At 69.6% G+C, this 56,172-nt stretch carries 54 protein-coding genes (2 of these 54 only partly in view); 34 read left to right on the top strand and 20 right to left on the bottom strand.

What is annotated here, in order from left to right:
* Both ASF60_RS15310 and ASF60_RS15305 read right to left on the bottom strand, forming a co-directional pair.
* Window positions 1-151, bottom strand: partial view of a DUF2171 domain-containing protein gene (locus ASF60_RS15310; protein ID WP_056186524.1) — the 5' portion only. The gene continues 83 nt to the left of window position 1, outside the view; the window shows 151 of its 234 coding nt (coding positions 1-151); it begins with the start codon at window positions 149-151; its stop codon lies beyond the left edge, outside the window.
* 71 nt (window positions 152-222) lie between these two features.
* Window positions 223-459: a hypothetical protein gene (locus tag ASF60_RS15305; protein ID WP_056186522.1), complete on the bottom strand. Its 237-nt coding sequence runs from the start codon at window positions 457-459 to the stop codon at window positions 223-225.
* A 930-nt stretch (window positions 460-1,389) separates the two neighbouring features.
* Between ASF60_RS15305 and ASF60_RS25190 the strand changes: the two genes are divergently transcribed.
* Complete coding sequence (locus tag ASF60_RS25190) at window positions 1,390-1,566, top strand: hypothetical protein (protein ID WP_200935796.1); 177 nt, start codon at window positions 1,390-1,392, stop codon at window positions 1,564-1,566.
* A gap of 36 nt (window positions 1,567-1,602) precedes the next feature.
* Here the strand turns inward: ASF60_RS25190 and ASF60_RS15300 are convergent, their stop codons facing one another.
* The 8 genes from ASF60_RS15300 to ASF60_RS15265 form a co-directional block, all read right to left on the bottom strand.
* Window positions 1,603-3,201, bottom strand: a complete 1,599-nt coding sequence (locus tag ASF60_RS15300; protein WP_082507973.1) for a c-type cytochrome — start codon at window positions 3,199-3,201, stop codon at window positions 1,603-1,605.
* Between the two features lie 34 nt (window positions 3,202-3,235).
* Window positions 3,236-3,592 carry a hypothetical protein gene (locus ASF60_RS15295; protein WP_200940982.1) on the bottom strand — a complete coding sequence of 119 codons (357 nt, stop codon included), beginning with the start codon at window positions 3,590-3,592 and terminating at the stop codon, window positions 3,236-3,238.
* A 1-nt stretch (window position 3,593) separates the two neighbouring features.
* A complete protein-coding gene (locus ASF60_RS15290) occupies window positions 3,594-4,082 on the bottom strand; it encodes a TspO/MBR family protein (RefSeq protein WP_056186519.1) in 489 nt (162 codons plus the stop codon).
* Window positions 4,079-5,275: a geranylgeranyl diphosphate reductase gene (locus ASF60_RS15285; RefSeq protein ID WP_056186516.1), complete on the bottom strand. Its 1,197-nt coding sequence runs from the start codon at window positions 5,273-5,275 to the stop codon at window positions 4,079-4,081. Before ASF60_RS15285 ends, ASF60_RS15290 begins: the two co-directional genes overlap by 4 nt.
* A gap of 22 nt (window positions 5,276-5,297) precedes the next feature.
* On the bottom strand, window positions 5,298-6,641 hold the full coding sequence (locus tag ASF60_RS15280) for a BCD family MFS transporter (protein WP_056186514.1): 1,344 nt from the start codon (window positions 6,639-6,641) through the stop codon (window positions 5,298-5,300).
* Entirely contained in the window at window positions 6,641-7,525 is an 885-nt protein-coding gene (gene chlG / locus ASF60_RS15275) for a chlorophyll synthase ChlG (protein ID WP_056186512.1), read from the bottom strand. The genes ASF60_RS15280 and chlG overlap by 1 nt, the downstream gene beginning before the upstream one ends.
* Before the next feature lie 149 nt (window positions 7,526-7,674).
* A complete protein-coding gene (gene ppsR / locus ASF60_RS15270) occupies window positions 7,675-9,126 on the bottom strand; it encodes a transcriptional regulator PpsR (RefSeq protein WP_056186509.1) in 1,452 nt (483 codons plus the stop codon).
* A gap of 76 nt (window positions 9,127-9,202) precedes the next feature.
* Window positions 9,203-10,273 (bottom strand): cobalamin B12-binding domain-containing protein, encoded by a 1,071-nt coding sequence (locus ASF60_RS15265; protein WP_244478443.1) that lies wholly within the window; start codon window positions 10,271-10,273, stop codon window positions 9,203-9,205.
* Window positions 10,274-10,396: 123 nt separating this feature from the next.
* Here ASF60_RS15265 and bchF point away from each other — a divergent pair, with 123 nt between their 5' ends.
* From bchF to bchO, 17 genes are all read left to right on the top strand, one after another.
* Entirely contained in the window at window positions 10,397-10,897 is a 501-nt protein-coding gene (gene bchF, locus ASF60_RS15260) for a 2-vinyl bacteriochlorophyllide hydratase (RefSeq protein WP_443136767.1), read from the top strand.
* Window positions 10,894-12,189: a ferredoxin:protochlorophyllide reductase (ATP-dependent) subunit N gene (locus tag ASF60_RS15255; RefSeq protein WP_056186503.1), complete on the top strand. Its 1,296-nt coding sequence runs from the start codon at window positions 10,894-10,896 to the stop codon at window positions 12,187-12,189. The genes bchF and ASF60_RS15255 overlap by 4 nt, the downstream gene beginning before the upstream one ends.
* A 4-nt stretch (window positions 12,190-12,193) precedes the next feature.
* Window positions 12,194-13,744 (top strand): ferredoxin:protochlorophyllide reductase (ATP-dependent) subunit B, encoded by a 1,551-nt coding sequence (gene bchB / locus ASF60_RS15250; RefSeq protein ID WP_056186501.1) that lies wholly within the window; start codon window positions 12,194-12,196, stop codon window positions 13,742-13,744.
* Window positions 13,719-17,429, top strand: coding sequence for a magnesium chelatase subunit H (locus ASF60_RS15245; protein WP_056186499.1), 3,711 nt, complete (start codon window positions 13,719-13,721; stop codon window positions 17,427-17,429). The genes bchB and ASF60_RS15245 overlap by 26 nt, the downstream gene beginning before the upstream one ends.
* Entirely contained in the window at window positions 17,426-18,319 is an 894-nt protein-coding gene (gene bchL / locus ASF60_RS15240; RefSeq protein WP_056186496.1) for a ferredoxin:protochlorophyllide reductase (ATP-dependent) iron-sulfur ATP-binding protein, read from the top strand. Before ASF60_RS15245 ends, bchL begins: the two co-directional genes overlap by 4 nt.
* A gap of 14 nt (window positions 18,320-18,333) precedes the next feature.
* On the top strand, window positions 18,334-19,035 hold the full coding sequence (gene bchM, locus ASF60_RS15235) for a magnesium protoporphyrin IX methyltransferase (RefSeq protein ID WP_056186493.1): 702 nt from the start codon (window positions 18,334-18,336) through the stop codon (window positions 19,033-19,035).
* Window positions 19,032-20,462 carry an MFS transporter gene (locus ASF60_RS15230; protein ID WP_056186490.1) on the top strand — a complete coding sequence of 477 codons (1,431 nt, stop codon included), beginning with the start codon at window positions 19,032-19,034 and terminating at the stop codon, window positions 20,460-20,462. Before bchM ends, ASF60_RS15230 begins: the two co-directional genes overlap by 4 nt.
* Before the next feature lie 12 nt (window positions 20,463-20,474).
* Window positions 20,475-21,251, top strand: coding sequence for a photosynthetic reaction center subunit H (gene puhA / locus ASF60_RS15225; RefSeq protein WP_056186487.1), 777 nt, complete (start codon window positions 20,475-20,477; stop codon window positions 21,249-21,251).
* The gene (puhB, locus tag ASF60_RS15220; RefSeq protein ID WP_056186484.1) at window positions 21,248-21,919 is read left to right on the top strand and encodes a photosynthetic complex putative assembly protein PuhB; all 672 of its coding nucleotides are present in this window, start codon (window positions 21,248-21,250) and stop codon (window positions 21,917-21,919) included. Before puhA ends, puhB begins: the two co-directional genes overlap by 4 nt.
* 4 nt (window positions 21,920-21,923) lie before the next feature.
* Window positions 21,924-22,394, top strand: coding sequence for a photosynthetic complex assembly protein PuhC (gene puhC, locus ASF60_RS15215; RefSeq protein WP_056186481.1), 471 nt, complete (start codon window positions 21,924-21,926; stop codon window positions 22,392-22,394).
* Entirely contained in the window at window positions 22,391-22,693 is a 303-nt protein-coding gene (locus ASF60_RS15210) for a hypothetical protein (RefSeq protein ID WP_443136766.1), read from the top strand. Before puhC ends, ASF60_RS15210 begins: the two co-directional genes overlap by 4 nt.
* A 59-nt stretch (window positions 22,694-22,752) precedes the next feature.
* Complete coding sequence (acsF, locus tag ASF60_RS15205; RefSeq protein WP_056186644.1) at window positions 22,753-23,790, top strand: magnesium-protoporphyrin IX monomethyl ester (oxidative) cyclase; 1,038 nt, start codon at window positions 22,753-22,755, stop codon at window positions 23,788-23,790.
* Between the two features lies 1 nt (window position 23,791).
* Window positions 23,792-24,610 (top strand): putative photosynthetic complex assembly protein PuhE, encoded by an 819-nt coding sequence (gene puhE, locus ASF60_RS15200; protein ID WP_056186478.1) that lies wholly within the window; start codon window positions 23,792-23,794, stop codon window positions 24,608-24,610.
* A 120-nt stretch (window positions 24,611-24,730) separates the two neighbouring features.
* Window positions 24,731-25,948, top strand: coding sequence for a 5-aminolevulinate synthase (hemA, locus tag ASF60_RS15195; RefSeq protein ID WP_056186642.1), 1,218 nt, complete (start codon window positions 24,731-24,733; stop codon window positions 25,946-25,948).
* 318 nt (window positions 25,949-26,266) lie between these two features.
* Window positions 26,267-27,238, top strand: coding sequence for a magnesium chelatase ATPase subunit I (gene bchI / locus ASF60_RS15190; protein ID WP_056186639.1), 972 nt, complete (start codon window positions 26,267-26,269; stop codon window positions 27,236-27,238).
* Window positions 27,235-28,953, top strand: a complete 1,719-nt coding sequence (locus ASF60_RS15185) for a magnesium chelatase subunit D (RefSeq protein WP_056186475.1) — start codon at window positions 27,235-27,237, stop codon at window positions 28,951-28,953. Before bchI ends, ASF60_RS15185 begins: the two co-directional genes overlap by 4 nt.
* Before the next feature lie 10 nt (window positions 28,954-28,963).
* Complete coding sequence (gene bchO / locus ASF60_RS15180) at window positions 28,964-29,857, top strand: alpha/beta fold hydrolase BchO (RefSeq protein WP_056186473.1); 894 nt, start codon at window positions 28,964-28,966, stop codon at window positions 29,855-29,857.
* Window position 29,858: 1 nt separating this feature from the next.
* On the opposite strand, the gene ASF60_RS15175 is transcribed toward bchO, so the two are convergent.
* From ASF60_RS15175 to ASF60_RS15150, 6 genes are all read right to left on the bottom strand, one after another.
* On the bottom strand, window positions 29,859-31,256 hold the full coding sequence (locus ASF60_RS15175; RefSeq protein WP_056186470.1) for an amidase: 1,398 nt from the start codon (window positions 31,254-31,256) through the stop codon (window positions 29,859-29,861).
* A gap of 7 nt (window positions 31,257-31,263) precedes the next feature.
* Window positions 31,264-32,865, bottom strand: a complete 1,602-nt coding sequence (locus ASF60_RS15170) for an ABC transporter substrate-binding protein (protein ID WP_056186636.1) — start codon at window positions 32,863-32,865, stop codon at window positions 31,264-31,266.
* A 43-nt stretch (window positions 32,866-32,908) separates the two neighbouring features.
* Complete coding sequence (locus tag ASF60_RS15165; RefSeq protein ID WP_056186467.1) at window positions 32,909-34,447, bottom strand: amidohydrolase family protein; 1,539 nt, start codon at window positions 34,445-34,447, stop codon at window positions 32,909-32,911.
* Window positions 34,448-34,496: 49 nt separating this feature from the next.
* Window positions 34,497-35,312, bottom strand: coding sequence for an ABC transporter ATP-binding protein (locus tag ASF60_RS15160; protein ID WP_056186464.1), 816 nt, complete (start codon window positions 35,310-35,312; stop codon window positions 34,497-34,499).
* Window positions 35,309-36,238, bottom strand: coding sequence for an ABC transporter permease (locus tag ASF60_RS15155; RefSeq protein ID WP_056186633.1), 930 nt, complete (start codon window positions 36,236-36,238; stop codon window positions 35,309-35,311). The genes ASF60_RS15160 and ASF60_RS15155 overlap by 4 nt, the downstream gene beginning before the upstream one ends.
* Window positions 36,239-36,301: 63 nt before the next feature.
* The gene (locus ASF60_RS15150; protein WP_056186629.1) at window positions 36,302-37,357 is read right to left on the bottom strand and encodes an ABC transporter substrate-binding protein; all 1,056 of its coding nucleotides are present in this window, start codon (window positions 37,355-37,357) and stop codon (window positions 36,302-36,304) included.
* A 379-nt stretch (window positions 37,358-37,736) separates the two neighbouring features.
* Between ASF60_RS15150 and ASF60_RS15145 the strand changes: the two genes are divergently transcribed.
* Entirely contained in the window at window positions 37,737-38,369 is a 633-nt protein-coding gene (locus ASF60_RS15145; RefSeq protein WP_056186461.1) for a LysE family translocator, read from the top strand.
* A gap of 83 nt (window positions 38,370-38,452) precedes the next feature.
* On the opposite strand, the gene ASF60_RS24535 is transcribed toward ASF60_RS15145, so the two are convergent.
* Complete coding sequence (locus tag ASF60_RS24535) at window positions 38,453-38,722, bottom strand: hypothetical protein (protein ID WP_156634123.1); 270 nt, start codon at window positions 38,720-38,722, stop codon at window positions 38,453-38,455.
* Between the two features lie 865 nt (window positions 38,723-39,587).
* Here ASF60_RS24535 and ASF60_RS15140 point away from each other — a divergent pair.
* The 3 genes from ASF60_RS15140 to ASF60_RS24530 are packed head-to-tail and all read left to right on the top strand — an operon-like array spanning window position 39,588 to window position 42,350.
* On the top strand, window positions 39,588-41,114 hold the full coding sequence (locus ASF60_RS15140) for a phytoene desaturase (protein WP_056186458.1): 1,527 nt from the start codon (window positions 39,588-39,590) through the stop codon (window positions 41,112-41,114).
* On the top strand, window positions 41,095-42,186 hold the full coding sequence (locus ASF60_RS15135) for a phytoene/squalene synthase family protein (protein ID WP_056186457.1): 1,092 nt from the start codon (window positions 41,095-41,097) through the stop codon (window positions 42,184-42,186). The genes ASF60_RS15140 and ASF60_RS15135 overlap by 20 nt, the downstream gene beginning before the upstream one ends.
* Window positions 42,183-42,350: a hypothetical protein gene (locus tag ASF60_RS24530; protein ID WP_156634121.1), complete on the top strand. Its 168-nt coding sequence runs from the start codon at window positions 42,183-42,185 to the stop codon at window positions 42,348-42,350. Before ASF60_RS15135 ends, ASF60_RS24530 begins: the two co-directional genes overlap by 4 nt.
* A gap of 7 nt (window positions 42,351-42,357) precedes the next feature.
* Here ASF60_RS24530 and ASF60_RS15130 read toward each other — a convergent pair whose 3' ends face one another.
* Both ASF60_RS15130 and crtD read right to left on the bottom strand, forming a co-directional pair.
* A complete protein-coding gene (locus tag ASF60_RS15130; protein ID WP_200940980.1) occupies window positions 42,358-43,257 on the bottom strand; it encodes a carotenoid 1,2-hydratase in 900 nt (299 codons plus the stop codon).
* On the bottom strand, window positions 43,215-44,738 hold the full coding sequence (gene crtD / locus ASF60_RS15125; RefSeq protein ID WP_244478442.1) for a 1-hydroxycarotenoid 3,4-desaturase CrtD: 1,524 nt from the start codon (window positions 44,736-44,738) through the stop codon (window positions 43,215-43,217). Before crtD ends, ASF60_RS15130 begins: the two co-directional genes overlap by 43 nt.
* A 95-nt stretch (window positions 44,739-44,833) precedes the next feature.
* Between crtD and ASF60_RS15120 the strand changes: the two genes are divergently transcribed.
* The 12 genes from ASF60_RS15120 (at window position 44,834) to pufC (ending at window position 55,966) form a co-directional block, all read left to right on the top strand.
* Window positions 44,834-45,703, top strand: a complete 870-nt coding sequence (locus tag ASF60_RS15120) for a polyprenyl synthetase family protein (RefSeq protein WP_056186451.1) — start codon at window positions 44,834-44,836, stop codon at window positions 45,701-45,703.
* Window position 45,704: 1 nt separating this feature from the next.
* A complete protein-coding gene (locus ASF60_RS15115; RefSeq protein ID WP_056186448.1) occupies window positions 45,705-46,856 on the top strand; it encodes a methyltransferase in 1,152 nt (383 codons plus the stop codon).
* 111 nt (window positions 46,857-46,967) lie between these two features.
* Window positions 46,968-47,903 carry a chlorophyll synthesis pathway protein BchC gene (gene bchC, locus ASF60_RS15110; protein WP_056186445.1) on the top strand — a complete coding sequence of 312 codons (936 nt, stop codon included), beginning with the start codon at window positions 46,968-46,970 and terminating at the stop codon, window positions 47,901-47,903.
* On the top strand, window positions 47,900-48,904 hold the full coding sequence (locus ASF60_RS15105; protein WP_056186442.1) for a chlorophyllide a reductase iron protein subunit X: 1,005 nt from the start codon (window positions 47,900-47,902) through the stop codon (window positions 48,902-48,904). The genes bchC and ASF60_RS15105 overlap by 4 nt, the downstream gene beginning before the upstream one ends.
* Window positions 48,905-48,909: 5 nt before the next feature.
* A complete protein-coding gene (gene bchY / locus ASF60_RS15100) occupies window positions 48,910-50,502 on the top strand; it encodes a chlorophyllide a reductase subunit Y (RefSeq protein ID WP_056186440.1) in 1,593 nt (530 codons plus the stop codon).
* Window positions 50,502-51,968 (top strand): chlorophyllide a reductase subunit Z, encoded by a 1,467-nt coding sequence (gene bchZ / locus ASF60_RS15095; protein WP_056186437.1) that lies wholly within the window; start codon window positions 50,502-50,504, stop codon window positions 51,966-51,968. The genes bchY and bchZ overlap by 1 nt, the downstream gene beginning before the upstream one ends.
* A 133-nt stretch (window positions 51,969-52,101) precedes the next feature.
* Window positions 52,102-52,317, top strand: a complete 216-nt coding sequence (locus ASF60_RS15090) for a hypothetical protein (protein ID WP_056186434.1) — start codon at window positions 52,102-52,104, stop codon at window positions 52,315-52,317.
* A 152-nt stretch (window positions 52,318-52,469) separates the two neighbouring features.
* A complete protein-coding gene (pufB, locus tag ASF60_RS15085) occupies window positions 52,470-52,691 on the top strand; it encodes a light-harvesting antenna LH1, beta subunit (protein ID WP_056186431.1) in 222 nt (73 codons plus the stop codon).
* Window positions 52,692-52,705: 14 nt separating this feature from the next.
* Window positions 52,706-52,894, top strand: a complete 189-nt coding sequence (gene pufA / locus ASF60_RS15080; protein ID WP_018043293.1) for a light-harvesting antenna LH1, alpha subunit — start codon at window positions 52,706-52,708, stop codon at window positions 52,892-52,894.
* Between the two features lie 95 nt (window positions 52,895-52,989).
* Window positions 52,990-53,814 (top strand): photosynthetic reaction center subunit L, encoded by an 825-nt coding sequence (gene pufL, locus ASF60_RS15075; RefSeq protein WP_056186428.1) that lies wholly within the window; start codon window positions 52,990-52,992, stop codon window positions 53,812-53,814.
* Between the two features lie 44 nt (window positions 53,815-53,858).
* Window positions 53,859-54,851: a photosynthetic reaction center subunit M gene (gene pufM / locus ASF60_RS15070; protein WP_056186426.1), complete on the top strand. Its 993-nt coding sequence runs from the start codon at window positions 53,859-53,861 to the stop codon at window positions 54,849-54,851.
* Window positions 54,848-55,966, top strand: a complete 1,119-nt coding sequence (gene pufC / locus ASF60_RS15065; RefSeq protein ID WP_056186424.1) for a photosynthetic reaction center cytochrome PufC — start codon at window positions 54,848-54,850, stop codon at window positions 55,964-55,966. The genes pufM and pufC overlap by 4 nt, the downstream gene beginning before the upstream one ends.
* 121 nt (window positions 55,967-56,087) lie before the next feature.
* Here pufC and ASF60_RS15060 read toward each other — a convergent pair whose 3' ends face one another.
* Window positions 56,088-56,172 carry the final stretch of a c-type cytochrome gene (locus ASF60_RS15060; protein ID WP_056186421.1) on the bottom strand. The gene runs 275 nt beyond the window's last position, so 85 of the gene's 360 nt are visible here — the last part of the coding sequence; its start codon lies beyond the right edge, outside the window; it ends in the stop codon at window positions 56,088-56,090.

The raw sequence follows: 56,172 nt of genomic DNA, 5'->3' as shown, positions 1-56,172 counted from the left end.
CCACGGGGATGAAGTGATGCAGGCCCCCGGCCTCCGGGTCCGTCTTGGTCAGCTTGATCTCGCCCTTGTCGACGTGATCGACCGTGCCGACATGGGCGCCATCGGAGCCCACCACGTTCGCGTGTTCCTGGATCTGCGCGACATCGACCATCGGTTTCACTCCCTGTTGCAATCTCAACGGGAGCGATGAGGCGGTGTTCCGAGAAGCGGACCGATCCAGCTTCAGTGGCTGGTCGAGGGCTCCCGGGGCCGTTCCCGGCGGGCCGCCCGGGCCATGTTGATGAGTTCGCGCGCCGTCAATCCGCGCGCCGGGAGATCGGTCTCCTCGGGCCGGGGGGTCATGAGGGGTCGACCCTGCGCAAGGCCGCTGGACCGGAGGTTCGAATCATGGCTGCGCCAGAGCCGGCGAAGGCGCTTCGCGCGCCCGTCCTTCGGTCCGCCCTGCGTTTCCACCGCCATGCATCGTCTCTCCGCGTCTGTTGCCGGCCGATAGCAAAGCTTGGCCGTGGGCGATATTCTTGAAGTGGGCGCGCCCCGCTCTAGGGGAGGCGGGTCGGCCGGCCCCGCGCCCTGGATCGGCGACGTTCACGCTTCCTTAACCCTGTTCGTTCACACAGGGGGCAAGCCGGTGGCGGTCTCGGACCACCTGACCGGCAACGGCCATGCTGCCGGAATCCTGTGACGCCGGATGTACGCGCACGGGAATCCGATCGGCATGGCCGTTGGAATTGGCCGTTGGCATTGGCCGGCCCATCTGCCGCCGGCGCGCGGCGCGTCTGAACCGTCTTCCGCTCATCGGCGTTGAACCGTCTGTCTCCCGGGCGTCCGCGCACAGGCGCAACGCCTCCACCCGACGGATACGGACGATCGACCATGGCCCTCTTCTTCGCCCTGTTCCTCATCGGAACCCCGATGGCTCTCGCCGCCTTCGAACTGTCCCGCCTTCGGGCGACGCGTTCCCTCTGAGCGGCGACGCCGGCCGGCTGACATGGACGTTCGTTGCACGTGCGGGTCAGCGGCCCTTGTGCGGCCTCAGCTTGCGCGGATCCGCACCGGCGTCGCGGCAGGACGGATCGCCCTCGGCGTTGAGGTCGATGGCGCGCTGAAGCGCCATCTTGGCCTCGGACAGCTTGTCCTCCGAAGGTTTTTCGTCCGCTCGACTTCGCGGAAGGCGGGCGTGTTCACCGCGCTCCCGCCGACCGGAGGGCGCAGGCAGGTCGTCCGTACGGGGTGCGCATCGCGAACGATGATGTCGTGTATTCGAAAACCGGATCTCTGAGCTTCAGAGCTCGAACAACAACATTTCCTTGTATCCGCTCTCGTCATCGTCAAGCTGGAACTGGATATCCTCTGGTCGATTGATCTCGACACATCCCACCAGGGGGGCACATGCAGGACCAAACGCTGATCTTCGGCCTGGCACTGGCGACATTCGCCGTTGCCATCGCGGCCCTGCTCGTGATGCGGGTTCGAGTCGCGGCCAAGAAGAAGTCGCCGGAGCGCTCCGCCTTCGTCGAGACCCATGGCGGGCCGCCCCGGCCGAACCGGCCGGGTACCGAACACTGAGAGGCCGGAGATCGCGGGTGCGCCCGCGCCGGAGTCTCAGGGCTTTGCGGCGCGCAGCTCCGGGTTTTTCAGCTGGCTGTAGGTGACGCTGGAAAAGCTGCCGATCACCGCGTGCCAGCCGGCCTTGTCGTAGCGCGGATCCTGGCGGGCAGCCTTGCAGAAGGCGGTCGTCAGCCCGTTGACGATGTCGTCGCCCTTCGCTTCCGGCGCGGCCGCCCGAATCTTCGGCAGCAGCGCGTCAATCACCGGAATGAAGTTCTCCGGCTCCAGGCCGGCAAGGCTTTGGGCTGCGCCGGATTCGGCGATGGCCTCGGCCACCTCCGGCTGAGCGATCTCGGCACAGGGCGCGCTCCCGGCCAGCATGGTCTCGGTGGCCTTGCGCGACGCGGCGACGATGCCGCGCTCGCCGATCACCGGGGCGGCGTTGCCCCAGGCATTGCGGACATAGTCGGTGACGTCGGCGACCTCCTGGTCGGTCATGCCGACGCCGATGGCCGGCATCGGCGCGTAGCCGTTCTGCGCCGCGAGGCCGCCGAGGATCACGCGGATGACCGTCTCCGGCCCCTGCGCCTGCACCGAGGTGTTGCCGGCGAGCGCCGGGATCGCGCCCTCGACGCCCCGGCCGTCCGGTTTGTGGCAGGACGAGCAGTAGCTGAGATAGGTCGCGGCGCCGGGGGCGTCGGCCTGATTGAAGGCCTGGATGTCCTTGACCTTGTAGCTCTCCTTGGCCTTCTGCGTGCGCAGGTAGGCCACCATCGCCTTCAGATCGGCATCGGTCAGCTTGGACAGCGATTCCTCGATGGTCTGGCGCATCGGCCCGGCCGCGACGCCGGGCCGGTTGCCGGGCGCGGCCCCGGTCTTGAGGTAGGTCACCACCTGTTCGTCGCTCCAGGCGCCGATGCCGGTGTGGTCGTCCGGCGTGATGTTGGGCGCGTACCATCCATCGATGACGCCGCCGCCGAGCTTGCCGGCCAGCCCGCTGTTGCCCACGATCTTGTTGGCGTTGTGACACATGCCGCAATGGCCGAGCCCCTCGACGAGGTAGCCGCCGCGATTGACCTCGGGGCTCGCCTGCGGATCGGGCTGGAACTCGCCCGCCGTGAAGAAGGCGGTGCGCCAGGTGATCAGCGCCGTGCGGATGTTGAACGGGAACGGGATCTCGGAGGGCTTGCGCGGCTCGTGCACCGCCGGCAGCGACTTCAGATAAGCGAAAATCGCGTCGGAATCGGCGCGCGTGACCTTGGTGTACCAAGCGAACGGGAAGGCCGGATAGAGATAGGAGCCGTCCTTGGTGATGCCCTCGTGGAAGGCGCGGTAGAAATCGTCGGCGCTCCATCGCCCGAGACCGGTCTCCGGGTCGGGGGTGAGGTTGGGCGTCCGGATCTTGCCGATCGGCGTGTTGAGCACGTAGTTGCCGGCGAACGGCTTGCCGTCCGGCGCCGTGTGGCAGGCGACGCAATCCCCGGCGGTGGCGAGGTATTCGCCGCGCTTGATCAGGTCGGCATCGGCGGCGGCCGGGACGGCGCTCTGGGCCGCGGCGGCATGAGCACCGAGGGCCAGGGCAACAGCCGCGAGGCCCGGGCGATTCAGCACCCGCCAGGGCCTGAGCGGGAGAGCGGGGCGGCGATATCTCATGGCGTCTCTCCGGATCGGGCTGTGCGGGGATCGGTCAGGGGCTTGGATCGGGGGCGGCCCTGGGTTCGGGTTCGCGTCGACGGACGGGTCGGCGGACCGGTCGGGCAGCGAAGCGTGGCGGTCTCGCGAACAGTCCGAGGCGCAGGGCCATCTCGGCACCGTGCGCCAGCCCGGACACGGCGAGGCCTCCGGCAATGGCAGGCCACGCCGCGCCGGTCAGCGCGGCGCGTAGGGCCAGCATCAGAGCCGCACCCGACCCGAGATTGAACAGGAGCGCGACCGGCCAGGTGCCACGCACCCGTCGGCTCCACAGGATCAGGCCCAGGGCCTCGATCGCGACCAGGAGCAGGATGACATCGAGGAGGTGCCCGCTGGCCAGAAGCGCCTCCATGTCAGGCGCGCCGGAACGGGCCGTTGAGGCGGACGATCGCCCGGTTGAGGCAGGCGGCGATGCCGACCCAGACGAGATAGGGCAGCAACAGGGACGCAGCCAAGCCCGAGACCCGGACGGTGACCAGGATCAGCACCGCGATCGAGAGCCACAGGAACAGCACCTCGACGAAGGCCCAGTCCGGACGGCGCAGACGAAAGAACAGGCCGCTCCAGGCGATGTTGAGCACGGCGTTGACGACGTACGCCGCCACCAATGCGCTCCGGGCCGCGACGCTCGCGTCGGCGTTCCAGGCGAGCACGGCCGAGATCGCCGTCAGGGTGAAGATCGTGGTCCAGACCGGACCGAAGGCCCAGTCCGGCGGCTTCCAGGCCGGGCGCCGAAGCGCCTGGTACCAGGGTCCGGTGGTGGTCAGGAGCCCGCCCGCCAGGGCCACCAGGATGGCCGAAACGGCGGCGATGCCGGCCGGTCCCCACAGCGCGGCGATCATGGCGAGACCCAGCGGAACAGGTGCGCCAGATCCTTGAAGAAGATGCGCGCATGGGCGGCGGGCTTGGCCCGCACCAGCTCCTTGTTCATGTAGGAATCCCAGGTGAGCTGCTGCACGTCCCGGTCGCGGCAGATGGAGACGAAGCGCTCGCGCAGGCCGTCGTTGCGGTACCAGACGCCCTGCATGATCCGCAGGATGAGGAAGACCCGGCCGTGCAGGCGCATGAACCGGCGGCGCGCGCCGGCAAGCGCCCTGGCCTGCCCGGTGGCGAGGAAGGCTTGTGCCGCCTCGGCCGCGAGGCGCCCGCCGAGCATCGCATAGTAGATTCCCTCGCCGGAGGCCGGCGCCACGATGCCGGCGGCGTCCCCGGTGAGCAGGACGTCGCGGCCGTTGTCCCACCGGCGCAGAGGCTTGAGGGGAAGCGGCGCGCCCTCGCGCCGGACGGTCTCGCCGCCCTCGAGGCCGGTGGAGGCCCGCAGCGCCCGGATGGCGCCCCGGAGGGAGAACCCCTTGCGGGCGCTGCCGGTGCCGATGCTCACGGTGTCGCCGTGCGGGAAGACCCAGGCGTAGAAGTCGGGCGAGAGCTTGCCCTGGTAATAGACGTCGCAACGGGTGGCCTCGACATCGTGGGTTCCGGTCTCGGGGAGCCGGACGATCTCGTGATAGGCGAAGACCTGGCGCATGGCGGCGTGGCCCGGGATCTCGGCCCGGCCGACCGGGGAACTCGCTCCGTCGGCGCCGATGACGAGGCGCGTCCGCGCTGCGCGGGGATAGCCGTCCTGGAGATAGTGAACGGTGGTGCCGTCGCCGTCGCGCTCGATGTGGCGGAAGGTGGCCGGGCGCAGCACCGCCCCGGCGGCGGCGGCGCGCGCGCGCAGCCACGGATCGAAATCGGCCCGGTCGACCATGCCGACGAAGCCGTCCCCGATCGGCATGTCGACCCGCTTGTCCTCGGGCGAGACCATGCGGGCGGAGCGGATGCGGGCGACGAGGAGATGATCGGGAATGGCGAAGTCGCGGATCAGGCGAGGCGGGATCGCGCCGCCGCAGGGCTTGATCCGGCCCGGCTTGTCGAGGAGCAGAACGCGCCTGCCTTCACTGGCGAGGTCGGTGGCGGCCGTGGCGCCGGCGGGGCCGCCGCCCACCACCACCACGTCGTAGGTCTCCCCATCGGTATCCCGAAGCGCGGCCATGGTCCGGTCTCGCAGCATGGTCCTACCTCGCAGAAAGCGTTGCCTCGAAGGATGTCGCGGATCGCCGGGCGCGCGGGACCTGCGTCGCCGGAGCGTGGGAGATCCGCAGGGCGAGCCCTGCGGCGAACACGAACAGGACAGCCTCGGCGGCGAACACGCCCGCATAGGCATCGACCACCCGCGGGGTGACGAGGCGCGCGAGATCCACCGCCACCGTGCCCAGAAATCCACCGGCCCCGAAGGCGACGCCCTGAGCCGCGCCCCAGACACCCATGCGGGTCCCGCGCTCGGCCTCGCCACCGGCACCGGCCAGGGCCATCATCGAGCCGATGGCGGCCACCGCGAAGATGCCGTTGAACACCCCGAGGGCGAAGACCGGCACCCGCAGCGGAAAGTCGGCGCCGATCAGGCCGCCCCCCGCGATGGCGAGAAGGGCGAGGGCCGAGCCGGCGCAGCCGAGCGTGGTCCACAGCTTGAGCGATCCGAGCACCGGCCCGCCGATCCCCATGGTGACGCCCGCCACCGTAAGCATGCCGGCCAGCACGCCGCCATGCTGCAGGCCGGCAAGCTTGGTGGTGACGCCGGGCGTCATCGCGAAGACGAGGCCGGCAAAGGGTTCGAGGATGAGTTCCTGGGCGCTGTAGGCCAGCATCGCCATGAAGATGAAGATCGTGAAGCGGCGCGATTCGGGTTCGGCCCAGACCCGCGCCAGCACGTCGCGGAACGGGCGCTTCTCGGTCGAGCCGGCGCTGTCGGCGATCCGGGCCGCCGGCTCGACGCCCCGGATCGCCAGCCACGCGACTCCGAAGGCGATCAGCGAGACCGTGCCGGAGACGGCGACCAGCCGGGCGCCCGAGAACGGATCGAGGAAGTGCCCGGCCAGCGGTGCGGTGATGGCGAAGCCCGCGATCATCATCACCCACACGACGGTGGCGGCCGCGCCCCGGCGCCTCGCCTCGACACCGGTGGCGAGAAGCACCAGGAGCGAGGTGCCGGCGGCCCCTGCGCCCATGCCCACGGTGAGAAACGACAGCACCGCAAGGGCGAGGCCGGCGGTCTGATGCGTCTCGGCCAGCGCGGTGGCGACGGCGGCGCCGAAGCCCCCGAGGGCCAGGGCCGCCATGCCGCCGACGATCCAGGGCGTGCGCCGCCCGGTGCGGTCGGAGCCGTAGCCCCAGCGCGGGCGCAGCACCTGCACGGCGTAGTGCAGGGCGACCAACGCCCCCGGCACGATGGCCGGCAGGGCGAGTTCCACGACCATGACGCGGTTGATGGTCGAGGTCATCAGCACCACGACGGAGCCGAGCGCGGTCTGGACCAGGCCGAGTCGGGCGATGGCGAGCCAGCCGAAGGACGCGGATGCCATCAGAAACCTCCCTGGACCAGGGGCCGCAGGGCGAAGGCCGCCACCAGCATGCCGAGGACGTAGAGCGTGGTCCCCGTGCCGTTGTACCAAGCGGCTCGCTCCCGTGGTGCGGCGAGGAGCCGGCGCATCAGCACGAACTGTCCGATCAGCAGGGCGCCGATGACGGCGGCGTGCCAGGGCCGGTTCCAAGCGAACAACCCGAGAATGACGGCGACTTGCGGCACCGCCATGACCAGGCAGGCGAGGCGGGCGGCGCCGAGGGTGCCGAGTTGCACGGGCAGCGAGCGGATGCCGGTGCGGCCGTCGCCCTCCACCGACTTGAAGTCGTTGAGGGTCATGATGCCGTGGGCACCGACCGAGTAGAGCAGGGCGATCAGCAGCACCCGGCGGTCCGGCACCGACGCGGCCATCACGGCGGCGCCGGTGAACCAGGGCAGGCCCTCGTAGCACAGGGCGACCGCCGAGTTGCCCCACCAGCCATTGCGCTTCAGGCGCAGGGGCGGGGCGCTGTAGATCCAGGCCAGGACGAGGCCGACCAGGGCGGCACCGAGAATCCAGGGACCGAGCGCTGCCGCGACCAGGAGCGACAGGACGGTCCATCCGGCCGCAACGTAGAGGCCCCAGCGCCCGGGCATCCGCCCGGAGGGAATCGGCCGGTTGGGTTCGTTGATGGCGTCGACGTGCCGGTCGTACCAGTCGTTGACCGCCTGTGAGGTGGCGCAGACCAGGGGTCCGGCCAGGATCACGCCGGCGGCGATCACCGGCCATTGCCCGGAGGGCGAGGCGCCCGAGGAAACCACGCCGCAGGTGAAGGCCCACATCGGCGCGAACCAAGTGATCGGCTTCAGAAGCTCGATGAGGGCGCTGGGTGCTGGCGTTGCCATGGAGACGACGCTAGATATTTACACCCACGAGTGTCAAGTTTGATTTACAACAATGTCGCGACGTCGACCATGCCGGTCGCGGACGGAGCGACGGCGATCAGACGCGGCGCGACGGGTTGGCCCCAGAGGCGCGCAGTCGCCCCCGCCCATCAGGCGTCGTCGGCGACGTCCCGGCCATCGAGATCGCCGATGCCGTAGCGATGCATCTTGGCGTAGAGGCCCTGCCGGCTCAGCCCGAGCATCTCGGCGGCCGAAGCGCGATTGTCGCGGGTGATGCGCAAGGCAGCCTCGATGCATAGGCGCTCGATCAGATCGGTCGATTCGCGCACCAGGTTCTTCATGGAGACGCGGCCGACCAGCTCCGTCATCTGCTCGACGGAGCGCGGCAGTTCACGCCCGCCGGAGACCGGCGCGGCCCGGCGCGGCGTAGCCCGCAGGGTGAAGCCGAGGCAGGGATGGCTTCCGCCGGTGACGGAAACGGCCGCGACCTCGACATCCTCGACGCCGCCATAGGCGCCCCGGATATGGGTCGGGAAGTGCCGGACCAAGCCGTGCTGGGCCAGCGTGGCGAACAGGGCCGAGGCCTCCGATTCTTCGCGGCCCAGCCAGGTCTCCAGGGGTTGGCCCCGCACCTGCTCCTCGGTGGCGAGCTGCACCAGATCGAGGAAGGCCGGATTGGCGGAGAGCACGCGCCGGGCCGGATCGGTCACGACGAACCCCTCGGGCAGGTTGCGCAGGACATCCAGCGCGCCGATGCCCGCGCGCGCCGCGCTCGCCTCCAGCGCCACCGTGTCGGGCGCGGCGAGCCGGAGCAGCACGCTGGTGGCGTTCTCCTGCCGGAACAGCGAGGCGGCGACGCGGACCGAGCCGCGACCCTGGCTGAGCGCCGCATCGAGGTCGGCGGCCTGACCGGTCACCCGCAGCCCGGCGAACAGCGATTCGAGGTCCCGCAGGCTGGCGCCGTCGAACAGGTCGACCGCATCCTGCCCGACGATGCGCTTCTCCGCCCGGCCGATCAGCCGCGAGGCGGCGGGATTGATGTCGGTGACGCGCCGGGTCGCCGCATCCACCACCAGCACCGGCTCCGACCCGAGTTGGAACAGCAGGCGGTAGCGGGTCTCGGCCCCGCGCATGCGCAGGTAGTCGCGCTCCAGGGCCTGCTGCGTCTCGGCCAGGGTCCGTTGCAGCGAAGCCATGGCCCGCAGGTTGCGCCCGAGGACAAGGATCTGCCCGTCCTTGGCGAGTCGCATGGCGGCGTAACGCACGGGCAGGTCGGTGCCGGTCGGCGAAATATGGTTGACTTGGCGCCAGCGCGTGACCGCACCGGGAGCCGCATCCTTCAGAAGGGCGGCGATCTTCGGGCGACTCTCGACCGTGACCGTCTCGACCCAGGGCCGGCCGAGCCAGGCCTCGCACCCCTCATCCGCGAGATCGGCGCTGCCGAAGGTCGCTTCCCGGACGACCCCCTCAGCGTCGATCACCAGGGAGAGATCCGTCGCGGCAGCCACCAGCAGCCCGGCCGCCTGAGCGTCGAGAGGACCAAGGGATTTTTGAAGCGCCGCGAGCGCATGGCTCGCGGCAGGAAGCGCCAGGCTGGTCACGGATCACCACGTCGGGATGTGGTCGGATGGGTCGGATCGAGATCTTGTGATCGATGCGATCGATCGGATACGTCTTTCAGCAGGGTATGGGCGACAGATCAAGCAAGCATTCCGCCACGGACACGGCGTGTCGCGCGTCGCCGGCGCTCGCGTCGGCGCCGACGCACCGGAAGCTCTCGGGATCGGTCGCGAAGGCGGGGCCGCCGACCATCACCCGGACGGCCGCGTTGCGGGAGTGACGGCGCAGGGCTGCGACGGTCTCGGTCATCCGGGGGAACAGCGTCTCGCAGGCGAGCGAGAGACCGACGATGTCGAACCAGCCCTCGCGAATCCGCCGCAGGCTGACGTCGTCCGGCTCGGCGGCGGTGCAAGTGACGGACCACCCGGCCTCCCGGAAAAATCGTTCGACGACCGTGAGGCCGAACCTGTGGGAATCTCCGGGGCAGGGCAGCAGGAGGATCCTGCGATGACTCCGGACGACCGTCGGCTCGCCGCCGAAGCGGCTGGTCATCTCGCGCATGATTCGCTGCAGGCGACCCATGGCGCGCGTCACCTCCACGAAGTCGCAGAGATCGTCTTCCCACAGCGTGCCGAGGTGGCGCGCCGTCGGCGCCAGAAGGTCGAGGAGCAGGCTTTCGGGACCGAGACCGGTCGCCAGCAGCTCGGTCAGGCGGGACTCGAGGTCGTCGCCGGCCGGGGCCAGCATCAGCGCCGTGAACGCCGCAATCTGCACGGCATCCGGCAAAATATTGCTGGTTTGCGGCGGTGGCTCGATCTGATGCGCCAGCATCAGGCGCGGAATGATCTCCGTCTCGACCACGCGCGCCAAGTCCCGCTGCAGGCGCATCGCCTGACCGAAGACCGCTAGCTGCGCGCCGATTCCGGCATCGTACAGGTCGCTGACATCACGACCGGTCGGTTCGTAGCGCAAACAATCGCCGAACTGCCTCACATCATCCATTGGTCCCTCCCAATGTCGCTGACGGGGTAAAATTCGGTTCGATCTTGCGCGTCGAATTCCGGAATTTCGAAAGATCCGCCTCGATACTCCGGCGTCGGGAGGGCTGGTGTCCCAGCACTTGCAATCAAGCGACACGATACCCACTCGAACTGCTTTTTCAATATCCGGTTTATAACTATTCTGCATTCATTTTGTAATAGCGATTTGACGTCAAGCCAGCTTGACACTCGGGGATGCCCTTCCTAACCTCCCTTCAACGAGCCCCGGCGACCCGGTCGCAAGGTGCTCAGAAAGGGGGCGATCAGCATGATCCGGAAAGCGGACAGGCCCAGGCGACCCCTCTACGACGCCGATGAGCGCGCCCGGCGCGATGCCACGCCCTGGACCTTGGTTCAGGGCATTCTCGCTCCCCTCCAATTCCTGGTGTTCGCGATCAGCCTCGGGCTCGTTCTCAAGACCCTGTCGACCGGGGAGGGCGCCTTCGCCGCCAACCTCTCCGTCGTGGTGAAGACCCTCGTCCTCTACGCCATCATGATCACCGGCTCGATCTGGGAGAAGGCGGTCTTCGGGCGCTACCTGTTCGCCCCCGCCTTCTACTGGGAGGACATGGTCAGCATGCTGGTGCTGGCCCTGCACACCGCCTACCTGGCGGCCCTCGCCACCGGCGCCCTCGACACCGCGGGCCTGATGGTTCTGGCGCTGGCGGCCTACGCCTCCTACGCCGTCAACGCCGCGCAGTTCGTGCTCAAGCTCCGAGCCGCCCGGCTCCAGGCCACGCCCAGCCGCCTCGTCGCGGGGGCCGCCCGATGAACGCCCACGCGCCGCTCCAGACCCGTCCCATCGGGCCGGCCCCGCAGACCGGCTGCGACATCCGCCAGGAGCGGGGCCAGCGCGCCGTGTTCTGCGGCTTGACCGGCATCGTCTGGCTGCACCGCAAGATCCAGGATGCCTTCTTCCTGGTGGTCGGCTCGCGCACCTGCGCCCACCTGATCCAGTCGGCCGCCGGCGTGATGATCTTCGCCGAGCCGCGCTTCGCCACCGCGATCCTCGACGAGCGCGACCTTGCCGGCCTCGTCGATGCCAACGAGGAACTCGACCGGGTCGTCGGGCGCCTGATCGAGCGCCGCCCCGACATCCGGCTGCTGTTCCTCGTGGGCTCGTGCCCTTCGGAGGTGATCAAGCTCGATCTCTCGCGGGCGGCCCAGCGCCTCACCCGCAGCTTCCATCCCGGCGTGCGCGTGCTGAGCTACTCGGGCAGCGGCATCGAGACGACCTTTACGCAGGGCGAAGATGCCTGTCTCGCCGCCCTGGTGCCCGAGATGCCGCGGGCAGACGAGACCGCCGCGCCCTCGCTCCTCGTGGTCGGCGCCCTGGCCGACGTGGTCGAGGACCAGTTCGCCCGCCTCTTCGCCGATCTCGGCATCGCCGACGTGGCCTTCCTGCCGGCGCGCCGGGCCGGCGATCTGCCGGTGCTCGGCGCGAACACCCGCTACCTCCTCGCCCAGCCCTTCCTGGCCGAGACCGCCCGGGCCCTGGAAGCGCGCGGCGCCCTGCGGATCGCCGCCCCGTTCCCCCTGGGGTCGGAGGGCACCACCAGCTGGCTCGCCGCCGCCGCCGAGGCCTTCGGCATCGATCGCGAGACCGTCGCGCGCGTCACCGCGCCGGGACGAGCGCGGGCCGCCATCGCCCTCGACCTCTACCGCGAACGGCTTTCGGCCAAGCGGATGTTCTTCTTCCCCGACTCGCAGCTCGAACTGCCGCTCGCCCGCTTCCTGTCGCGCGAGATGGGCGCCGAGCTGATCGAGGTCGGCACACCCTACCTGCACCGCCAGCACCACGCGCCCGAACTGGCCCTGCTGCCGGCCGGCACGCAGGTGGTGGAGGGCCAGAACCTCGATGCGCAGATGGATCGCTGCCGGGCCGCAAAGCCCGACCTGACAATCTGCGGCCTCGGTCTCGCCAATCCGCTGGAGGCGGAGGGCCTGGCGACCAAGTGGTCGATCGAACTGCTGTTCACGCCGATCCAGGGCTACGACCAAGCCGGCGACCTCGCCGAATTGTTCGCGCGGCCACTCAAGCGCCGCGCGCGGCTGGAGGTCTGAGGCGATGCAGCTCACGCTCTGGACCTACGAGGGACCGCCCCATATCGGCGCCATGCGCGTCGCCACCGCGATGCGGGGCCTGCACTACGTGCTGCACGCCCCCCAGGGCGACACCTACGCCGACCTGCTCTTCACCATGATCGAGCGGCGCGACGCGCGCCCGCCGGTGACCTACACCACTTTCCAGGCCCGCGATCTCGGCGCCGACACGGCCGCGATCTTCCAGGATGCCGTGGCGGAGGCCTATGCGCGCTTCCAGCCGGAGGCGATGATCGTCGGCGCCTCGTGCACCGCCGAGCTGATCCAGGACGATCCGGGTGGCCTTGCTCGCGCCCTCGACCTGCCGATCCCGGTCATTCCCCTCGAGCTCCCGGCCTACCAGAAGAAGGAGAACTGGGGCGCTTCGGAAACCCTCTATCGCCTCGTCCGGGCCCTGGCCGGTGGTACGCCGAGCCCGCGCGACGGGCGCCGCCCGCTCTGCAACATCCTCGGCCCCACGGCGCTCGGCTTCCGCCATCGCGACGACCTCGTGGAAATCACGAAGATCGTCGCCGCCCTCGGCATCGACGTGAACCTGGTGGCGCCGCTCGGCGCGACGCCCGCCGATCTCGGGCGCCTCGGGGCGGCCGACTTCAACATCGTGCTCTATCCCGAGATCGCCCGCGCCGCCGGAGCACACCTGCAGAAGATCTTCGGCCAGCCGATGATCGAGACCGTGCCGATCGGTGTCCAGGCCACAATCCGCTTCGTCGAGGAAGTCGCGGCCGCGGCACGTGTCGATCCGGCGCCGGTGCTCGGCGGCGCGCCCTCGCGACTGCCCTGGTACTCGCGTTCGGTCGACTCGACCTACCTCACCGACAAGCGGGTCTTCATCTTCGGCGATGCCACCCACGCACTCGCCGCCGCCCGCATCGCCGCCACCGAACTCGGCTTCAAGGTGGTGGGTCTCGGCACCTACACCCGCGAATTCGCCCGCGAGGTCCGCGCCGAGGCGGCGCTTCACGGCATCGAAGCCACCATCACCGACGATTACCTCGACGTCGAGGCCGCGATCCAGGCCGCCGGGCCGGAACTCGTGCTCGGCACCCAGATGGAGCGCCACATCGCCAAGCGCCTGGGGCTGCCCTGCGCGGTGATCTCGGCGCCGATCCACGTCCAAGATTTTCCCGCACGCCACTCGCCCCAGATGGGGTTCGAGGGCGCCAACGTCCTGTTCGACACCTGGGTCCACCCGCTGATGATGGGCCTGGAGGAACACCTGCTCGGCATGTTCCGCGAGGATTCCGAATTCCACGGCGCCGCCGCGCCCTCGCACCTGCCGAGGCACGGCGTCGATGTGGTGCCACCCGAAGCCGAGGCGCCCTCGGCGACCATGGCACCGACCGATCCGATCCTCCTGACCTGGGCGAGCGATGCCGAGAAGGAACTGAAGAAGATCCCGTTCTTCGTGCGGGGCAAGGCCCGCGCGAACACCGAGCGCTTCGCACGGGACCGTGCCCTGCCGCTCATCACCGTCGAGACCTTATACGATGCCAAAGCGCATTTCGGACGCTGAGCGCCCGGCGCTCCGGGTCGTCCTCGTGACGATGGACAATCATGTGGCGAGCGCGCTGGAGCGCGCCCGTCAGCGACTCGCCCGCGACCTGCCGGGCCTAACGCTCGATTTCCATGCGGCCGCCGCCTGGGACACCGACCCCACCGCCCTGGAGGCCTGCAAGGCCGACATCGCCCGCGCCGACATCATCCTCTCGACCATGCTGTTCATGGACGAACACGTCCGGGCGATCCTGCCGTCGCTGCTGGCGCGGCGGCCGCATTGCGACGCGATGATCGGCTGCCTGTCGGCCAGCGAAGTGGTGAAGACGACCCGTCTCAACCGCTTCGACATGGACGGCACCAAGCGCGGCGCCCTCGATTTTCTGAAGAAACTGCGCGGCAAGCCCGGCGCCCAGGGCAACGGCGCCCGCCAGATGGCGATGATCCGGAAACTGCCCAAGATCCTGCGCTTCATTCCGGGCTCGGCCCAGGACGTGCGGGCTTACTTCCTCACCCTGCAATACTGGCTCTCGGGGTCCGACGAGAACATCGCCAACCTCGTGCGCTTCCTGGTCGGTCGCTACGCCGCCGGCCCGCGAGAGGGCTGGCGCCGGATCGCGGCCGCACCCGCGCCGCTCAGCTACCCCGAGACCGGCCTTTATCATCCGCGCATGGCCGGCCGGATCGGCGAGGATGTGGCGAGGGTGCCCAGGCCCGCAGGCCCCCTGAAGGGTCGCGTCGGCCTCCTCGTCATGCGCTCCTACGTGCTGGCCGGGAACACCGCCCATTACGACGGCGTCATCGCCGCCTTGGAGGCGCGCGGCCTCGCCGTCGTGCCGGCCTTCGCCAGCGGCCTCGACAACCGCCCCGCCGTCGACGCCTTCTTCCGGCATGGCGGGCGCCCGACCATCGACGCGCTGGTCTCGCTCACCGGCTTCTCCCTCGTCGGTGGCCCGGCCTACAACGACGCCGCCGGGGCGCAGGCGCTGCTCGCCGACCTCGACGTACCCTATCTGGCGGCCCACGCCCTCGAGTTCCAGACTCTGGAACAATGGGAGGCCTCCGATCGGGGCCTGTCGCCGGTGGAGGCCACCATGATGGTGGCGATCCCGGAACTCGACGGCGCCACCGCCCCGATGGTGTTCGGCGGCCGCTCCAGCCGCTCGCTCGGCGCCAGCGCCCGCGACATGGTCGTGCACCCCGAACGCGCCGACATGCTCGCCGCCCGCATCGAGCGCCTCGTCGTCCTGCGGCGCAAGGCGCGGGCCGAGCGACGGGTCGCCGTGGTGCTGTTCGGCTTTCCGCCCAACGCCGGCAGCATCGGCACCGCCGCCTTCCTGTCGGTCTATCATTCCCTCCACAACACCCTCGCGGCGATGAAGGACGAGGGCTACGCGGTCGCGTTGCCGTCGAGCGTCGACGCCCTGCGCGCGGCTCTGCTCGACGGCAATGCGAGCCGGTTCGGCACCCCCGCCAACGTCCACCACCGCATCCCGGCCGACGATCACGTCCGGCGCGAGCGACACCTGGCCGAGATCGAGGCGCAGTGGGGGCCCGCCCCGGGGCGCCAGAACAGCAACGGTTCGCAGATTTTCGTACTCGGTGCCCAGTTCGGCAACGTCTTCGTCGGCGTTCAACCGGGCTTCGGCTACGAGGGCGACCCGATGCGGCTGCTGTTCGAGCGCGGCTTCGCTCCGACCCACGCCTTCTCGGCCTTCTACCGCTACCTGCGCGAGGATTTCCGCGCCGACGCCGTGCTGCATTTCGGCACTCACGGGGCTCTGGAATTCATGCCCGGCAAGCAGACCGGCCTCTCCGGTGCCTGCTGGCCCGAGCGGCTGATCGGCGCGCTTCCCCACGTCTATCTCTATGCCGCCAACAACCCGTCCGAGGGCCTGCTGGCCAAGCGCCGCTCCGCCGCGACCCTCGTAAGCTACCTGACGCCGAGCCTCGCCCAGGCCGGACTCTATCGCGGGCTCATCGACCTGAAAGCCTCGATCGAGCGCTGGCGCTCCCTGGAGCCGGAAGCCGTTGGCGAGCGCCGCGATCTCGCCGAGCTGATCCAGGCGCAAGGGTCCGCCCTCGACCTCACCGCCGCCGAACCGGCCTGGACGGATGACCTCGCGGGCCACGTCCACCGCCTCGGCGCAGCGCTGCACGAGCTGGAGCACACCCTGATCCCGCACGGGCTCCACGTTGTGGGGCAGGGGACTCCGCCGGAGGAGCGGGCCGACATCCTGCTCGCGCTCGCCGAGGCCAGCCACGGTCTCGTGTCCGCACGGGCCGGCCTCGAGGCCCTGGTGGCGGGGGAGACCATCGACATCGCGCTGGGACAGGGTGGCCTCGCCCTCACCGAACCGAACCGCGCCGCCTTCGCGGCCCTGCGCGAGACCGATGGCCTGTTGTCACAGGATCACGAGATCCAGGGCCTGCTTCGGGCGTTGGACGGCCGGTTCATCGCGCCCGTCGCCGGCGGCGACCTCCTGCGCAACCCGGACATTCTGCCCACCGGCCGCAACCTGCACGGCTTCGACCCCTACCGTCTGCCCTCCGCCTTCGCGCTGGCCGATGGCGCCCGGCAGGCGGCGCGGCTTCTCGCCCGCTACCGCGACGAAGGGGCTGCGCTGCCCGAGAGCATCGCTCTCGTCCTGTGGGGCACCGACAACCTGAAGAGCGAGGGTGGACCCATCGCCCAGGCCCTGGCGCTGATCGGCGCGGCTCCGCGATTCGACGGCTATGGACGGCTCAGTGGCGCGACCCTGATCCCGCTCGAAACCCTGGGTCGCCCGCGCATCGACGTGGTGGTCACGCTCTCGGGCATCTTCCGCGATCTGCTGCCGCTGCAGACGAAGCTCCTGGCGGAGGCCTCGTATCTGGCCGCAACCGCCGACGAGCCGTCCGAACAGAACTTCGTGCGCAAGCACGCCCTGGCGCTTCAGGTCGAACACGGCATCGATCTCGAGACGGCGGCGCTCCGGGTGTTCTCCAACGCCGAAGGCACCTACGGCGCCAACGTCAACCAGCTGGTCGAATCCGGCCGCTGGGAGGATGCCGACGAGATCTCCGAGACCTTCGCGCGGCGCAAATCCTTCGCCTACGGCCGCACCGGCGTGCCGACGGCCCAGCGCGCCCTGATGGGAGCCGTGCTCGCCACGGTCGATCTCGCCTACCAGAACCTCGATTCCGTCGAAGTCGGCGTCACCTCGGTGGACCATTATTTCGACGGCCTCGGCGGTATGGGCCGGGCGGTCGCCAAGGCCCGCGGCGAGGCCGTGCCGATCTTCATCAGCGACCAGACCCGGGGCGAGGGCGTGGTGCGCTCGCTGACCGAACAGGTGTCCCTCGAGACCCGGACCCGGATGCTCAATCCGAAATGGACCGAGGGCATGCTCGGCCACGGCTACGAGGGCGTGCGCCAGATCGAGGCGCACCTCACCAACACCCTGGGCTGGTCGGCCACCACCAACGGCGTCGCCCCCTGGGTCTACCAGCGCATCACCGAAACCTACGTCCTCGACCCCGCCATGCGCGAACGCATGGCGGCCCTCAACCCGACCGCTTCGGCCAAGGTCGCACACCGGCTGATCGAGGCGCACCAGCGCGGCTTCTGGACCCCCGACGCGGCGACGCGCGACGCGCTCGACCGCGCCGAGGAGGAACTGGAAGACCGTGTCGAAGGCATCACCGCAGGGGTCGCCGCATGAACATCGCCATCCGCAATCCGGTCGCCGCCCGGCAGCCCGAGGGAAGCGTTCAGGTCGAACTCGACCCGAACCTGAAGATCGGCACCGCGAAGGTGTTCGCCGTCTACGGCAAGGGCGGCATCGGCAAGTCGACCACTTCGTCGAACCTGTCGGTGGCGTTCTCCAAGCTCGGCAAGCGCGTGCTGCAGATCGGGTGCGACCCGAAGCACGATTCGACCTTCACGCTGACCAAGCGCTTGGCCCCCACGGTGATCGATGCCCTGGAGGCCGTGCAGTTCCACTCCGAGGAGCTGCGCATCGAGGATTTCGTGGCGGAAGGCTATAATGGCGTCATGTGCGTCGAGGCCGGCGGCCCGCCGGCCGGCACCGGCTGCGGCGGCTACGTCGTCGGACAGACGGTGAAGCTCCTGAAGGAGCATCATCTGCTCGAAGACACCGACGTGGTGATCTTCGATGTCCTCGGCGACGTGGTCTGCGGCGGTTTCGCCTCGCCGCTCCAGCACGCCGACCGCGCCCTCATCGTCACCGCCAACGACTTCGACTCGATCTTCGCCATGAACCGCATCGTGGCGGCGATCCACGCCAAGGCGAAGAACTATCCGGTGCGCCTCGGCGGCGTCATCGCCAACCGTTCGGCCAAGACCGACGAGATCGACCGTTTCAACGCCGCCGTCGGCCTGGAGCGCATCGCCCACTTTCCCGACCTCGACGTGGTCCGGCGCTCGCGCCTCAAGAAGTCGACCCTGTTCGAGATGGAACCGACGCCGGAGCTGGTCGCCGTCACCACCGAATACATGCGGCTGGCGGCCCATCTCTGGGCCGGCGGCAAGCCGCTGAACGCGATTCCCATGAAGGACCGCGACCTGTTCGAATTCCTCGGCTTCGATTGAGCGGAGGCCGCATCATGACCTCACACAGCTACGCCGCCCGCCGCTCGCAACTCACCACCTATTTCGACCGCACCGCCGTCGACGCCTGGGCGCGGCTGACGTCGGACGCACCGGTCTCGAAGATCCGCGCCACGGTGCGGGCCGGGCGCGACGCCATGCGGGGCACCCTGTTGTCCTGGCTGCCGGCCGACCTGAGCGGCACGCGCCTGCTCGACGCCGGCTGCGGCACCGGGGCACTCAGTCTGGAAGCGGCCCGCCGGGGTGCGGACGTCGTCGCCATTGACGTCTCGCCGACCCTGATCGCCCTGGGGCGGGAGCGCACGGCCGTCTCGGCCTCGGGTCGCATCGATTTTCGGGTCGGCGACATGCTCGATCCCGGTCTCGGCCACTTCGACTACGTGGTCGCGATGGATTCGCTGATCCATTACGCCACGCCCGATATCGTCCAGGCCCTGGCGACGCTGGCGGCGCGCACCGATGCCGCCATCCTGTTCACGGTGGCGCCGCGCACGCCGCTCCTGACCCTGATGCACATGGCCGGGCGGGTTTTTCCCCGCGGCGACCGCGCCCCGGCCATCGTGCCCGTCGGCGAGGCGGACCTGCGCCGTCGGCTGGCGGCCGAGCCGGCTCTTTCGGGCGTCCGCATCGACCGCGCGCATCGGGTGAACAGCGGGTTCTACCTGTCCCAGGCCTTCGAACTCGGGCGGTCAGCATGACGCGCCTCGGCGCCTCCATGGCCCGCGCCCTGCAGCGCGTCGGCCCGGGCTTCCTCCCCTTCGCCGACGCGGCGACGGTGGAGCTGCCCATGGGGCGCCTGCTGCGTCTCGCCCTGTTCCAGGTCACGGTCGGAATGGCGGCCGTGCTGCTGATCGGCACCCTCAACCGGGTGATGATCGTCGAGCTGGCGGTGCCGGCCTGGATCGTCGCCGTGATGCTGTCGCTGCCGCTGATCTTCGCGCCGTTCCGGGCGCTGGTCGGCTTCCGCTCGGACACGCACCGCTCCGTGCTCGGCTGGCGCCGGGTGCCCTACATCTGGTTCGGCACGCTGCTGCAGTTCGGTGGGCTCGCCATCATGCCGTTCGCCCTGCTGATCCTGTCGGGCGACACCACCGGCCCGGTCTGGCCCGGCCACGTGGCGGCGGCCCTCGCCTTCGTCATGGTCGGCGCGGGGCTCCACACCACACAGACCGTGGGCCTGGCACTTGCCACCGACCTCGCTCCGGCCCATGCCAGACCCCGGGTCGTCGCGCTCCTCTGCGTCATGCTGCTCGCCGGCATGGTGGTGAGCGCGATTGCGTTCGGGCTGCTCCTCGCAGACTTCTCGGCGCTCCGCCTGATCAAGGTCATCCAGGGCGCAGCACTGCTCACGGTGGTGCTCAACGGCATCGCCCTGTGGAAGCAGGAGCCCCGCGCCCCGAGCCGCACGGCCCGGGACCTGCCACGCCCCGCCTTCTCGGAATCCTGGGCGCTCTATGCCGGCAAGGGCCGGGCGCGCCGCCGTCTCGTCGCCACGGGGCTCGGCACGGCCGCCTTCTCGATGCAGGACATCCTGCTGGAACCCTATGGCGGCCAGATCCTGCACCTGCCGGTGGCCGCCACCACGGCGCTGACCGCTCTGCTCGCGGCCGGCGGCGGCATCGGGTTGCTGATCGCCGCGCGCTGGCTCGACCGGGGCGGCGACGCCTTCCGGGTCGCCGCCTCCGGCGCCGGGGTGGGCATCGCGGCCTTCTCGGCGGTGGTCTTCGCCGCACCGCTCGATTCGGCTCGACTGTTCGCGGTCGGCGTCAGCCTGATCGGTCTCGGCGGCGGCCTGTTCGCCCACGGCACCCTGACGGCCTCGATGGCCAAGGCGGGACCGGAGGAGACCGGGCTGGCGCTCGGCGCCTGGGGCGCGGTCCAGGCCAGTGCGGCCGGCCTCGCCATCGCGGCCAGCGGCATTCTGCGGGATCTCGGCGCCCATCTCGCCGAATCCGGTGCGCTCGGCGAGGCGATGAACCTGCCCTCGACCGGATACCTCATCGTCTACCACCTCGAGATCGCGCTGCTGTTCGCGACGCTGCTGGCCATCGGCCCCCTCGTCCGGGCCGAGAACCGCACGCCCCGGTCGCGCGCCCTGCCTCAATCCCTGCCCCGCTCAGCCTGAAGGAGACCGGCCATGCCGAGAGGTGAAATCACGGGCTACGTCGACGTCGCGCAGGTGGTCCTCTACGCCTTCTGGATCTTCTTCGCCGGCCTCGTCTTCTATCTCCGCCGCGAGGACCGCCGGGAGGGCTACCCGCTGGAATCCGAGGCCGCCCGCGGCCGGGCGATGCCGCCGGACCCGTTCCTGATCCCGTCGCCGAAGCAGTTCCTCCTGTCCAACGGCCACGTGAAATACGCGCCCCAGACCGGCGAGCGCACCCCCTGGAACTACCGCGGCCACAAGTTCGAGGTCTGGCCGGGCGCGCCGCTCGAACCCGACACCGACGGCCTGCACGACGCCATCGGCCCGGGCTCCTACGCCAACCGCGAGGACAGCCACGACGAGACCTGGGACCGCGAGAAGCGCATCGTCCCCCTGCGGGTCGCCGACCACTTCGTGGTCCACGAGCTCGGCCCCAACCCCATCGGCATGTCGGTCTTCGGCGCCGACCGGCAGGTGGCTGGGACGGTGAGCGACCTCTGGGTCGACCGGGGTGAATCGATGGTGCGCTACTACGAGGTCGAGTTGGGAGCCGGCGGTCGCCGGGTGCTGATGCCCGCCACCTTCTGCCGGACCGGGCGCTTTTCCCAGACGGTGACCTGCGAGGCCCTGCTGGCGCACCAGTTCGCCGATGTTCCCACCACCAAGGACCCGGATTCGGTCACGCTCAACGAGGAGGAGCGGATCATGGCGTTCTACGGCGGCGGCACGCTCTACGCGACGCCGACCCGCCAGGAGGCGATCCTGTGAGCGCGACCCATTCCCTTCCCGCCAACGCCTTCGACGCGCCGCGCGGCCTGCCGGCCCCGCTGCCGGCCGGCGAGCACATCCTGTGGCAGGGCCGGCCCTGCGGCTTCGGCATCGCCTTCCGGGCCCTGCATCTCGGCCTTGTCGGCCTGTGGTTCGGAGCGCTCGCCTTCTGGGCCGCCCTGCCACCACTCCTGTCGGGGGTCTGGCGCGAGGCCGCGACCCTGGCACTGCCGACCCTGGCGGTCGGGACCGGGGCAGTCCTGCTGCTCGCGCTGCTCGGCTGGCTTTCGGCCCGCACCACCACCTACACCATCACCAACCGCCGGGTGGTGATGCGGATCGGTATCGCCCTGCCGATGACCCTGAACCTGCCCTTCGCCCTGGTGGACGCGGCCGAGTGCCGGCTCTACCGGGACGGCAGCGCCGATCTGCCCTTGCGCCTGCGCCCGGGCAACCGCGTCGCCTACCTCCACCTCTGGCCCCATGCCCGCCCCTGGCGCGTCAACCGGCCCGAGCCGATGCTGCGCACGGTGGCGCAGGGCCAAGACGTGGCGCAGATCCTGGGCCGTGCGCTGGCGGCGCACCGGGCGGCGCCAGAGGAGGCGGCCGGACCGGTGATGCTGCGGCCCCGCACGGCGCCGCGGCCCCGCCTCGCCGCCGCGAGCTGACGCGATGACCCGCCCGCACCCCCTCGCGCGCAGCGCCGGCCGCACCTCCCGCACGCTTGTCGTCGGGGCCGGCCTCCTCCTCGGCTTCGTCATCGCGGCCGTCACCGTCGGCCGGGTCGAGAGCGTCGGCCTGACCCGTATGGAGCCGGCGCGCCCCGTTCAGAGCCTCGCCCTCCGGGTCGACGATGTGGCGGACGGCTCGATCACCCTGCGGGATGCCGAGCGCGGCACCCTCATCGCCACGGTCCCGCCCGGCGCGGACAACTTCATCCGCGCCACCTTGCGGGGCTTCGCGCAGGGACGCCTCCGGGCCGGTCTCTCCCGCGAAGTGCCGTTCCGCCTGACCCGCTTCGCCGACGGAGCGCTGCGCCTCGACGACGCGCTCACCGGGCGCAGCGTCGATTTCGGCGCGTTCGGCCCCTCGAACTACGCCGCCTTCGCCCGCCTGATGCCCGACCATGGAGCCGTACGATGATGGCCTGGCTGAACGGACGCCGAACCGTCGACGTCCCCTGCACCGTCGAGATCGAGCAGACGGCCGAGAGCCTGCACGCCCACGTGGTGCTGGACGCCGCCTTCGAGATCGAGCCGGGCGACGCCGTGCAGGTGCACGACGCCCCCACCTCGGTGCCCTACGGCGAGCGCCTCGTGGTGCGCCGGACCGCCACCGTGACCCGCGCCGGCCGCATCGAGCGGCTCTGGACCAAGCTCGCGGGCCACCTCGAACTCACCGAACTCTACGAAGTCAGCTTTTCCGAGAGGAGGCGCCTGTGACCGCAGCGATCCAGCAGCCCACCCCGACCGCTTCGCCGAAGTTCTCGCCGAAGCTCCCCATGAACGAAGGGACCAAGGCGGCGCAGGAGACCACGTTCCTGAGCCCGCGCTTCTACACCACCAATTTCGAGGAGCTCGACCGCACCGACGTCGAGCCCGTGCGGGCGGAGTGGAACAAGCTCATCGCCGAGCTGCGCGCCGACCCGAACAAGCGCCACTTCACCCGCAACGACGAATTCGATTGCGACATGTCCGGGCTCGACCCGGCCCTGCGCAAGGAATTCATGGACTTCCTGGTCTCCTCGATCACCGCCGAGTTCTCGGGCTGCGTGCTCTATGCGGAGATGCGCAAGCGCGCCAAGAATCCCGACATCCGCGAACTGTTCGGCTTCATGAGCCGCGACGAGGCGCGCCATGCCGGGTTCATCAACGACGTGCTGAAGGATTTCGGCATTGGCGTGGATCTCGGCTTCCTGACGAAGTCGAAGAAGTACACCTTCTTCCGGCCGAAATTCATCTTCTACGCCACCTATCTCTCCGAGAAGATCGGCTACGCCCGCTACATCACCATCTTCCGCGAACTGGAGCGCAATCCGGAGCGTCGCTTCCACCCGATCTTTAAGTGGTTCGAAAAGTGGTGCAACGACGAGTTCCGCCACGGCGAGGCCTTCGCCCTGCTGATGCGCGCAAACCCGAAGCTGACCTCGGGCGTGAACCGCTACTGGATCAAGTTCTTCCTCCTGGCGGTCTTCGCGACCATGTATGTCCGCGACCATTGCCGCCCGGCCTTCCACGAGGCCCTGGGGGTCGACCCGACCGACTACGACTTCCAGGTGTTTCGGATCACCTCCGAGATTTCGAAGCAGACCTTCCCGCTCACCCTCGACCTCGACAATCCGCGCTTCAAGCAGGCGCTGGACCGGCTGCTGGTCTGTTCGGAGAAGATCGCCGACGCCAAGGCCCAGGGCGGACTTCTGGGCAAGCTCCGGCACGGCGCCTGGATCGCCGCCTCGGCGGTGAACTTCGCCCGGCTCTACGCCCTCCCGACTCTCGACAATCCGATGCCGGCGGAGATCCGCCTCGAGCCGGTCTGGTAGCATGGCGGCCTATGCGCTCCCCGCCCTCTACGCGGTGCTGGTCTGGTGGTTCTCCACCGGGCTGATCCTGCTCCTCGACCATCGCCCGCGCACCACGCACGCGGCCAGCATGGTGGCGGGCACGGCCGTCCTCGCCCTGGCGCTCTGGGCCATCGGCGCCTCGGCCGGGGATGCCAGCGCGGGCGGCGCCTACACCGCCTTCACGGCGGCGCTCCTGGTCTGGGGCTGGCAGGAGATGAGCTACTACATGGGCTTCGTCTCCGGCCCGCGCACCCTCGGCTGTCCGCCGGGCGCCCGGGGCTTCGCGCGCTTCCGCGCGGCAGCCGCCACCAGCCTGTGGCACGAGGCGGCCATCGTCGCCGGCGGCCTCGCCATCCTGGCCCTGACCTGGCGCCAGCCGAACCTGTTCGCGCTGTGGACCTACCTCGTCCTGTGGGGGATGAACCTCTCGGCCCGCCTCAACCTCTTCCTCGGGGTGCGCAACCTCAACGCCGAGTTCCTGCCCGAGCACCTCGCCTATCTCGGCAGCTACCTGCGGGTGCGCGCCATGAACCCGCTTTTCCCGATCTCGGTGATGGCGGCGGGGCTCGCCACCGGCGCCCTGGTGCTGGCGGCTTTGGGCGAAGGCCTGACCGCCCACGACGTCGCGGGTCTCAGCATTCTGGCGACCCTGATGGCCCTGGCCACCCTGGAGCACGGATTCCTGATGCTGCCGCTGCCCTCGGCCGCACTCTGGCAGTGGAGCCTGCCGAAGCTGTCGCCCCCGCGCCCGCTGGCCTCGCCGATCCCGGCGACCCGCAGCGACATCGAGGGACACTGATTGTCCGCCCCGCCTCCTGGGGTCGGATTCGTCGACGCCGCCAATGCGGCAGGACACTTGAGCGGGCTGGAAGAACCCGCCGCACACCGAGGGAAGGGGACAGGCATGACACACGAAGGGATCGACTACGAAGCGATCTTCGGCTCTGCTTTGGCCGGCCTGCACCGTGAGGGACGCTACCGCGTCTTCACCGACCTCGAACGGCAGGCGGGCCGCTTCCCGCATGCCACCCACCACACGCCGGCCGGCACGCGGCCCGTGACGGTGTGGTGCTCCAACGACTATCTCGGCATGGGCCAGAACCCGGCCGTTCTCGACGCCATGCACGAGGCCCTGGACCGCTGCGGCGCCGGGGCCGGCGGCACCCGCAACATCTCGGGCACCAACCACTACCACGTGCTGCTGGAGCGCGAACTCGCCGACCTCCACGCCAAGGAGGCGGCGCTGCTATTCACCTCCGGCTACGTCTCGAACTGGGCGGCTCTGGGCACCCTCGGGTCGCAGATGCCGGGCTGTGCGATCTTCTCCGATGCCGGCAACCACGCCTCGATGATCGAGGGGATCAAGGCGTCCCGCGCCGAACGCCACATCTTCCGCCACAACGACCCCGAGGATCTCGACCGCAAGCTGCGCCTCGTCGACCCGGCCCGGCCGAAGATCGTGGCCTTCGAGTCGATCTACTCGATGGACGGCGACATCGCACCGATCGCGGAGATCTGCGACGTCGCCGAGGCGCACGGCGCGCTCACCTATCTCGACGAGGTCCACGCCGTCGGGCTCTACGGGGACCATGGCGGCGGCATCTCGGAGCGCGACGGCATCGCGCACCGCCTCGACGTCATCGAGGGAACCCTCGGCAAGGCCTTCGGGGTCCATGGCGGCTACATCACGGGTTCGGCCAAGCTCTGCGACTTCGTGCGCAGCTTCGCCTCGGGCTTCATCTTCACCACGTCGCTGCCGCCGGCCGTAGCGGCCGGCGCTGCCGCCAGCATCCGCCACCTGAAGGTCAGCGGAGGCGAGCGCGCCCGGCACCAGGAGCGGGCCGCCACGGTGCGGGCCCGCCTCGATGCCGCCGGCATCCCGACCCTGCCCAACGACAGTCACATCGTGCCGGTGATGGTCTGCCACCCGGTGCTGTGCAAGGCGATCAGCGACACCCTGCTCGATGAGTTCGGCATCTACGTCCAGCCGATCAACTATCCGACGGTTCCGCGTGGGACTGAGCGCCTGCGGATCACCCCCTCGCCCCTGCATTCGGATGCCGACATCGACCATCTGGTCGACGCGCTCAGCGCGATCTGGGCACGGATGGGCGTCCGGCGCGCGGCCGCGGAGTGAGGGGCAGGAGCATCCCCGGCCCCTCCCTGCCGGGAGGGTGGAACCTGCGCAGCGAAGGGGCCGGTCGGTGTCATCGGGCCAGAGACGATCGGGCCTGAAAAGATCGAGACAGGGAAGATGAAGCCCATGATCGTCAACGGATCGACCCACGCGAGGGCGGGTGAAAAGGTGCCCGCCACCTCCGCGATCGTGAAGCCCCTGCAAGCCGAGAGAGGACGTCGTCCCAGGACGACGCCCCCCGAGTCGACGCCCCCCGAGGCGACGCCCGACACTGCGGCCCCCACCTTCCCGTTCTCCGCCATCGTCGGCCAGGACGAGATGCGGCGGGCGCTCCTCATCGCGGCCGTCGACCCCTCCGTCGGCGGGGTCCTGGTGTTCGGCGATCGCGGCACCGGCAAGTCGACGGCGATCCGGGGTCTCGCCGCCCTGCTGCCACCGATGGCGGCGGTGGCGGGCTGTCCCTATGCCTGCGATCCCGGCCGGCCGGCCGAGCTATGCCATCGCTGCCGCGAGCAGGCGATGCTGCGGGCCGAGTCCGTCCCGGTCCCGGTGGTGGACCTGCCGCTCGGCGCCACGGAGGACCGGGTGGTCGGCGCCCTCGACCTGGAACGGGCGCTCACCCGGGGCGAGAAGGCGTTCGAACCGGGCCTGCTGGCACGGGCCAATCGCGGCTTCCTCTACATCGACGAGGTCAACCTCCTGGAGGATCACCTCGTCGACTTATTGCTCGACGTGGCGGCGTCCGGCGTCAACACGGTGGAACGCGAGGGGCTGAGCATCCGCCATCCCGCCCGGTTCGTGCTCGTCGGCAGCGGCAACCCGGAGGAGGGCGAGTTGCGGCCCCAGCTCCTCGACCGCTTCGGACTTGCGGTCGAAGTGACGACGCCGACCGATCTGGCCGTCCGCATCGACGTGGTGCGCCGCCGCGACGCCTATGAGCGCGATCCGGCCGCCTTCTGCGCCCACTACGCCAAGACCGATCGCGCCATCCGCAAGACGCTCACCGCCGCCCGCGCGCGGCTTCCCGGGCTGCATGTGCCCGATGCCACCCTGGAAGCCGCAGCGCGGCTCTGCCTCGCGCTCGGCACCGACGGCCTGCGCGGCGAGCTGACCCTGATGCGTACCGCCCGGGCGCTGGCCGCCTACGAGGGGGCCGACACCGTGAGTCTCGACCATCTCGCCCGCATCGCCCCTTCGGCCCTGCGCCACCGCCTGCGCCGCAACCCCCTCGACGAGTCCGGTTCCACCGCGCGGGTCACCCGGGCCGTCGCGGAGATCCTGAGCCGATGAGTCCGGCCTGGGCCAATGCCCTGCGGGTGGCGCGGCTCGCCGCCCTCGATCCGCATGGCTGCGGCGGCGTCCTGGTCCGGGCCGGTGCCGGGCCGGTCCGCGATCTCTGGCTCGATCATCTGGCCTCGGATCTCGGGTCCCGTCCGATGCGCCGCCTACCGGTGGGGATCGCCGACGACCGGCTGCTGGGGGGGCTCGACCTTGCCGCCACCCTCGCGGCCGGGCGGCCGATCGCCCAATCGGGCCTCCTGGCCGAGGCCGATGGCGGCATCGTCGTCGTGCCGATGGCCGAGCGCCTGTCTTCCGGAACCGCCGCCCGCCTCGCCGCGACGCTGGATGCGGGCGCGGTCCGGGCCGAGCGCGACGGGATGGCGGCCCGGGCACCGGCCCGGATCGGCCTCATCCTCCTCGACGAGGGTGAGGGCGACGACGCGCGGGTGCCCGAGACCCTGGCGGACCGCCTCGCCTTCCGCCTCGACCTGACCGGCATCGCCTGGGGCGACACCTCCGGGGCGGCGCCGGACGAGGCGCGCCCGCACCTCGGCGATCCCGACGGCGTCGATACGGCCATCACGGACCTGTGCCGGGCGGCCGCCCATCTCGGCATCGCCTCCCTGCGCGCACCGCTGATGGCGATGCGGGTCGCTCGCCTGCTGGCGGGCGGTGCGGATGTAACCAACGCGGACGTGCGCGCAGCCGCCTGCCTCGTCCTCGCTCCGCGCGCGACGCGCCTGCCGCCCGACGCCGAGGAACCGCAGGCCGCGCCCGCCGTGCGGCCGGATGCTTCACCGCCGGACGGATCACCCGATCCTGACGCGACCCTCGAGGCGGGTGCCGACAGCCTCGTCGAGGCCACCCGCGCGGCGATCCCCCCCGACCTCCTCGCCCGCCTGACGCAGGCCGCTCATGCGCCCCCGGCACCGAAGGCGGGCCGAGTCGGCGCGGCGATGCAGGCGCCGCGCACCGGGCGGCCAGCCGGTACGCGGCCCGGTTCCCTCCGCGTCGGCCGCCTCGCCCTGCTGCCGACCCTGCGGGCGGCCGCGCCCTGGCAGCGCCTGCGCGCCGCGCCAAAGGCCGTGCCAAGTAATGCACCAAGCGACGCCCTGCTGCCGATCCAAGTCCGCAGCGCGGATTTCCGCATCATCCGGTTCCGCCAGCGCAGCGAAACCACCACGATTTTCGCGGTCGACGCTTCCGGCTCGTCGGCCCTGGAGCGGCTGGCCGAGGCCAAAGGCGCGGTCGAACTGCTTCTGGCGGAAGCCTATGTCCGCCGCGACAAGGTCGCCTTGGTGGCCTTCCGGGGAACGGGCGCAGAGGTCGTGCTGGCTCCCACCCGCGCCCTGGCCCGGGCCCGGCGCGGCCTCGGGGCGCTGCCGGGCGGCGGCGGCACGCCCCTGGCGGCCGGTATCGATGCCGCTACCGAACTCGCCCGTTCCGTCCGGCGCAGCGGCGGCACGCCGGTGGTGGTGGTGCTCACCGACGGGCGGGCCAACGTCGCCCGCTCCGGGGTGCCCGGCCGGGCCGCCGCGAATGCCGACGCCCTCAACGCGGCGGCCCTGCTGCGGGCGGCCGACATCCGCACGATCCTGATCGACACGGCGGCGCGACCGCAGGACACCGCCCGCCATCTGGCGGACGCCATGGGCGCGCGCTATCTCCCGCTGCCCTACGCCGATGCCACGGCCATGAGCCATGCGATCCGCTCGGCCCGTTGAAGGACATGCGATGCCTGCGCCGAGCGACCGGCCCGATTGGGAGCGCGACGGCGCGGATTGGCCGAATCGGGACGCGAGCCGGTTCGTCCGCGCTTCGGACCTCACCTGGCACGTGCAGGAATTCGGTCGATCCGATGCGCCGGTTCTCCTGCTCCTGCACGGCACCGGGGCGGCCACCCATTCCTGGGCCGGCCTCGCGCCGCGACTTGCCGATCACTTCCGGATCGTCGCCCCGGACCTGCCGGGCCACGGCTTCACCGATCCGCTGCCGGCCGGACGTTTGTCTCTGCCCGGCATGGCGAAGGCGATCCGCGACCTGCTGACGACCCTCGACGTCACGCCGGACCTGGTGGTCGGGCATTCCGCCGGAGCGGCGATCCTGGTGCGGCTCTGCCTCGACGGCTTGGCCCCGCGCCTGCTGGTGGCCCTGAACGGCGCGCTGACGCCGTTTCCCGGTCTGGCCTCGGTGCTGTTTCCCGGTCTTGCCCGGATGCTCTTTCTCAACCCCATCACCCCGCGGGTCTTTGCCTGGACCGCCGACCGCCCGGCGGTGGAACGCCTGATCCGAGGTACCGGCTCACGGCTCGACGCGCGTAGCCTCGACCTCTACCGGCGCCTGTTCCGCCGGCCCGGCCACGTGGCCGGAGCGCTGGGCATGATGGCGAACTGGGACCTCGCGAGCCTCGACCGGGAGATCACCCACTTGAGCGTGCCGACCCTGCTGCTGGTCGGCGGAGACGACAAGGCGATCGCCCCGGAGACGGCCTTCGCCCTCAAGGACCGGCTGCCGAACGCGCGCGTCCAGTTGATCCGCAACCTCGGCCACCTTGCCCATGAGGAGGCGCCGGACCGCATCGCCGAGGCGATCCTGACGGCCTTCGCGGGCGAGACCCGGACGGGCTGACCTACGCCAGACCGACGGGAGCGCGCCGGTGCCACGTGGTCGCCGACTGGTAGGCCTGCCCGATGCGCAGGGCCATCGCCTCGTCGTAGCCCCGGCAGGCGATCTGCAGCGACAGCGGGAGCCCGTCCGCGGTGAACCCGTTCGGGAGCGCCAGGGCGCATAGGTCGAGGAGGTTGCCGAATCGGGTGAAGCGCGAGGGCAGATGCCCTTCGTCGACGCTGGCGAGAGGGATCGCCGGGGTCTCGGTGGTGGGAGTCAGAAGGGCGTCGAACCCATCCATCGCCGTCAAAAACTGCCGCTGGAGATCGCGTCGCCGATGCTGGGCGCCGAGGTAGTCCTGCGCCGTAACGCTGGCGCCCGCCAGGATGCGAGCCCGGACGGCGTCTCCGAGCGGTGCGTCCGGGTCTTCGGCGAGCGCCCCGTTGACGAAGTAGGCCTCCGCATTGGTGATGGCGCTGGCCTGCGCGGTCACGAGGTCGGATAAGCGGAAGGGCAGGGCGATCTCCACCACCTCGGCGCCGAGGCGTTCGAAGGTCGCGAGGGCGTCGTCATAGGCGGCGAGCATGGCAGGCGCGACGCCCGTGCGCTCGGCCTCGGGCATCCGCGCGAGGCGCAGGCCGTGTACGCCCCGGCCGAGATCCGGCATTGGGTCGGCAGGCGCCACGCCGCGGGTCGACGGATCGAGCGGGTCGGCGCCCGCGATCGCCCGGTACAGCACCGCCACGTCGGCGACCGAGCGCCCGAGGGGGCCGGGGGTATCCAGAGTGGTGCTGAGCGGCACGATTCCATACGTGCTGACGCGACCGACCGTGACCTTGAGCCCGGTCAACCCGCAGAACGCGGCAGGCAGGCGCACCGATCCGCCCGTGTCGGTGCCGATCCCCCAGGGCGCCAGGCGGGCGGCCACGGCCACGCCGGTCCCGCTGCTCGATCCACCGGGTGTGTGGGCCACCGCGAGGTCCCAGGGATTCCAGGGCGTGCCGAGGTGCTGGTTGGTGCCCCAACCGCCATAGGCGAACTCGACCGTGTGGGTCTTGCCCAGCACGATCATGCCCTGGGCGATCAGCCGCTGGGCGATGGTGGCGGTGGTTTGCGCGCGTCGGCCCCGGTGAGCGGCCGAGCCGCCCATGGTGATCCGCCCGGCGAGATCGATCAGATCTTTCAGGACCACCGGCACCCCGTGCAGGGGGCCGACGGCATGGCCGGAGCGGATCGCCCGGTCGGCCCCCTCGGCCGCGAGGCGCGCGTCGGCGGCATAGACGTCCGTGAAGGCCTGGAGCTTGGGCTCGTGCGCGGCGATCCGGGCGAGATGGGCCTCGACCGCCTCGACGGGCGAAAGGCGACGGGCCGCGATGGCCTCGGCGAGCGCCAGGGCGGTGAGATCGGTGGGGTCTGACATGAGACGCCTATGGAACGCTGACGAGGGACAGATCGAGGAACCAGGACTGGGCGGAGACGAAGCCCTTCACGCGGGGCGACATCGCGCGCGGGTTGCGGTCGTGCACCACGTAGAGCCAGGGTGGATCGTCCACGAGGCGCGCGTGCGCGGTGCGGGTGGCCTCCGCGATGACGGCGGGATCAGTCGATTCGGACAGGCGCTGGAGCGCGGCGTCGAAGGTCTCGTCCCGCCAGTTGGGAAAATTGAAGCCGCTCGGCGGAAAGCGGTCGGAGGAGAAGTAGCGAGCCATCACCCCGGCATCCGAGGTGGGCGAGCTGACGTTCAGCGCCATCGCCCCGGACAGACTCGGCGCATCCGGCAAAGCGCGGGTGGCGTTGAGGAGCACCTGCCACTCGACCACGTTGAAGCTGACCTCGACGCCGCAGGATTGCTTGAGATTTTCCTGGAGGAACTCATTCATCGGCAGGGGCAGCATCTGGCCCGACCCCGAGGTGGAGATCATGACCGGGAAGGCGAGCGGCTTCTTCGGTCCGTAGCCCGCCGCGGCCAGGAGCGATCGGCCCTTCTCCGGATCGAAGCCGTAGCGGTTTGCGGGCGCGCCGAAGCCCGGATCGTCCGGCTTCAGCCAGCCGATTGCGGGCTCGGCGGTGCCGTTGAGGAAGCTCACGATGGAATCGCGGTCGACGCAGTAGTTCAGCGCCTGCCGAACCCGGACATCGCGAAACGGGCTGTCCTTGGCGCCGATGTTGTAGAACCACGGCCAGACATGCGGATACGACCCGGTGGTAACGGTGAAGCCCGCGGATTTCAGTGACGGGATCGCATCGGCGGCCGGAACCTCGATCCAGTCGACTTGTCCCGACCGCAGGGCCGCGATCCGGGCATTCGCCTCGGGGATCGGCATCAGCCGGATGCGATCGAGCTTCGCGCGGCGACCCGCATCCCAGTAACCGTCGAAGCGCGCGAGATCGACCGCCTCGCGGGGGCTGACCCGGGTGATCCGGAATGGCCCCGTGCCGGCAGCCGGCAGCATCGCGGTGCCGGCCCAGGTACGGCCGCCCTTCTCGAACGAGGAGGGCGCGGTCATCAGCAGGTAGACCATCATGTAGGGAAAGTACGATGCCGGGATCGTGGTGGTGATCGCGACGGTGCGGTCATCGACCTTGCGGTAGCGATCGATGATCGGCACCCGCGTCCGGGTGATGCCGGCTGCCGCCACCTCGTACTGGGGTGCATCGGCCTTGAAGTAGCGATCGAGGTTCCACACCACCGCATCGGCGTCGAACGGCGTTCCGTCGTGGAACGCGACCCCGTCGCGCAGGTGGAAGAGCCAGGTCCGCTTGTCGTCGGCGGCCTGCTCCCAATGGTCCGCCAGCCCCGGCCGGAGGGTGGCCGGGCGGTCGGCCCGGGTCAGATCCCAGGAGACCAGCCCCTCGAAGATCGGGTAGCCGAGGAAGCGCAGGCCCTCGAAGCCGTTGTTCGGCATGCCGGTCGTGGTCGGGATGTCGGTCGCCGTCATGGCGATGCGCAACAGGCTCTCGGCCTGGGCAGGAGAAGCGAACGCCCCGAGCGCCATGGCGGCCAGCGCCGCCCGGTTTCGACGTGTCATCGTTTTGCACCCCGTGGTGTTGCGGCGGATCATCGGCCCCTCGTCAGTTGCGCGAGGACGGGGCGTAGAAGGGCTGGCGCGGAGCATCCGGCAGATAGCCGTCGTAGAAAGCCTTGACGTAGGGCGTGACCGCGCGCCCGAGTTCGCGACGGGCCACCTCCTCGGGCGTGCGCGGCCTGCCCAAGGTCTCGGCGATCTCGGCCAGGACCGCGTCGCGATCGACCTGGGTAAACCGGCCATCGGCGTAGACGATCTTCCCGTCGACGAAGACCGCATCGACGGCGCCGGTCTTGGCCCGCTGCATCAGCGCGTCGAGGAGGGGAATGTCGGTGTCCTGGTAGGGATAGGTCGCCCGGTCGTAATCGATCAGCACTGCGTCGAAGAAGCGGCCCGGATCGAGCCGGCCAACGCTCTGGCCGAAGGCGGTGGTCTTGGCGCCGTGCTCGGTCGCCATCCGGAGGACCTGCGGGCAGGTCGGCACGTCGTCGTCCATGCCGGGGGTGCGGTGGGCCCGCAGGACGAGGCGCAGTTCCTGGAGCATGTCGCGATCTTCGTTGATCCCGGCCTCATCGAGGCCCATCCCGACGGTCATGCCCTTGGCCTCGTAGAGGTTGAGGGGCGCCACGCCGGAGCGCAGGCGGAAATTCGACGAGCAATTGTGGCAGATGCAGGTGCCGGAATCGGCGGCGATGTCGGCATCCTCCGCCGTCAGCCAGACACCGTGCCCGAGGGTCAGGTGCGGCCCGAGCACGCCGAGGTCGTGGAGGTGGCGCACGGCCGTCTTGCCCGTCCGGCGCCAGGCGTATTCCTTCTGATAGGCGGTCTCGAGCAGATGCATATGCATCGGCACCCCGTGCTTGCGGGCCGCCGCATCGAGGGTCTGCAGGGCCTCGTCGCTGCACCAGTGCAGGTTGGCGGGGGCCAGCTGAATCCGGGTCAGGCGCTCGCCCTCGTTCTCGGCCTTCAACGTCTCGAACAGGGTCATGAAATCGCCGAAGGGCATCGACTGCGCCTTGAGATGCGCCATCAAGTGCCCGGCGATGGGCTGGGGCAGGCGCTCGCAGAAGGCCTCGTCGGCCTCGTAGACGAGGCGGTTCTGCTCGCGCACGGCGTAGCAGTAGGAGGCGCGCATCCCGATCTGGCGATAGGCGCCGAGCACCTGGGACGCCGCACCGTGGACCTGCTCGTAACCACCCGCCATCCAGCCGTGAATGTGCTGCACGGTGGTGACGCCGGAGGCGAGCATCTCGAAGGCCGAATAGAGCGTGTCGAGCCCGTGATCGACGCGTTTGGCGGCGATCCGGGTGGCGAACCACAACTCCAGGGCGTGGTCGGGCGAGCCGAGCTGCAGGGGGGTCAGCCCGACATGGTGGTGGCTGTTGACGAAGCCCGGCAGCATCACGTGGCGCGGATAACGATGCGTGACCGCGTCCGGTGCCTTGGCGCGCAGCGACTCTGGAGGGCCGACCTCGACGATGACGCCGTCCCGCACCAGCACGGCGGCGTTGTCGTGCTGGATGGGGGTATGGCGGTCCTGAACGCCGGTGATGACGGTGCGGGCCTCGACGATGATCTCGGTCATGCTGATCCTTCGGACGAATGAGGGTGGAGGTCGCGGACGTGGTCGGCGCTCAGCGCGCCTCCTGCTCCGCGAAGGCGCGGTCGACCTCGTCGGCGAGGAGTTCGCCGAAGCGGTCGCGCAGGTCGTGGAAGCGCGGATCGCGGGGATTGCGCGGCCGGGGCAGGTCCACCGGCACGATGGTCTTCACGCGACCGGGGCGGGCGGTGAACACCACCACGCGGTCGGCCAGCGCGATCGCCTCGTCGATGGAATGCGTGACGAGGACGATCGACGCGCCGCTGTCGCGCCAGATCTGCAGCAGGAAATCCTGCATCTTCGCCCGGGTCTGGACGTCGAGGGCGGCGAAGGGCTCATCCATCATGAGAACCTTCGGCCGCATGGCGAGCGCCCGGGCGCAGGCCGCGCGCTGGCGCATGCCACCGGAGAGTTCGTCCGGCTTCTTGTCCATCATGTCGGCGAGGCCGACACGCCGCAGCATCTCGGCGGCGATCTCCCGGCGCTTGAGCTTCTGCACGGCCCCGATGGCCAAGCCGAAGGCGACGTTGTCGAGAATGGTCAGCCAGGGGAACAGCGAGGCGTCCTGGAAGATCAGGCCGCGCTCGGCCGACGGTCCCGTGATCGGCAGGCCATCCGCCGCCATGGTGCCGGCGCTCGCCGGTTCCAACCCGGCGATCATGTAGAGCAGGGTCGACTTCCCGCAGCCGGACGGCCCGAGGAAGACCACGAATTCGCCCGGGAGAATGTCGAGGTCGATGTCGCGCAGGGCCTTGACCGGAGATCGACCGGCGGGCGTCCAGGTCTTGCCGACGCCGGACAGGCGCACGGCCGGGCGGCGCGGCGCGGCGCGTGGAACCGGAGCGTTCATCGGCCACCTCCCTGGGGGGCGATCCACCACAACATGCGGGCCTGGATCTGTCGCAGGGCCCAGTCGAAGCTGAAGCCGAGAAGGCCGATGATCGCCATGGTGAAGAAGCTCAGCCGCGCGTTGAAGGTCGAGCGCGCCAGCGACACGATTTGCCCGAGGCCGCTTCCGACGCCCACCGCCTCGGCGATCAGCACCACCATCCAGGCCGCGAACAGGTTGAGACGCAGGGTCATGAACAGGCCAGGCAGGATCGCCGGCAGGACCACGCGGAAGAAGGTCTGCCGGGAATCCGCCCCCATGATGCGGGCGACGTTGAGGTAGGTGACCGGCACGGCCGCGATCTGCGCGCTCGTCGTGAGCGCGATGGCGAAGAAGAGCGTGATGAAGACGAGGAAGATCGCCGGCACGTCGCCGATCCCGAAGACGAAGATCGCCACCGGCAGCCAGGCCACGGGCGAGATCGGCGCCAGCAGCAGGACCGTGGGCAAGACGAGATTGCGGAACAGCCGGATGTAGTGGAGGAGCGCCCCCACCAGAACGCCGCCGACGAAGCCGAGCACGAGGCCCACCGTCACCCGCATCGTCGTCCACCCGATGGTGGCCAGCAGCGGCATCACGCCCCCGCCGCCGCCCCGACTGCCGATGCGATTGGCCCGGTCGAAATAGGTCAGGGTCCCGGGCAGGTCGGACAGGAACAGGTGTGGCGGCGGCAGGAGCAGCGGATTGAGGAAGCCGAGCGCCCACAGCGTCTCCCACAGGCCGGCGAACAGGCCGAGGGAGGCGATGCTCCAGCCGAGCGTCGCCAGAGCGGAGCGGAGTTGGGGGTATCGCGCTGGCGCCGGGGAGGGCACCGATGTGGGGGCCGTTTGGGCCACGCGCACGGGAACCGGCGCCACCGCGCCGAGGGAGGCATCCGTTGCTGCCATGAGGCTGCCTTTCGGGAGATCGGGAATCGGGTCCGGCATCCGGTCGGGTGACCGCAAGGTGCGTCAGGCCGATTTCAGCTTGAGCCCATCGTAGAGGGGCCGGTTCTCGGCGATGACCTGCTCCATGAGGCGCCAGTCGAAGGCCTCGCGGCCCGGCGCCGTCTTGACGTAGCCCATCTCCTTCATGGACTGGCCGCGCGCGATGATGAAGTCGGTCTGATTGCGCTGGTCGGTGCAGACCGGCTGCTTGGCGGAAGCATCGACTGCAGCCGCCATGGTGGTCTTGTAGTAGCTGCCGACGGTGTCCTTCAGGGCCGCATCGCGATCGGACTCGATCTGGGCCTGCGCGGTGAACAGCGCCTTGATCACGGCCCGTACGGCAGCCGGATTTGCTTCGATGAACGGCGTCCGGGCTGCCAGAACACAGTCGGAATAGCCGGCACCGTAGACGTCGGTTCCATCCGACAGGAGCGTGGCGCCTTTGCGCGACTGGAGGCACTGGGTCGCATAGGGCTCGATGTGGCAGATCGCATCGACCGCACCGGCGATGAAGGCCTGGGCCAGCTCCGGCGAGGTATCGAGATAGCGCACGTCGAGGTCCTGGAAGGTCAGGCCGGCCTTCTTCAGGTAATCGAACGGCAGCACCTCGAGCGTGTCGGCCTGGAAGGTGCCGAGGGTCTTGCCCTTCAGGTCGGCAGCGGAACGGATGCCCTCCCGCGCCACGATCATGCAGCCCTGGACGCCGCCGCCGGCGACGATCTTCACCGGCGCACCGGCGTCGTAGAGGGTCATGAAATTCGAGTAGGGGATCATCGACATGTCGACGAGCCCGGCCCCGAACATCGTGGTGATCTCGGCATTGGAGGGCGTCACCACGAAGTCCAGCGTGACCCCATCGGCCTCCGTCAGCTTGCGCTCGTGGGCGAGGAACATGCCGAGGTTGCAGAAGCCGGAGCCGTGGGTGGCCTTGACGGTGGTCATGGCGCCCGCGGCAGCGGCCGGCGCCATCAGGGCCGCCAGGTGGGCAGGCAGCGCGATGGCGGCGCCGGCGGTTCCCATCCCGCGAAGGAGGCCGCGCCGGGAAAAGCGTTGGAAGAACAGGCCGTCACGTTCGCACATGATGCTCTCCGACATTCGCAGAATGCGAAGATGCCGCGAACCCTCGGGTCTGCCGGACGCAGGACTGCATCGGGAGAAGGCATGATGCAGTCGGAGCGGGCAGCACCGTCCGGGACGGGCTTCCTCGGATGGGCACGCCAACCCATGAGAGCCAAAGGCTCTGCGCTGCCCGTGGGCCGACGCAAGGGCCGCGCCAACCGCCCAGGCTGCCGCGCTGGCCGCCGGCTTGGCGGAGGTGCGGAATTTGCTGGGCCGCCGATCGACGATACCGCGTTCCCTGCGGCACGTGATGGTACCGTGCGGCCCGAGCGGAATATCGGCTCGGCCCGGGACAGACCCTGATCAACCGCCTGAGACCGATGCAACGAAAGAGCTTCCGATGCCTGATTTGAGCAGCCTGCTGGCCTTCGCCGCCATCGCCCTGGGGATGGCCCTCACACCGGGGCCGAACATGGTCTACCTGATCTCGCGGTCGATCTGCCAAGGCAGGACCGCCGGCCTGATCTCGCTCGGCGGCGTGGCCCTCGGGTTCGTCGTCTACATGCTGTGCGCGGCGTTCGGCATCACGGCCCTGCTGCTGGCCGTTCCCTTCGCCTACGACACCATCCGGATGGCCGGGGCGGTCTACCTGTTCTGGCTCGCATGGCAGGCGGTGCGACCGGGCGGGCGTTCGCCGTTCGAGATCCGGACACTGCCCGAGGACAGCCCGCGCCGGCTGTTCGTCATGGGATTGCTGACCAACCTGCTCAATCCGAAGATCGCCGTGATGTACCTGTCGCTGCTGCCGCAATTCATCGATCCGACGAATGGCAGCGTCCTCGTCCAGGCCCTGGTGCTCGGCACGGTGCAGATCGTGCTCAGCCTCTCGGTCAATGCCGCGATCGCCGTATCCGCCGGTGCGATGGCAACGTTCCTGACGCGCCGACCGTCCTTCGCGATGGTCCAGCGGTGGGTGATGGGAACGGTGCTGGCCGGCCTCGCGGTGCGGATGGCGAGCGAAGCCCGACGCTGAGGGAAACGACCTGCGATTCCCGCAAGGATGGTCCGGATCGCGTGGAGGCGATCAGGGCCAGACCGAAGTCCCTGCCGTCCCAATTACCGCGAAGATCCCTTCGTCTCGACAGACATCATCTCTCGCGGTCCACGCGCGTCCGAAGGCTTGCCGAGACCGGCTTCCGTCTCACCCGCTTCGGCTTTCTGCCGTGACGCGGCCTCAGCAGGACGCTCGATCACCAGAACCGCACCCAGGGTGAAAAAACTGGCACCGAACGGCGCGGCAAGCAAAGACCACAGCCCTATGATCGGCCATGTCACTGCGACCGTTAATCCTCCGCCCAAAATCGCTGCGAAACTGAGAAAACCCAAGACACATCAACCGATTTGCGATCAGATGGCTGACCGGAGGCGAAGCGTATGCGCTGGATTGTTCTTGGAACACCGTTTGATGAATAGCAACAAGCCAGGATTCGTTTTGGTGATTACCCGTCTTGCCTGTGAAGTATTTATTCCTGACGCTCTCAAAACCTGATTTATCCTAACTTTTTTCGAACCTCCGCCATTGGTCTGCAAAAAATTCTTTATTCAGGCCCGCAAAGACATGAGAAGGCTCTGCTGCGTTGCGGCTATAACTTCGGAACGGTGCCCCTGCCGCGCGCCGACCAAAACAGCCGAAAGTTGCGGTTCAATCAATTCGACCTGCGAAATCAAGGCTAAAGCTACATATAGACTTTTATACCTAGGCTTTTTACGAAGTCTTACGTTAACGTGATACAGTTTTGCAATATCGGGGCGTGAATTTTCGGTCCTATAACGTACCATCATCGCGACATGACGGTACGGAAAGCGGGTACATCGCGTCGATCACGCACCATCCGTATCCAGTCTCGATACGCGCAGGACTCACGTGAGGAACCGTGCCGCGAATGGGCGCTCGCACCGCGACGACCGCTGATCCCGCATCGATCCTCTCAAACAAAGGGGTGATCGACTCCCATCACGCAACGGTTCGAACCTTGCGCGTGAAACGCTGCGCGCGATCCGAGTGGACCTTTGGGCTGGCCCTGGCAACCTGCATTCCTCCGAGGGATTTCGCGACGAACCTGATGTTCTCCAACCGTCGCGTCCCATCCGTCGGCATCGGTATGACGGGCAGGCTGGCATTCGAACCGACAGAACGGTTTGGCCAAATCAGCGCTTGCAACGGACGCGTTCCCGCGAATAGTGTCACTCTATGTTGACACTCGCAGACTCACCGAGCCTCGCGACGACCTGGTCTCCGCGCCCGCACGCGGTGGTGATCGGCAGCGGCTTCGGCGGGTTGGCGGCGGCGGTGCGCCTCGGTGCGCGGGGCTACCGGGTGACGGTGCTGGAGCGGCTGGAGCAGGCCGGTGGCCGGGCTCGCGTCCATCGACAGGACGGCTTCACCTTCGATGCCGGGCCGACCATCGTGACGGCGCCGTTCCTGTTCGAGGAATTGTGGACCCTGTGCGGGCGGCGCATGGCCGACGATGTCACCCTGGCGCCGATGCTGCCGTTCTACCGCATCCGCTTCCCGGACGGCGCCACCTTCGATTACAGCGGCGATCCGGAAGCGATGCGGGCCGAGGTCGCCCGGTTCTCGCCTGAGGACGTCGACGGCTACGAACGGTTCATGGAGCGCAGCGCCGCGATCTGCCGGGTCGGCTTCGAAGATCTCGGGCACGTGGCCTTCTCCTCCGTCCGCGACATGCTGCGGATCACCCCGTCCCTGCTGCGCCTCGGCGGCCATCGCTCGGTCTATGATCTCGTGGCGCGCTACATCCGGGACGAGCGCCTGCGCACCATCTTCAGCTTCCATCCGCTCCTGATCGGCGGTTCTCCCTTCCGGGCCAGCGCCATCTATTGCCTCATCGCCCACCTCGAGCGCCGCTGGGGCGTGCACTTCGCCATGGGGGGGACCGGACGGCTGGTCGACGGCCTCGTGGGCTTGATCGAGGGGCAGGGCGGGACGATCCGCTACCGGGCCGAGGTGGCCCGCATCGACGTGGCGGCGGGCTGCGCCACGGGGGTGACGCTGACCGACGGGACCGCCATTCCCGCTGACATCGTGGTCTCGAACGCCGACTCGGCCGCGACCTACCTGACCCTGCTCGGCGGGGCGGGGCGATCCTGGCACCGGGCGAAGCTCAAGGCCTCGTCCTCCTCGATGGGGCTGTTCGTCTGGTACTTCGGGACGAACCGCAAATTCCCCGACCTCGCGCATCACACCATCCTGATGGGGCCGCGCTATCGCGAGCTCATCGCCGACATCTTCGTCCGCAAGGTCCTGGCGCCGGATTTCAGCCTCTACCTGCATCGCCCTACCGCCACCGATCCGCTCCTGGCACCGCCCGGCTGCGACGCCTTCTACGTGCTGTCGCCGGTGCCGAACCTCGCCGGCGGGCAGGACTGGTCGCAGCGTGCCGAGCCCTACCGGCAGGCGATCGCGGACAGCCTCGACGCCACCGTGATGCCGGGCCTGTCCGGATCGATCGTCACCTCCCGAGTCACGACACCAGCGGATTTCGCCAGCGATTTTCTGAGCTTCCGTGGGTCCGGCTTCGGCCTCGAACCGGTGCTGACGCAATCGGCGTGGTTTCGGCCGCACAATGCCTCGTCGGCCTTCAAGAACCTCTATCTCGTCGGCGCGGGCACCCATCCGGGCGCCGGGCTGCCCGGCGTCCTGTCCTCGGCCAAAGTCCTCGACACGGTGGTGCCGGATGCGCGTCTCTACGCTTGAAGCCGTTCGGTACGCCCCGGTCCGGGCACCGCTCTGGGCGATTCCGCACGCGGATGCGGCCGATCATGCCGCCTGCCGGGCCGCGATCCGGACAGGCTCGCGCAGCTTCTTCGCCGCCTCCGCCCTGCTGCCGGCCCGGGTGCGCCACCCGGCCTACGGGCTCTATGCCTTCTGCCGCCTCTCCGACGATGCCGTCGACGACGCACAGGCTCGCGACCGGCCGGCGGCCCTGGCCCGCCTCGCCGCGCGCCTCGCCCGCATCTACGACGAAGCCCCCAGCGACGCTCCAGCCGACCGGGCGATGGCCGATCTGGTCGCGGCCCATCATCTGCCGCAGGCCTTGCCCGGCGCGCTGATCGAAGGATTGGCGTGGGATGCGCAGGGGCGTCGATACGAGACCCTGTCGGACCTGACCGCCTACGCGGCGCGGGTCGCCGGCAGCGTCGGCGCGATGATGACCGTGCTGATGGGCGTGCGCGACGCCGTCGTGCTCGCCCGGGCCTGCGACCTCGGCGTCGCCATGCAGTTCACCAACATCGCCCGGGACATCGGCGAGGATGCCCGGGCGGGACGGCTCTACCTGCCGCTCTCCTGGATGCGGGAGGTCGGCCTCGACCCGGACGCGTTCCTCGCCGACCCGGTCGCGAGTCCCGCCCTCCAGGCCCTGGTCGCACGCCTGCTCGCCGTCGCGGATGCGCTCTACGCCCGGGCCGAGGCCGGCATCCCCGGATTGCCCCTCGGCTGCCGGCCCGCCATTCGCGCCGCCCGCCTGATCTACGCCGAGATCGGCCGGGACCTGGAAAGGGGCGACCTCGACCCCGTCGCCATCCGCGCCCGGGTGCCCGGCCGGCGCAAGGCCGTCCTGATGGCCCGCGCCCTGCTGCCGCTGGCGTCCATTCCCAATCATACGGCCCCGCCACTCGCCGAAACCGCCTTCCTGGTGGAGGCCGTCGCGGCCCAGCCCGTGCCGGTGCCGCCGGCCTGGTGGAACGTGCCCGGTCAGGTCGCCCGGGTCCTCGATCTGATCGAGACCCTGCGGGAGCGCGAGGGCGCGGTGCCGGTCGGCCCGTGAGCGACCCGCTCTTTGCCGTCTTCGATATCGGGCTGGTCTTCGCCCTCGCCCTCGGGCTAGCAATCTGGCAGCTCGTGGTCCTGAAGCGCAGCATTCGGCGCGACCGTGCCGCCGCCCTCGAGAAGGCGAAGGCGTCTGAGCGGTCTGGAGACCGTTCAGGCTGACGGATGATCACCCCACCCGGCGCGGCATCCGGAACGGCAGCATCAGGCGAACCAGCGGATTCGCGTATCGCCTGAGGGACAGGCTCTCGTGCATCGGCCGGACCGCCTCGCCGCGCAGGGTCGCGCTGAGCTGCGAGCGGGCATAGAACGGCGTGTCCTCGAAGGTCCGCACGATGTCGGCGCGGCCGTCGTCGCTGCGGGTCTGCCGCGGCATGCGCCAGACCCGCGTCGCCGGAAGCGCGGCGCGCGGGGGCGGATCGATGTCCCGGGGTGTCCCATCGGCGGCAAAGCACAGGGTCAGGTCCTGGCGCGAGCCGTCGCGGCGATGCACGTCGTACAGGATCGCCGCCCCGTCCTGAAGGTCCGCCCGGCACCAAGTCCAATCGCGAAACGCCGCTTCCAGGGACGTATCGCCGTGGTTCGTGTCGAAATAGGCCGTGCCGCGCCAGTTCAGATCAGGCTCGGTGAGCGCGACCTCGACCGGGGAGGACGGCGCCATCGGCCACCAGCGGTGCTGGCCCGCGGCGTCGAGGTGATGCGGCCCGGGCGTGATGCCGCCGGGCCGCAGCCGCACGGTGCCGCGCACCCGCGTGGGAATCGGCGCCGTCACCTCGTCGATCCGGATGGTCAGCGTCGTGCCATCCCACGACAGCCCGCTCGGGCCGATCGCGATGTGGTCGCCATCGCGCGTGAGGCTGGCGCGCCCCCGCTCGGTCATGCAGAAGCGGTTGGCCCGTTCGCCGTAGAGCACCACGTTGACGGCGCAGTGGTCGAAGGGATCGCGCGTCGGGTCCCAGGCGTAGTAGGGCGAGAACACGCTGCCGATGAAGGCGATGATGGTCAGGCCCTGTCGCCCGTCCGCGCTCAGGGCGTCGACGTACCACCAGACGTAGCCGTCGCGATCCACCCGCGTATCGAAGCGCGGGCGCCAGTCCGGTCCCGCAGCAGGCTGTCCGCCGCGATCCGCCCGGATTGCGCCGCCATCGGCACCCCCGGCCCCGGGTGGATGCTCCCCCCGGCGAGGTAGAGGCCCGGGATCCGGGTGCGTGCTCCCGGCCGCTTGAACGACGCCATCCAGCCGTGGGAGGCTCGGCCGTAGAGAGCCCCCGCCGTCCCCGGAAACAGCCGCGCGAAATCCGCCGGTCCCGTCGTCACCGGCTCCGCCGTTTCCGCGAGGGTCAGGCCGCTCGCGCTGAAGCGCCGCCGCATCGTGGTCACGCATGTCTCGATCTCCGAGGGGCCGATGGGCCGGGCAGGGGCATTGACGAGGCAGAGGAGGCGCTCGGGCCGGTCGGACGGAGCGGCGCGGTCGGATCGATCCTGCGCGCAGACATAGACGGTGGGGTCGTCCGGCAGGTGCCCGGCGCGGATGCGGGCGAACTCGGCCGCGTAATCGCCGGAGAAGAACACCGTGTGCCGGGCGAGCGGGAAACCGCTGGTCCGCGCCTGGAGGCACAGGGTGACCGCCGAGAGCGAACGATCGCCGGCCGGTACCGCGTCGGCGGCGCGGGCGGCCTCGCGCCCGAGAAGCCCGTCGGCCAGGGCCGCGACGTCGGCGTTGCAGACCACCGCATCCGCCGCCAGCCGCTCGCCGTCATCGAGGTCGACCCCGACCACGCGACCGCCCTGGACGGCGATTGAGCGCACCGAGGTTTCGTAGCGGAAGCGCGCGCCCCGGTCGGCGGCGAGATCCGCGACCACGGCGGCCAGCCGGCTGAGGCCGCCGCCGACGTGCCAGACCCCCTGGCTTTCCACATGCGCCACCAGCATCAGGGTGGCGGGCGCCGCGAAGGGCGACGAGCCGCAATAGGTCGCGTAGCGCCCGAACAGCTGCCGCAGGCGCGGATCGGCGAAGTAGTCGCCGAGCGCGCTCCACAGGGTGGTGAAGGGTTGGATGCGCCAGAGGTCGCCGAGGCCCGAGAGCCCGGCCTGTCGCGTCAGGTCGATCGGGCTCGGGCGCTCGCCCCGGATGAACGGTCGCTCCAAGGTGGCGTAGACCTCGGCGGCCCGGGCGCGGAAGCGGCGATACCCGTCCCGCTCCCCCGTCCCGGCGAAGGTGGCGATCGCCGCCTCGGAGGCCTCGGGATCGGCATGGAGGTCGAGCTGCTCGTCCGGCCCCCAGGCGTGTCGCGCCAGGATGCCGGCCGGTTCCAGACGCACATGGGCGGCGAGATCCGCACCGCATTCGGCGAAGATCTCCTCGAACACCCACCGCATGGTGAAGACCGTAGGGCCGGCATCGACGGCCGTTCCCCCGACCGGGACCCGCCGCATCTTGCCGCCGGGATGAAGGGCCTGCTCGATCACCGTCACGTCGAGCCCGGCATGGGCCAGCCGCAGGGCCGCCACCAAACCTCCGATGCCGGCCCCGATGATCACGACCTTCACGTGCGCCTCTCCCGTCACACCGATCGACCTTGACGCGTGTCAATAAATACTGACACTTTGTTTTAGCAAGAACAAGTGACAGGGAGAGACGGGTCATGGACGCCAACCGTCGCATCGAGCAGGCCCTCGACGCCGCCGTCGCCCATCTGGAAGCGCCCGGCGCCCCGCCCCGCCTGGCCGAGTCGATCCGTTATGCGGTCTTCCCGGGCGGGCACCGCATTCGTCCGCGCCTGTGCCTCTCGGTGGCCCGTGCCTGTGGCGACGACGATCCGGCGGCTTCGGACGCGGCGGCGGCGGCGATCGAACTCCTGCACTGCGCATCCCTGGTGCATGACGATCTGCCCTGCTTCGACGACGCGCCCCTGCGGCGCGGGCAGGCCTCGGTCCACGCAGCCTTCGGCGAGCCCCTGGCGGTACTGACCGGCGACGCCCTCATCGTCTCCGCCTTCGAGACGCTGGCTCGCGGCGCGGCGCGCAGTCCGATGCGCCTGGCGGCCCTGGTCGGGCTCGTCGCCCGCGCCGCCGGCTCCCCCGCCGGCATCGCCGCCGGACAGGCCTGGGAATCGGAACCGAACGTGGCGCTCACGGAATATCAGCAGGCCAAGACCGGAGCCCTGTTCGCGGCCGCGACCGTGACGGGCGCCGCCGCCGCCGGTGCGGCATCCCTGCCGTGGCGGCTCCTCGGAGAATGCCTCGGCGAGGCCTATCAGGTTGCCGACGACCTGCGCGACGTCGCCTGCCGCCAGGAGGAGGTCGGCAAGCCGGTGGGGCGCGATTCGACCCTCGGTCGGCCCAATGCAGCAGCGCTGCTCGGCATGAGCGGCGCGCTGGCCCGGTTGAAGCGCCTCGTCCGCGAGGCCGTCGACGTCATACCGGATTGCCCCGGCGCCGACATCCTGCGGGCGGAGATCGTGGCGCAGACGCGGCTGTTCCTGCCGGCAAGCCTGGCGCGGGAACTCGCCTGACGTGGCCGGCGGTGCGACGGCCGGGGCGCCGCCCACGCTCCGCCCACGCGGCGTGCGGTCCCGCTGGTACACGCTCAGAGCCCGCATCATCGCCGATCCGCGATTCCAGCGCTGGGCCGCCGGCTTTCCGCTGACCCGGCGCATCGCGCGGTCGAACACCCGGGCGCTGTTCGATCTGTGCGCGGGCTTCACCTATTCGCAGACGCTGTTTGCCTGCCTCAAGCTCGATCTCTTCGCGCTGCTCGCCGAGGGCCCGGTTCCCGCCGATCTCCTGGCAGCCCGGATGGATCTGTCCCGCGAGGCGTCGGCACGCCTTCTCAAGGCGGCCGTTTCGCTCGGTCTCATCCGGCGACTGCCGGACGGATGTTTCGTCCTGGCCGATCTCGGGGCGGCGCTGATCGGGAACCCCTCGATCGGCCGCATGATCGAGCATCACGCCCTGCTCTACGCGGATCTGTCCGATCCAGTCGCACTCCTGCGCGGCGAGAGCGGGCCGACCCGGCTCGCGGGCTACTGGCCGTACGCGCGAGGCGATGGGGCCGAGCTGTCGACGGAGGCCGTGACCCCCTACAGCGCGCTGATGTCGGCCTCGCAGGCGCTGATCGCCGAGGACATCGTCGAGGCCTATCCGTTTCGGCGGCATCGTTGCCTGCTGGATGTCGGCGGCGGCGAAGGCGCCTTCCTGTCGGCCGCCGCCGCCGCAGCGCCCGACCTCGCGCTCAGGCTGTTCGATCTGCCCGAAGTGGCACGGCGCGCCGCGGCGCAATTCGCCCGCTCGGGCCTCGCCGACCGGGCTCAAGCCGTCGGCGGCAGTTTTCTGATCGATCCACTGCCCAAGGGTGCCGACGCACTCAGCCTGATCCGCGTCGTGCACGACCACGACGACGCGACGGTGCGAGGGCTGTTGCGAGCGGCCTGGACGGCGCTGCCGCCCGGCGGACGCCTGGTGCTGGCCGAGCCGATGAGCGGCACCGCCGGGGCCGAGCCGATCACCGATGCGTATTTCGGCTTCTACCTGCTGGCGATGGGGAGCGGTCACTGCCGCACCGCTGCGGAACTGACCGCGCTGCTGGCCGAAGCGGGGTTTCAGCGTATCCGCGAGGTCGCGACCCGGCGCCCGCTCCTGACCCGCATGCTGGTGTCCACCCGTTAAGACAACGAATAACGTAAGTTCTGCTTGACGTTCGAAAGTGTCTATCTAGGATGACACATCGAGTTCGAAGCCAAACGGACCGAATCGTCGGATGAGGGGAGGGCAGGCTCGATGCAGACGAACGCCGTGCTTCTTCATGCCCCCCGCCGGCTCGACCTCGAAACTCTCGACCTCGATACGCCGACGGCCGCTGACGCGGTGGTGGCGATCCGGTGGAGCGGAATCAGCACCGGTACCGAGCGCCTGCTCTGGTCCGGGACGATGCCGGCCTTTCCCGGCATGGGGTATCCGCTGGTGCCCGGCTACGAGTCGGTCGGCGAAGTGGTCGAGGCCGGCGCGGATTCCGGTATCCGGGTCGGACAGACAGTGTTCGTGCCCGGAGCCCGCTGCTTCGGACCCGTTCGCGGCCTCTTCGGCGGCGCAGCCTCCCATCTGGTCAGTGCCGGCGACCGCCTCGTCCCCATCGATCGGGCCTGGGGCGAGCGCGGAACCCTGATCGCACTCGCGGCGACCGCCCACCACGCCCTCGCGGGCATCGACCTGACCCGGCCGCTCCTGGTCGTGGGGCACGGCGTGCTTGGGCGACTGGTCGCCCGCCTCGCCAGGACCCTCGGCGGCACGCCGCAGGTCTGGGAGATCGATCCGACCCGCCACGCGGGCGCAGACGCCTACGCTGTGAGCACCCCCGAGGCGGATGCCAGACACGACTACGCCACGATCCTCGATGTCAGCGGCGACGCTAGGATCCTCGATAGCGGGATCGCGCGTCTCGCCCCCGGCGGCGAGATCGTGCTCGCCGGGTTCTACGAGCGCCGCCTCGGCTTCGACTTCGCGCCCGCCTTCCTGCGCGAAGCCCGCATCCGCGTCGCCGCGCAGTGGCGGCCCGAAGACCTCGCCGCGACCTTGTCCCTGGTCGAACGCGACCGTCTCTCCCTCGACGGCCTCATCACCCATCGGCGCCCGGCCTCGGACGCTCCGGACGCTTACCGCAGGGCTTTCGGCGAGCCCGAATGCCTGAAGATGATCCTGGATTGGAGAGCGGCATGAACATCCAGCTGACGAATCTGCAGCTGAACGGGGTCTCCGAAGCGCTGCGGGCCGAGGCCGGCATCGAGCCGGACCCCGTTCCGGTGACGGCGACCAAGGAAACGCAGATCATCGCGATCTACGGCAAGGGCGGCATCGGCAAGTCGTTCACCCTGGCCAACCTCAGCTACATGATGGCCCAGCAGGGCAAGAAGGTCCTGCTCATCGGCTGCGACCCCAAGAGCGACACGACCTCGCTTCTGTTCGGTGGCCGCGCCTGCCCGACGATCATCGAAACCTCGACGAGGAAGAAGCTCGCCGGCGAACAGGTCGCCATCGGCGATGTCTGCTTCAAGCGCGACGGCGTCTACGCCATGGAACTCGGCGGCCCCGAGGTCGGGCGCGGCTGCGGTGGGCGCGGCATCATCCACGGCTTCGAATTGCTGGAGAAGCTCGGCTTCCACGAGTGGGGGTTCGACTACGTCCTGCTCGACTTCCTCGGCGATGTGGTCTGCGGTGGTTTCGGCCTGCCGATCGCCCGGGACATGTGCCAGAAGGTCATCGTCGTCGGCTCGAACGACCTGCAGTCGCTCTATGTGGCCAACAACGTCTGCTCGGCGGTGGAATACTTCCGCAAGCTCGGCGGCAATGTCGGCGTCGGCGGCCTCGTCATTAACAAGGACGACGGCACCGGTGAGGCGCAGGCCTTCGCCGAGGCGGTCGGCATCCCGGTTCTGGCCTCGATCCCGGCGCATGACGACATCCGGAAGAAGAGTGCGAACTACGAGATCATCGGCCGGCCCGAGAGCCCCTGGGGCTCGCTCTTCGCCGATCTCGCCCAGAACGTTCACGACGCTGCGGCCAACCACCCGACGCCCCTGAGCCAGGACGGCCTGCTCGGCCTGTTCAAAGGCGAAGCGGTCGGCCGGGGGGTCACCCTGGTGCCCGCCACCTTCGAGGACATGTGCGGCACGACCCAGGTCGTGAAGCCGTCCCTCGAAGTCGTGTACGACGAGGTCTGACGCGCATGGCCGTCACCCTCGACATCGCCGATCTTCGCGCTCGCAAGGAGCGCCCGGCCTCGACCCTGGTGCCCATCGTGGCCCCGGCCGAGGTGGTGAACATCGCCGCCACGAAGGCCGATGGTCTCGGGTGTCACTCCGGCAAGGCGACGATGCGGGCAGCGGCCGAGGCGGCCGGCCTGTCCGACACCCTGGAGCAGCTCCGCAAGGACTACCCGGCGGGTCCGCACGACCAGCCCCAGAGCATGTGCCCGGCCTTCGGCTCGCTCCGGGTCGGCCTGCGCATGCGGCGCACCGCGACGATCCTCTCGGGCTCGGCCTGCTGCGTCTACGGGCTGACCTTCACGTCGCACTTCTACGGCGCCAAGCGCAGCGTCGGCTACGTGCCCTTCAACTCCGAGACGCTGGTGACCGGCAAGCTGTTCGAGGACATCCGCGAGGCGGTGTTCCAGGTTGCCAAGCCCGCCGATTACGACGCCGTCGTCATCATCAATCTCTGCGTGCCGACCGCCTCGGGCGTGCCCCTGCGGCTTCTCCCGAAGGAGATCGACGGGGTCCGCATCATCGGCATCGACGTGCCGGGCTTCGGGGTGCCGACCCATGCCGAGGCCAAGGACGTCCTTGCCGGGGCGATGCTGAAATTCGCCCGGACGGAGGCCGAGCAAGGCCCCGTCCAGGCGCCCCGCGCCGGTCGGTCCGAGCGCCCGACCGTGGCACTGCTCGGCGAGATGTTCCCGGCCGACCCGGTCGTCATCGGCGGTCTGCTGGAGCCGCTCGGCCTCGCGGCCGGACCTGTGGTGCCGACGCGGGAATGGCGCGAACTCTACGCCGCCCTCGACTGCACCGCGGTCGCCGCGATCCACCCGTTCTACACAGCCTCAATCCGGGAATTCGCCGCCGCCGGGCGCCCCATCGTGGGCTCGGCTCCGGTCGGCCATGATGGCACCGCCGACTGGCTCGACCGGATCGGCGAGGCCTGTGCGGTCCCCCGCGCCACCGTCGAGGCCGCCAAGAACCGGCTGCTGCCGATGATCAAGGGCGCGCTCGCCGCCAGCCCGATCCGGGGCCGGATCACCCTGTCGGGCTACGAAGGCTCCGAACTCCTGGTCGGGCGCCTCCTCGTCGAGAGCGGTGCGGATCTGGCCTATGTCGGCACCGCCTGTCCGCGCACGCCCTATTCGGAGGCCGACCAGGCCTGGCTCGAGGCGCGCGGCGTCACCGTGCGCTACCGCGCCTCCCTGGAGGACGACCTTGGCGCCATGATGGATGCGCGGCCCGATCTCGCCATCGGCACCACGCCCGTGGTGCAGAAGGCCAAGGCGTTGGGGATACCCGCCCTCTACTTCACCAACCTGATCTCGGCCCGCCCGCTGATGGGCGTGGCGGGCGCCGGATCGCTGGCCAAGGTGATCAACGCGGCGCTCGGCAATCGCGGTCGCTTCGATGCGATGCGGGCCTTCTTCAATGGGGTCGGCGAGGGTCACGCCGCCGGCATCTGGGAGGATGTGCCCAAGCTTCGCCAGAACGTCGCCTCGGCCGTGCGCGCCAAGCCCGCCCCAGGAAAGTTCGACCATTCGCCGATCGGGGAGATGGCCTGATGCTTGTCCTCGATCACGATCGGGCCGGCGGCTACTGGGGCGCCGTCTACGTCTTCACCGCCATCAAGGGCCTGCAGGTCGTCATCGACGGACCGGTCGGCTGCGAGAACCTGCCCGTCACCTCGGTGCTGCACTACACCGATGCCCTGCCGCCGCACGAACTACCGATCGTGGTCACGGGGCTGGCAGAGGAAGAACTCGGCCGCCACGGCACCGAGGCCGCGATGAAGCGGGCTCACGCCACCCTCGATCCGGCCCAGCCGAGCGTCGTCGTCACCGGCTCGATCGCCGAGATGATCGGCGGGGGGGTGACGCCGGAAGGCACCAACCTCCAGCGCTTCCTGCCCCGTACCATCGACGAGGACCAGTGGCAGGCGGCCGACCGGGCCATGGCTTGGCTCTGGAACGAGTACGGCGCCAAGCGCTTTGCCAAGAAGGGCATCCCGGTCCGGCCCGCCCGCCAAGAGGGCGTCAAGCCGCGGGTCAATCTCATCGGCCCGGCCTACGGCACCTTCAACATGCCCTCGGATCTGGCCGAGATCCGTCGCCTCGTCGAAGGCATCGGCGCCGAGGTGAACCTGGTGTTCCCGCTCGGCTCGCATCTCGCCGACGTCCCCGCCCTGGTGAACGCGGATGCCAACATCTGCCTCTACCGTGAGTTCGGCCGCCTGCTGTGCGAGGCCCTGGAGCGTCCGTACTTCCAGGCGCCCATCGGCATCCACTCGACGACGCGGTTCCTGCGCGCGCTCGGCGAAGCACTCGGCCTCGACCCGGAGCCGTTCATCGAGCGCGAGAAGCACACCACGATCAAGCCGGTCTGGGACCTGTGGCGCTCGGTGACCCAGGATTTCTTCGGGACCGCCAGTTTCGGGATCGTCGCGTCCGACACCTACGCTCGCGGCGTCCGCCACTTCCTCGAAGACGAGATGGGCCTGCCCTGCCATTTCGCCGTGTCCCGCAAGGCCGGACAGAAGACCGATAACGCCGAGATCCGCGACCTGATCGCGACAAACCCGCCGCTGGTGCTGTTCGGCTCGTTCAACGAGCGGATGTACGCGGCGGAAGCCGGCGCCCGCGCGGTCTTCGTGCCGGCCTCGTTCCCGGGCGCGATCATCCGACGGCACACCGGCACGCCCTTCATGGGGTTTTCAGGCGCGACCTACCTGGTTCAGGAGGTCTGCAACGCGCTCTTCGACATGCTCTTCCACATCCTGCCGCTGGCCCGGGACATGGACAAGGTCGAGGCGACGCCCGCGCGTCTCCACCGCGAATTGCCCTGGGACGAGGCGGCCCGGGCGCGTCTCGACGCGCTGGTGGAGGCCCATCCGGTGCTGGTGCGAATCTCGGCGGCCAAACGCCTGCGCGATGCCGCGGAGCGGGCGGCCCGGCAATCCGGCGCGGTCCGCGTCGACCCGGACCATGTCGAGCGCGCCCGCGCCGAGGCGAGCCTCGGGGCCGCCGCATGAGCGCGCGTCCCGGTCTCGCCCCCCATTCCCATTCCGGCTGGAGCGGCGCGGCGCCGTCCGGCCGGTCGATACCGACCCCGCGCGTCCCGAACCGGACGCGTCCCGCCGCGGAGCGCCACGAGGAGATCATCCCATGCAACGTTCGCTGAATTCGGTGTCGCGCCTGCATCAGGACGAGGTCCAGGCCCGGATCCTCCTGGCCACCACCTACCCGTTCTTTCTGGCCGCAGCCCTGGTGCAGCGCGTGATCCCGCAAGCCGAGACCGCGCTTCCGCAACAGCGCCGTTCGGTCTTCGCCGAGGCACGCACCATGGCGGTCTCGGCCATCCCGTTCGTGTTCATGGGCTGAGTTCGCCTTCGGGTCGAGGCGCTTCGCCCGCCCCCGATCGACCTCCCGTCCCAACAGGCGGGAAGGACCGCCGAGGCCGCTCCGCGCGGTCCGGCGTCACCCCCCGTGCCCGAACCTGCGGGCGCGACCAGTCACAGCGGAGGTTTGAACCGATGGCCAATGGCATTGTCGAAAAACCGAGCAGCCTGTCCGGGCTGACGGAACCGGAAGCCAAGGAGTTCCACGCGATCTTCTTGACCAGCTTCATCATCTTCACGGCGATCGCCGTGGTCGCCCACATCCTCGTGTGGCTGTGGCGCCCGTGGCTGCCCGGACCGAAGGGCTACGCCGCCCTCGAGACGGCCGCCCACGGCGTCGTCTCCCTGCTCTCCTGAGAAGGACCCTCATCATGCACAAGGTCTGGCTTCTCTTCGATCCGCGCCGCACGCTCGTGGCGCTCTTTACCTTCCTGTTCATTCTGGCGCTGCTGATCCACTTCATCTTGCTCAGCACAGACCGGTTCAACTGGCTGGAAGGCCCCAAGGCGCCGCGCGCGGCCAATGCGCAGACGCTGGTTCTGCCCACGATGCCCGCCTGACCGGCGCGCACCTCGAGCACGGATGATCGGCGGGCGGCCTGCAAGCCCCCCGTCGACCATCGCCGGAGAGATGTGGTGGAGCGGGGGAGGTCGCGATGGCGATGCTGAGTTTCGAACGAAAATACCGCATTCGCGGCGGCACCCTGATGGGCGGCGACCTGTTCGATTTCTGGGTCGGGCCGTTCTACGTCGGGTTCTTCGGCGTCACGACGCTGTTCTTCTCGGTGCTGGGCACGGCCCTGATCATCTACGGCGCGGCGCTCGGGCCGACGTGGAACGTCTGGCAGATCAACATCGCGCCCCCCGACCTCAAATACGGCCTCGCCCTGGCGCCCTTGCAGGAGGGAGGCCTCTGGCAGATCATCACCTTCTGCGCGGTCGGGGCCTTCTCGTCCTGGGCCCTGCGCGAGGTCGAGATCTGCCGCAAACTCGGCATCGGCTACCACGTGCCTTTCGCCTTCTCGGTGGCGATCCTGGCCTACGTCACCCTGGTGGTGGTCCGCCCGCTCCTGATGGGCGCCTGGGGGCACGGTTTCCCCTATGGCATTCTCTCACACCTCGATTGGGTGTCGAACACCGGCTACCAATACCTGCACTTCCACTACAATCCGGCGCACATGCTGGCGGTGACGTTCTTCTTCACCACGACGCTGGCGCTCTCGCTCCACGGCTCGCTGATCCTGTCCTCCACCAATCCCGGGAAGGGCGAGGTGGTGAAGACGCCCGAGCACGAGGACACCTTCTTCCGCGATACCATCGGCTACTCGATCGGGACGCTCGGCATCCACCGCCTCGGCCTGTTCCTGGCCCTGTCTGCGGGGTTCTGGAGTGCCGTCTGCATCGTGATCAGTGGTCCGATCTGGACCCGCGGCTGGCCCGAATGGTGGGGCTGGTGGCTCAACCTGCCCGTCTGGCGCTGAGCTGGCACGAAACTGATCTCGGGACAGGGGGGGCGCGTGACGCCATGGCCTATTACCAGAACATCTTTTCCGAAGTGCAGGTCCGTCCGATTCAGCCCGAACACGGCATCCCCGTGGATGTCGACAAGCGCTGGGGCACGCCGTTCAACTCCTACCTGTTCGGCCTGATCGGCAACGCCCAGGTCGGGCCGATCTATATCGGCTATCTCGGGGGGCTTTCCTTCGTCTGCGGGCTGATCGCGTTCGAGATCATCGGCCTCAACATGTGGGCTTCCGTGAACTGGGACCCGGTCCAGTTCGTCCGGCAACTGCCCTGGCTCGCGCTCGAGCCGCCACGCCCGCAATACGGCCTGAAGGTGCTGCCGCCGCTCGCCGAGGGCGGATGGTGGCTCATCGCGGGCTTCTTCCTGACCGCTTCGGTGCTGCTCTGGTGGCTGCGCCTGTTCCGCAGGGCGAAGGCGCTGGGCCTCGGCTATCACGTGCCCTGGGCCTTTGCCTCCGCGATCTGGCTGTTCCTGGTGCTGGGTTTCATCCGCCCGGTCCTGATGGGGTCATGGAGCGAGGCGGTGCCCTTCGGCATCTTCCCGCACCTCGACTGGACCGCCGCCTTCTCGCTGCGCTACGGCAACCTCTTCTACAACCCGTTCCACATGCTCTCGATCGTCTTCCTGTATGGGTCGACGCTGCTGTTCGCGATGCATGGCGGGACCATCCTAGCGGTGAGCCGCTTCGGCGGTGAGCGCGAGATCGACCAGATCGTCGATCGCGGCACCGCCACCGAGCGCGCCGCCCTGTTCTGGCGCTGGACCATGGGCTTCAACGCCACCATGGAATCGGTCCACCGCTGGGCCTGGTGGTTCGCGGTCCTCACCACCCTGACGGGCGGCATCGGCATCCTGCTCACCGGCACGGTGGTCGACAACTGGTACCTGTGGGCGGTCAAGCACGGGGTCGCCCCCTCCTACCCGCAGGTCTATCCGCCCGTCGTCGATCCGCTCGCCGTCTCGCCCAGCAGCCTCACGGGGGGAGCCCCATGAAGACCTTCTTCATCGTCCTCGGGGCCTCCATCGCGTTCTTTCTCACGGTGGCGATGTTCGGATTGACCGATTGGGACCGACCGCCGCTGGCGGTTCAGCAGAGCGGCTTTCGCGGGACCGCGATGGCGCAGATCCACACCCGAGCCGGCGCCGCGGAGACCAAGGCGGCCAACCTCGCCCCGGCTCCCGCCGATCCCGCCGAACCCGGCGAAGAGTTGGCGGGCACGACCTACGAGAACGTTCAGGTCCTCAAGAACGTCAGCGTCAACGAGTTCAATCGCCTGATGGCCTCGATGACCGAATGGGTCAGCCCGGAGCAGGGCTGCACCTACTGCCACAACACCGAGAACATGGCCGACGACAGCCTCTACCAGAAGAAGGTCGCGCGTCGGATGCTGCAGATGACGCAAGCTCTCAACACCGACTGGAAGGACAGCCATACGGGTGGGGCCGGCGTCACCTGCTATACCTGCCACCGCGGCCAGCCGGTGCCGAGCAACGTCTGGTTCACCGATCCGGGCCCGAACCGGCCCGGCGGCTTCATCGCCCGCAACAACGGGCAGAACCTCGCCGCTCCCTCGGTCGGGCTGGCTTCGCTGCCCTACGACACCCTCACCGAGTATCTCGCCGACAAGACCATCGACAACAACGCGATCCGGGTGAACGCCACGACGGCGCTGCCGACCACCAAGGGCAAGCCTATCCAGGATGCGGAGAAGACCTACGCCCTGATGATCCACATGTCGGAGGGCCTCGGGGTGAATTGCACCTTCTGCCACAACACGCGTGCGATCTCGGACTGGTCGCAGAGCACACCCCAGCGGGTCACCGCCTGGCACGGCATCCGGATGGTGCGAGACATCAACGGCAACTATCTCGAGCCGCTGCTCTCGACCTTTCCAAAGAACCGGCTGGGCGTGCTAGGCGACGTGCCGAAGGTGAACTGCACCACCTGCCACAACGGGGTCAGCAAGCCACTCAACGGCGCCCACGTGATCGATGCCTACCCGGAACTCGCCCGGGCGACGGACACGGTCGCGGCCAACCCGGCGACTCCCATGCCTACGGCCCCGGCCGTCCCGCCTGAGACGGCTCCGGCTCCGGCTCCGCAATAATCCGGGCACGGGGTTCAAACGAAGAAAGCCGCCGGAGCGATGCCGGCGGCTTTCTTCTCAAACTGGTCTCGTGAACGGGCCGCCTCCTACCAAACGAGACGCGGCGACACCCAATTGAAACCTACTTCTTCGAGGCGAGGTAGGCGATGACGTCGTCGATCTTCTTGTCGTCCGGGTAGCCGGCGAACACCATCTTGGTGCCCGGA

It is taken from the genome of Methylobacterium sp. Leaf113, assembly GCF_001423325.1.
Taxonomy (GTDB): Bacteria; Pseudomonadota; Alphaproteobacteria; order Rhizobiales; family Beijerinckiaceae; genus Methylobacterium.
Note: the sequence above shows the minus strand (reverse complement) of the source record. Positions and strands in the feature narration are given on the sequence as shown.

Coding starts and splice junctions, on each gene's coding strand:
- ASF60_RS15305 (WP_056186522.1), bottom strand. CDS start 459: ATGGCGGTGGAAACGCAGGGCGGACCGAAGGACGGGCGCGCGAAGCGC.
- ASF60_RS25190 (WP_200935796.1), top strand. CDS start 1,390: ATGCAGGACCAAACGCTGATCTTCGGCCTGGCACTGGCGACATTCGCC.
- ASF60_RS15300 (WP_082507973.1), bottom strand. CDS start 3,201: ATGAGATATCGCCGCCCCGCTCTCCCGCTCAGGCCCTGGCGGGTGCTG.
- ASF60_RS15295 (WP_200940982.1), bottom strand. CDS start 3,592: ATGGAGGCGCTTCTGGCCAGCGGGCACCTCCTCGATGTCATCCTGCTC.
- ASF60_RS15290 (WP_056186519.1), bottom strand. CDS start 4,082: ATGATCGCCGCGCTGTGGGGACCGGCCGGCATCGCCGCCGTTTCGGCC.
- ASF60_RS15285 (WP_056186516.1), bottom strand. CDS start 5,275: ATGGCCGCGCTTCGGGATACCGATGGGGAGACCTACGACGTGGTGGTG.
- ASF60_RS15280 (WP_056186514.1), bottom strand. CDS start 6,641: ATGGCATCCGCGTCCTTCGGCTGGCTCGCCATCGCCCGACTCGGCCTG.
- chlG (WP_056186512.1), bottom strand. CDS start 7,525: ATGGCAACGCCAGCACCCAGCGCCCTCATCGAGCTTCTGAAGCCGATC.
- ASF60_RS15265 (WP_244478443.1), bottom strand. CDS start 10,273: ATGCAGAATAGTTATAAACCGGATATTGAAAAAGCAGTTCGAGTGGGT.
- ASF60_RS15255 (WP_056186503.1), top strand. CDS start 10,894: ATGAACGCCCACGCGCCGCTCCAGACCCGTCCCATCGGGCCGGCCCCG.
- bchB (WP_056186501.1), top strand. CDS start 12,194: ATGCAGCTCACGCTCTGGACCTACGAGGGACCGCCCCATATCGGCGCC.
- ASF60_RS15245 (WP_056186499.1), top strand. CDS start 13,719: ATGCCAAAGCGCATTTCGGACGCTGAGCGCCCGGCGCTCCGGGTCGTC.
- bchL (WP_056186496.1), top strand. CDS start 17,426: ATGAACATCGCCATCCGCAATCCGGTCGCCGCCCGGCAGCCCGAGGGA.
- bchM (WP_056186493.1), top strand. CDS start 18,334: ATGACCTCACACAGCTACGCCGCCCGCCGCTCGCAACTCACCACCTAT.
- ASF60_RS15230 (WP_056186490.1), top strand. CDS start 19,032: ATGACGCGCCTCGGCGCCTCCATGGCCCGCGCCCTGCAGCGCGTCGGC.
- puhA (WP_056186487.1), top strand. CDS start 20,475: ATGCCGAGAGGTGAAATCACGGGCTACGTCGACGTCGCGCAGGTGGTC.
- puhC (WP_056186481.1), top strand. CDS start 21,924: ATGACCCGCCCGCACCCCCTCGCGCGCAGCGCCGGCCGCACCTCCCGC.
- ASF60_RS15210 (WP_443136766.1), top strand. CDS start 22,391: ATGATGGCCTGGCTGAACGGACGCCGAACCGTCGACGTCCCCTGCACC.
- acsF (WP_056186644.1), top strand. CDS start 22,753: ATGAACGAAGGGACCAAGGCGGCGCAGGAGACCACGTTCCTGAGCCCG.
- puhE (WP_056186478.1), top strand. CDS start 23,792: ATGGCGGCCTATGCGCTCCCCGCCCTCTACGCGGTGCTGGTCTGGTGG.
- bchI (WP_056186639.1), top strand. CDS start 26,267: ATGCGGCGGGCGCTCCTCATCGCGGCCGTCGACCCCTCCGTCGGCGGG.
- ASF60_RS15185 (WP_056186475.1), top strand. CDS start 27,235: ATGAGTCCGGCCTGGGCCAATGCCCTGCGGGTGGCGCGGCTCGCCGCC.
- bchO (WP_056186473.1), top strand. CDS start 28,964: ATGCCTGCGCCGAGCGACCGGCCCGATTGGGAGCGCGACGGCGCGGAT.
- ASF60_RS15175 (WP_056186470.1), bottom strand. CDS start 31,256: ATGTCAGACCCCACCGATCTCACCGCCCTGGCGCTCGCCGAGGCCATC.
- ASF60_RS15170 (WP_056186636.1), bottom strand. CDS start 32,865: ATGACACGTCGAAACCGGGCGGCGCTGGCCGCCATGGCGCTCGGGGCG.
- ASF60_RS15165 (WP_056186467.1), bottom strand. CDS start 34,447: ATGACCGAGATCATCGTCGAGGCCCGCACCGTCATCACCGGCGTTCAG.
- ASF60_RS15160 (WP_056186464.1), bottom strand. CDS start 35,312: ATGAACGCTCCGGTTCCACGCGCCGCGCCGCGCCGCCCGGCCGTGCGC.
- ASF60_RS15155 (WP_056186633.1), bottom strand. CDS start 36,238: ATGGCAGCAACGGATGCCTCCCTCGGCGCGGTGGCGCCGGTTCCCGTG.
- ASF60_RS15150 (WP_056186629.1), bottom strand. CDS start 37,357: ATGTGCGAACGTGACGGCCTGTTCTTCCAACGCTTTTCCCGGCGCGGC.
- ASF60_RS15145 (WP_056186461.1), top strand. CDS start 37,737: ATGCCTGATTTGAGCAGCCTGCTGGCCTTCGCCGCCATCGCCCTGGGG.
- ASF60_RS15140 (WP_056186458.1), top strand. CDS start 39,588: ATGTTGACACTCGCAGACTCACCGAGCCTCGCGACGACCTGGTCTCCG.
- ASF60_RS15135 (WP_056186457.1), top strand. CDS start 41,095: ATGCGCGTCTCTACGCTTGAAGCCGTTCGGTACGCCCCGGTCCGGGCA.
- ASF60_RS15120 (WP_056186451.1), top strand. CDS start 44,834: ATGGACGCCAACCGTCGCATCGAGCAGGCCCTCGACGCCGCCGTCGCC.
- bchC (WP_056186445.1), top strand. CDS start 46,968: ATGCAGACGAACGCCGTGCTTCTTCATGCCCCCCGCCGGCTCGACCTC.
- ASF60_RS15105 (WP_056186442.1), top strand. CDS start 47,900: ATGAACATCCAGCTGACGAATCTGCAGCTGAACGGGGTCTCCGAAGCG.
- bchY (WP_056186440.1), top strand. CDS start 48,910: ATGGCCGTCACCCTCGACATCGCCGATCTTCGCGCTCGCAAGGAGCGC.
- bchZ (WP_056186437.1), top strand. CDS start 50,502: ATGCTTGTCCTCGATCACGATCGGGCCGGCGGCTACTGGGGCGCCGTC.
- ASF60_RS15090 (WP_056186434.1), top strand. CDS start 52,102: ATGCAACGTTCGCTGAATTCGGTGTCGCGCCTGCATCAGGACGAGGTC.
- pufB (WP_056186431.1), top strand. CDS start 52,470: ATGGCCAATGGCATTGTCGAAAAACCGAGCAGCCTGTCCGGGCTGACG.
- pufA (WP_018043293.1), top strand. CDS start 52,706: ATGCACAAGGTCTGGCTTCTCTTCGATCCGCGCCGCACGCTCGTGGCG.
- pufL (WP_056186428.1), top strand. CDS start 52,990: ATGGCGATGCTGAGTTTCGAACGAAAATACCGCATTCGCGGCGGCACC.
- pufM (WP_056186426.1), top strand. CDS start 53,859: ATGGCCTATTACCAGAACATCTTTTCCGAAGTGCAGGTCCGTCCGATT.
- pufC (WP_056186424.1), top strand. CDS start 54,848: ATGAAGACCTTCTTCATCGTCCTCGGGGCCTCCATCGCGTTCTTTCTC.